The organism is Phormidesmis sp. 146-12 (assembly GCF_052939495.1).
The window spans coordinates 56,226-112,308 of record NZ_JBJPHS010000011.1; the positions used below are offsets into that span (position 1 = coordinate 56,226).

A 56,083-nucleotide genomic window follows, 5' to 3' on the forward strand; every position below is an offset into this window, starting at 1 on the left:
CGGGATGAAGTTTGAGTTTCGCACCTACCGTCGTCCCTTTCGGCAACCGTTGTTAACGAGTCATGGCTTGTGGCGGGTGCGGGAAGGGATTATTTTGCGGCTTGAGGGTGAAAAGGTCAGCTTTGGTGAAATTGCGCCTCTGGAATGGTTTGGTTCAGAAAGTTTCGATCAAGCTTTAGATTTCTGTAATCAGCTATCAGGTGAAGTCGATGTAGAGACGATTTTGAATATTCCCGATCGTCTCCCTGCCTGCCAGTTTGGATTTGAGTCTTTAGTTAGCGATTGGTCAAGAAAATCTGTGGGGCGATCGTCAATGGCTGCCCTGCTTCCCACGGGAAAAAAAGCCCTGGCATCTTGGCAAAATCTTTGGCAACAAGGCTATCAAACTTTCAAGTGGAAGATTGGCGTTACACCGATTTCAGAAGAACTCGATCTCTTTGACCAACTCATTCAAAACTTACCATCTGACGCGCTTTTGAGACTAGATGCTAACGGAGGTTTGAGCGATTTAGAAGCTGAGAAATGGCTACAAATTTGTGATTCAACTAACATCGAATTTTTAGAACAGCCACTTTCAATTCATCAATTCGACGCAATGTTAAAACTGAGCCAGAAATATAGTACGCCTCTAGCGATCGACGAATCCATTGCCACACTTAATCAACTCAAAGATTGCTATCAAAAAGGTTGGCGCGGAATTTTTGTCATCAAACCCGCAATTGCTGGGTCACCTTCTCGCCTTCGTCAGTTTTGTCAAGAACACTCGATCGAGGCGGTATTTTCTTCAGTGTTTGAAACGGCGATCGGACGACAAGCTGGATTAAACCTTGCCGCAGAACTCTCCGTCAAGAATCGTGCTTTTGGATATGGAACAGATTACTGGTTTGATAGCTTGATGGAGGAGAGCGATCGCTTATGGCAACTCCTCTAACCTACCTTTTAGAACGCAGTCAGAAAGATTGGTTAATCGGCTATGATATTCAGAATTTGATCGAACAAACTCAAGAACGCTATCAAGAAATCACGCCACAAACTCAAACAATTCTGTTAGCTGAACGTGATCCCATCCGTTTCTTGTCTGGCTTTATTGCTGCTTGTTCGACACATTGCCAAATTTTTCTCTGTAATCCTGACTGGGCAGAATCTGAATGGCAACAAGTTTTTGAATTAGTTCAGCCTGATTTGATTTGGGGAGAAGTCTCAAATAGAAGGAAACAAAAGAAGCTAGAAGGCTTTTACAACACACCCTTAATTATGATTCCCACAGGCGGCACGTCGGGTAAAGTTCGATTTGCGATGCATACCTGGGGAACTTTGACGGCATCTGTTCAGGGATTTCGAGAATATTTTGAAGTCGATCGCGTCCATTCTTTTTGTGTTCTTCCGCTCTATCATGTCAGCGGTTTGATGCAATTTATGCGATCGTTCCTATCCAATGGAAAGTTGATAATCTTGCCCTGGAAATCACTAGGAACTGACGCAGAACCATTAATTAATCCTCAAGAATTCTTCCTTTCTCTCGTTCCTACTCAACTACAAAAACTTCTGAGTTTCCATCAACCAAAACACTCCTGGCTGTCCCAATTTAGAACCATTTTGTTAGGAGGCGCACCTGCCTGGCTAGAGTTATTAGAAGAAGCTCGATCGCGACACTTGTCGATCGCTCCCACTTATGGAATGACCGAAACCGCCTCGCAAATTGCCACTTTGAAACCAGAAGCTTTTTTAAGCGGAAACTTCAATTCTGGAAAACCATTACCCCACACTCAAATCACCATTCGTAGCCCAAAAAACGACGTATTAGACATTGGAGAAATTGGCAAAATCACCATTCAATCACCCTCTTTAATGTTGGGTTACTATCCTGAGCTATTGAATTATTCACAATACCAGCCTGATGATTTGGGATTTTTTGACTCCCAAGGCAACCTGCACATCATCGGCCGCGATAGCCAAAAAATCATCACTGGGGGCGAAAACGTTTTTCCAGCCGAAGTCGAAGCCGCAATTTTAGACACAAAAATGGTCAAAGATGTCTGTGTGATAGGCATCCCTGACCAAATATGGGGGCAAATTGTCACCGCCGTCTATGTGCCAAACGCCAACCTTTCTGATGAGAAACTAGCAATCGCCCTCACCAAAAAACTCAGCAAATTCAAGCATCCCAAACGCTGGATTGCGATCGCTCGCCTCCCCCGCAACCCCCAAGGCAAAATCAACCACGCTCACTTGAGAGATCACCTCAAAGAAATGATGAATGCAAAACAATAAAAGACCAAGCAAAATCGCCTTTGATCCCTTATTCCTCCTCGCGAGGCGGATTACCTCCAAAGGGGAAACAGTTCATCGAAGTTCTCCCTCATCCCTTCATCACACCCGACAAGTCAACGACTCCTGCCACAGCTTAAACAAAATGAATTCCGCCCGCTCGCAAAGCGTCCCTGGCAACGAGTCACCCAGCTCAGCCAAAAAGATCCCTTCCTCGCAGTTGCAATCTTGAGCGATCCAGGTTCCTCGCAGGCTGACTTCGATGAATTCTGCATCACATTGGCAGAGCGCGATCGTGTCGTCCAGTGATTTTTGCACCACCGCTTCCAACAAATCCCAGCACTGTAGATTTGCAGGCAGCAAAAACGAAGCCGTCCCCGGCGCAACCGTCAGCCGTTCTCCAACTCGCATCGCCAGCACGATCCGCCACATCACCAACTCTTCGAGAGATTGGGTCGATCGCTCAATGTTTATCCCCGTTTCGGTGTACGTAAACTTCAACATTCCTGGTGTCTCCCAATTTTCCAGGGTTTGCCGTTACAAAGGTTTACTCATTACAAGGGTTTGCTGTTTCCAAGGGCTGCTTCGGGCAGGCGATGACTACACCGCATCTGCTTTGTTTTCCGCCAAACACACTAAAAACCTCCCCTTCTTGACGGTTAGAAGCGGAGGCTCAAAAACTTTTTCAGAGTTTTCTTGTCTTATTTAGGTACAGTCGGTCTCCTGTCCCTTCCGCTTCTAATCAATGTTTTGGGCAATGCGCCTGGCCGCCCGGACGTGCTAATGTTTCGCGAATCATCAATCTCCTGAGATCTTTCTAACTGGATAGCCCTGCCCATAAACGGCAAAACTACGACTCCGACAAGGCTGACTGGACGATCGTGCGGAAATTCGCAAAGCGCACTCTCGCAATAACCCAACCCTTGAACTGTCGATAGGAGCCGTAGAAATTTCATTGAAGAAGACTTTGAAGCACTTGGCTTACGAACTACAGTTTCCATACTACACTTGTATTATGAACCTGTCCAGTTACTTTTGGAGGAAAAACATGCATACCTTAACTCGCACCACCACCACCGACATGGAAGTCACCAGCATCCGCCTGGAACGAGAGTTAAAGGAAAAGTTGAAAGGACTCTCTGGCAACCAGGGATATCAAGCCCTGATTCGCGACATTCTCTGGAATTACGTCCAACAAAAATCCGGCGACCATACGCCGATCGCCTCCCCATCCGATTTACGAGCGAGTTTTCCGGCAACGGCCCAACAAGACGATCGCTGCGCTCTGACTGGCAAACTGATACGATCGGGCGACGAGATGCTACTCGGTTACACCACCGACGGAAATATTATCCCACTCAGTGTCGGCAGTTTGCCATAAGTCCAAGAGCTTCGAGTTTTGAGTTTTGCATTAAATCCCCAGGCTCAAAACTCGCTCACTTTGCTATGATAGGTGAGCAATAAAATGCGGATGTGGCGGAATTGGTAGACGCGCCAGATTTAGGTTCTGGTTTCGCAAGAAGTGAAGGTTCAAGTCCTTTCATCCGCATGGGTAGTCAGTTGTCAAACTTAAGATTTCAGCTTGATGCTTAACTGAGTAGCGGTTTGGCTTTTTGCGTGTGGAATCTTCTTCACTTCAAACAAGCTGATCGCGCGAATTAAGTCGCTGAGTTTTTTGTGTCCATACGTCCTTGCATCAAATGAAGGGGAGAGCTTGTTGAGTTGTGCCCCAAACGGGCCCAGATTCGCCCAACCGTCCTCCTCAGCGATCGCCTCATAAGCATCTCGTAGTAGTTTTAGCAATTTTTTGTCGATCTTGACTTTCGGATCTGCCTTTTGCGCTTCGACCAATTTTGCAGAAGCTTCGGGTGATTCCGTAGGAGTGACCCCTTGGGAGTAACTCGAAGAGATCGCTTCCGTCTGCTGTAAAAGCTCCGTGTAAATGAACTTGTCGCAGGCTCCCACAAAAGCTTCTGGGGTTTTCTCTCCTCCTAGTCCATAGACAATTAGACCCGCTTCTCGAATTCGACTGGCGAGTCGTGTAAAGTCACTATCACTCGAAACAATGCAGAATCCATCAAAGTTTTGAGCATACAGCAAATCCATCGCGTCAATGATCAAAGCGCTATCTGTTGCATTCTTGCCTGTCGTATATCTAAATTGTTGGATCGGCTGAATCGCCAACTTATGAAGTTTGGGTTTCCAACTGCTGAGGAGGGTATTTGTCCAGTCTCCATAGATTCGCTTAACGTGAGCGGTGCCGTACTTTGCGATTTCTGTTAGTAGCAGTTCGATTAGACTCGCGCTGGTGTTTTCGGCATCAATTAACACTGCAAGCTTGCTCGATGGATAAAGCCTTTCGCCCTTCACAAAACTTTCCTACCACGTCAATTGTGGACTATTTTAATATCTATAAATACACAGGAAATGGTTGATTTCCCTGAAGCTGAGAGGGCTGTGAGGATGTATTGCCGTAATAATGGGTAGATGATACCGAAATTGGCATCTCTGACCCTTCCCAACCTCCCTTGAGCAAGAAGAGGAGCCGTAGTCAGTGGGATGGATTGGGTTATGTCTTACTGCAAGTGTCTTTAAACCAATGTCCTTAAACCTTGAAGTTAGCATCTGCAACAGAGAATTCGGTTCAACCTGTACAATTCATGTTCCGGGTGGTTGATCGCATATTGCCTTTATTGATCTTCAATTATTGATCTTCAATTATTGATCTTCAATTATTGATCTTCAATAACTGAATCGTTGAACTGGAGTTAACAGAGATTTAGGTCACTCATCGCTGTGATTTCACTGAATCAGGGCAAAACTTCATGGGCACCTTATACAAACTTCTAAAAATCTACTGTTTGATTTATAGCGCCTTCATAGGTTTCAATCTAGTATTTTCACAGAGGGATCTGGTGACAGTAAAGTTTTTGCCCCCCTAGCTAACTAGCATCTGCACCTGATCTTAAGTAAGGGTGTTTCATCAGGGCTTCGAGCAAACTGCCGCAACGCATCACCGTCTAATAGTCGCGTTGCCTGAAACCTACTGGAACCAAAAATCTATGAAATTACAGTCTATCTTGACTCAGAGACTGCTGCTTTTAGCTGCGATCGTGGCAAGTTCTACAATAGCAATTTTGCCTGCGGAGGCCGCCAGTTTTGCTCGTGCTAGAGCGGCCTTAGCCATTGAGGGTCTCTTGTCTGATTCTACTGAAAGTACAGTGGAGGGGGACAGCGATCGCTACTTTACGACAGCTCAAGCCAACCCCATTACAACGCTGTCTATTACCTCTACTACAGACTTCACGTTTGATTTCACCGCTTCATTAAACCTCCAAACCCTGGTTGACAATCCAGACTTAGAAAACGCCAGTACTGCTGGAGAAGTCGCTTTTTCTCTATTTGACACCAACAGTGGGCAACTCTTAGATACGTTTTCAATCTTTGGCTTCTTAAACACACTAGGTGAAGACTTTTTGAGTTCTCCCGACAGGAGTGGCTTTGTGCAAATCACTTCGCTTGAGAGAAACACTAACTTCAGCCCAACTCAAACCAGCGAATCTGCTTCTACGATCGTTCGAGGCATCTATTCCCGCAGCTTTGACAAAAAAGTGGCGCTCACATTAGTTGCGGGTGAGTTTAGTCTTGCCTGTGCCCAGAATCCCAAAGCTCCCGATCCTTGCGTTCAAGTCCCTGAGTCTTCAAACACGGTTGCTTTACTCTTGCTAGGTGGCTCAATCGTTGTGGTTGGGTTGCATCGGCGATCGGCGAGAAAGCGATTGATAGAAGCTTGATTAATTTGCTGTCATTGATCGTAAGAATAATCAGCAGTTGAGTGAGATGTAGTCTGGTGCCTGACTCCGCTGCTGGTTGAAACGGTCACTTCAATCCATTGCTGAACCTCATTGTTGGCATCGATCGACCCCATCACTTCACTTCTCACTTCTGCAACCGTTTTGCCGTCTGTTGAAATAACCCGTTGAATCAATCTTTTTCTAGAGTAAGACATGATTAAAATCCTTTTTAAAGGTCTGCAAAGCTAATTACCGAAAACGAGCGGAAAGCCCCGTCCCTTTAGGGACTACCGTGTATACATAAGTCGATTGATCTGTACTTGCCGTAATCCTTCGCCCCCTAAATCCCCCAAATTTGGGGGACTTTGAACGCTGATCAGGGTTCTAAATTCTCGAAGTCTTTTTTGCTTAAAGTCCCCCCGAATGGGGGATTTAGGGGGCTGAAGCCAACTAGAACGAAGTGATACCAAATTGAAAATAGACTGCGCCAGATCATGACTCAAAGTCCCCCAGAATGGGGGATTTAGGGGGCGAGGATCTGTAGCAAGTAAAAGTTGATTTGATATGAGTATAGACTTGTGTGTACACCGTAGCGCCCTTAGGCATGGGGAGTGTCAATCTGCTTGATTATGCAAATAGCTTAATTCACTCTCTAACCACTCTTGAAACAGTCTCTGAACGATCTCTTGATGAGTTTCAGGTGTGAGTTGCGCCGAGACAAATTCTTCAACCATTAAAAGGTGATAGCCGCGATCGGTTTGAACGGGTCGAACCACTTCTCCTGCATTAGCCCCAAAGACTACAGCAGCAAGCTCTGGCTGCAAATTTCCTCGATACAGAACGCCCTCAAAACCACATTGGCGACGGCGTTGCTCATCAATATCGTATAAGTGAGCAGCTTCATAAAAGCTAATTTCGGCTTCTTCAATTTGATAGAAAAGTTCCTGAGCGAGCGTGTGATAAGGAACAATAATTTGATAGAGAGCAACTTGCTCAAAATCTAGTCGATTCTGGGCAAAAAATCTTTCAGCCTCTGAATGAAAGAGAGACTCTGCTAGTTTTTGAGACAGTTGCTGATTGCAAATTCCAGTTTCCCAATCCTCAGCACTGATTAGCTGTTCACGCAACCAATTTAAGGTGTCGATCGCTCTTTCCAAACGGTTTTCGCGGCGTTGGCGATCGGCTTCAGCTTGGATCTCCTCAGAAGTAATGATGATGCCTCGTTCTTGAGCCATTTGGTTGATAATTCGCTGATATAAAAGCTTTTCACAGAATGCTCTTAATTGAACAGTTGACTTTAGAAAATCAACAATTTCGTCTGATTCGATAGATACTCCAAGTAAATTAACCATCGCACATATAGATTCCCGTCTGTCACTTATATCAAGGTTGACACTCATAGGTATTACCACTCCTCAACCAGCTAATCGATACTATTTATTTGAATGGTTTAATTTTAGGTCTAATGATCAATCCAGTGATGATTTTAACAATTATAGTATTGATAAAGTTACGAAGCTAACTATCAAAAAAAATGAATACTCGCAAATAAGGATGTGTCAGAAAGGGTTACTAACCTCTGCATTCTTTAAAAAGATAAACTTGCTATGGGCTTTACAGATTTAGCTTCTAGCAAGTTTATTACTATTGAATGCTAATGAAGAATTTCAGAGTCGGTTAAGAAAGCCTACCGTTAAACCATAGCATTTTGAATCACCCCAGTTCCTACTGTAACCGTCCCCTTTCCTAAGTTGATTGCGATCGCAACCGGAACAGCAACCTGAGTAATGATGTTCAAGTTTATTCCAAGTCCAGCCAGCTTTTTGCGACTTCCTCCAGTGACGATAGACGATTCAGAGACCTTTTCCAGATAGTTCAAATCAGAAATGACCATTGCAATTCTCCTGTATGTTTGAGTAAAAAGCGATTGAGTTTGCAACAAGCTTACTTTGCTTTAGCTCATCGTATGACCAAGAAATGGAGTAGTGTTGCCATTCTGGCAGATTCTATCTTTTTAGATTTAAGCCACACTACTCAAAAACATTGGAGACCTTTTAACCAAAAAGCCTCCAATCTTGCAAAGTCTCAACTGAGCGCTTTAGCAAATCAACTCATCTTCAGTTGAAGTGACACTAGTTTCGTTGGTTGATCGAGACCTTCTGATAAACGTCGTTGTAGGCGTAAGCGTCTCCTTTTTTACCAAAATTAAGAGCGAGAGCAGTAGCATCAGAATATTGGTATACCTCAGCAACGTTGAATTTAATCTTGAATTTGCCTCCACCAACGATGTTAGAGGAATTGGAAACAGATTCAAGGTAGTTCAGATCAGAAATATTCATTGAGTTTCTCCTTGTTTTGTGAGTAGAGTCAAGCGAATTCAGCGACACAAATCACTAGTTTCTTTGATCGATCGAGACCTTTTGTGTGACGTAGTTGTAGGCAGTAGCACTGCCTTTCTTGCCAAAATTGATCGCGACAGCAGTAGCTTCACTGTACTGATATACCTCAGCAATATTGAACTTAATCTTGAATCCACCGCCAACAATTTCAGTTGGCTCAGAAACGGTTTCGAGATAGTTCAAGTCAGAAATGATCATTGAGTTTCTCCTTTTTTTAAAACAACCGACTTGTATTTTTCAACAACCTTATCGGTTTGTATTAATAATTTAGTTCTTAATTCCAAAACAATGTTGCCACTTTGGCAGATTTGTTTATATTCCTTCTTGAAGTCAGAGAATCTCTAATAAGTAATCTGGAAAATAGTTAATAAAAATCACTGAAAACCTTAAACAACAGTTCTCAGTGAAGTACATGATTTAACGTCAGTTCGACAGAAGTGGTTCGCTCCGCGCTCTTCGAGATACCCGCAAGGGGTTGTGAATTCGGGAAGCTCCCTAAATCCCCCAAAAATGGGAGACTTCAAGCCAAAAACTCTGGTTCAAAGTTCCCCAGAATGGAGGATTTAGGGGGCAGAAGCCGATGAGAACGAAGCGAAAGAACTTGTCGAACTGACACTGATTTAGAGGATGATGAACTCTAGAGAATTAAAGAGCTCGTGTAGTGTAGCTAGAAGAAGTTACAGCTTCGCCATTGATCAACGATGTTGTTGAACGGTAAAGTGAAACATAACCACTTCCATTAGAGTGACTAGTGAGACTTCCGAGCAAGGCACAATGAGGAAGACCAATCAGAAAATTTCCTAACAGCCCCTTAATCTCACATAAGCTCAGGCTACCTGTCAGATTTGAGCTATTAGAAATTGTTTCGAGATAATTAAGATCAGAGATGATCATTGCTCTCCTCCTGGGGATAATTCTTGTTAAAGGTAGATTGTTTTAACGTTGGATCTGATTTTAGCGAGTCCAATAGAAGCCTCGTTGCCAAATTGGCAGTTTCTTTGGATTATCTGTTTCACTCGCACAGATTTTTAGCCTCAATTGATTCCTATTATTTAAGGCAAATGTTCAAGTCCTTCACAAGTTTTATTGAAGGAATGCTATTCGTCACCCAATTCTTAAAACAACCTCCATGAATTGTTTTTTGCTGTTCGCTCATGGCTTCTAAGTAAGCTAAATCTTGAATTTGACCAACGCGATCGCCTGACTCATTTTGATTGATTTCTTCAGCGTGAACGCGATCGCGTTTTCTGCACTGAGCGTTGTCTTTGACCAATCGGTTATAGGTTCTGTAGGGAATATAGTGGAGAGGATTGTATCCTGCAAAACGCAAAATTAATACACATGCCCAAGAATATTTGCCTGCTAAAATCGCTTCGATAACTTGAGTAAATTGTTCAGGCTCCATCACTTTATCGGTACGGCGATCGGAGTTCTGCGAATGAAGGATTGAGTGATTCATGCGGTTTTAGTCTCCATGCAATTTAGAGCAACTCACTTCACAAGTTGAGGCTGCCCTGTAGCTGTTTTAAGGGGTCTAATAAAATGTCTGCAATTCGACGTTGACGAGTGACGATTTCAGCAGTCGCGGTTTGTCCTGCCTTAAACGGAACTTTCTGAAACTCTTTGGTCACAAAATGACGGTCTAACTGCACCTCGACCCGATAAACTTGACCCAGCTTTTCATCAGGTTGAGCATCGGGAGAAATGGCTGTCACTTTGCCAGAGACGATGCCATAGTCTTGATAAGGATAAGCATCCAGTTTGACTTGAACCCGCATTCCCACTTTGACCAACCCAGCTTCGCGATCGGGCACAATGGCAGACAGCACTAAGGACTTGTTGCGAGGCGTGATCTCAGCGAGGGGTTGTCCAGGTTGAACGACTTCACCGGGGTTGTGGATATTTAGCGTTGAAAGTTGACCAGAAACAGGAGCATAGACCATTTTCTGTTTACGTTTTGCTTGAGCTGCCTTGAGCAAGGTTTGGGTTTGTTCGATTTTGGCCTGCAACTCAGTCACTTTCAGCCGCATTTGTTGAATCTGCTGTTGAGCTTCTAACTGATATTGTTGGTCTTCCGCCCGTTTTTGAATGAGTTCTGCTTGCAGCCGATCGACCTCTGAGCGACTTTGTTCCAGGCTGCCTTGATGTTCGGTAATGGTGCGCTGCCGTTCGCGCAGACTCTGCTCTACTTGAAAAACTTGCTCTTGAGCGATCGCACCTGCTGCTGCTAGAGGCTGAAGTCGATTTAACCGTTCTCGCTGTGCATCCGCATCCGCCTGTAGCTGCTCTACGATCGCTCGTGTGGTTAGCGTGTTGCCCTTTGCCTGAATCGCGGCTACTTTTTGGGACTCGATCGTGGCTCGACCGATCGCCACTCGCGTTTGAGCTTGCATCACCACTTGTGTCATCAAGGTTTGCGTTTGGTTTAGCTGCGTTTGGTCGGCAGTCAGTTGTTTTTCTAACCCTTCTACTTCGGTTGTTGCAAGTTGAGGATCGAGTTCCAGTAAAGGTTGTCCCGCTGTTACGGTTTGTCCTTCTGCCACCAAAACTTGAGAAACTTTACCCGTTTCTGTCGGGTTGACTTTGTAAACCGCCCCTTTGGGAATCAGTTTGCCTTGCGCGTGAGCGACTTCATTCATTTGCCCCAACCAGGCCCACGCGGTAAAACACAGTGAGAATGCCAGCCCACCCACTGCTAGACGCGCAGGCAATGCCGAAGCAGGCTTGTCTAAGAGCGTTTGGAGGGGAGGCGACCAGTGGGCAGTTTCTACCGGAGCGGCAATCGTGACTTTAGGTTCTCTGGGTAGCCGCGACAGTTTGTTTTCGGGAGGAGTGCGATTCAACATGATGTGTCCAGTTTTAAGGATTTGCAGCTTACTGAAATGGTATGTGACGCTACTTTTCATTTCTGCCAGATTGGCAGTTTTTGAATGTCATTTTGTGAAGATGAGAATTTGCGATCGCCCCGCTCCAAATCGCTCCTTCATGCAGCGCGAATTCCTGGATAACAAAGCGGGCGTTGCTGGTTGAAGGGATGAAGAAGTCGCCCATCCTCTCGCCTCCTCAATCCCGCAGACTGGGAGACTTTGAACCGTCTGACCCTCCTCAGCATTGGGAGGCAATGCATCCTGTGATTTAGCAACGCCATCAAGCATTGTGGACTGAGTGTTTTGGGTGCAAACCGCTTCTACAAATCGAGTTGCTGTTGGGCCAGGTGACAATACAAGCCGTGTAGATTAATCAATTCGTCGTGGCTGCCCTGTTCGACGAGAACGCCGCGATCGAGGACTAAGATGCGATCGACATGCCGGACTGTAGACAAGCGGTGAGCAATGATAAAGGTTGTGCGCCCTCGGCTAATGTGGGCAAGATTTTGCTGAAATCGGCGCTCAGATTCGGTGTCGAGAGAACTGGTAGCTTCATCCAAAATGAGGATTGCAGGATCACCGAGTAGGGCACGAGCGATCGCAATCCGCTGACGTTGCCCTCCAGAAAGATTGCTGCCTCGTTCTCCTACTTTTGTGTTGTAGCCCAAGGCCAGATCTTGAATGAAACTGTGTGCCTCAGCGAGTTTGGCGACTTTGATCACTTCGTCAAGCGTGTAGTTAGAGCGGTAAAGCTGAATATTCTCTAAAATCGTGCCAGAAAACAAGAAGCACTCTTGAGGAACTACACCAAGCTGGGGTCGAAATGACTGAGGAGACACATGATGCAAATCGTGCCCGTCGATGAGAATGCGCCCGTTGCTGGGGGAGTAGAGTCCTTGAAGCAGCTTGACCAACGTACTCTTTCCAGAACCACTGCGCCCGACGATCGCGATCGTTTCTCCGACTTCTGCCACAAAAGAAAGATTTTGCAGCACATTGGTTTCTTCTGCTTGTTCGTAGTGAAAGGTGACATTTTCAAACTGAATTTCTCCCTGAATCGAAGGCAGCACCAGCATCGGTTTACTGACACTTTCTTCGGGCTGCGCCGTGAACACATCGTTCAATCGTTCTACCGAAATCAGCACTTCTTGAAACTCATCCCACAATCTCACGAGTGATAAAACGGGCGTAATCACACTGCCAATCAGCATATTGAAGGCGACAAATTGCCCGATCGTCAGTTGTTCTTGAATGACCAAAGTGGCACCATACCAGAGGAGAGCCGTACTGCCGATCGCATTGATCAATTCACTAGTACTTTGCAGTCCATTTGCTAGTTTTTGTCCTCGAAATTGAGCATTAATCGTACTGGTTAGTTTGTCTTCCCAGCGCCATCTGACTTCTCGTTCTGCTGCTGTTGCTTTAACTGTTGAGATTCCAGTCATCATCTCAACTAAAATCGAGTTTTGATCCGCAGATTCATTGAAAATTTCGCGAGATACTTTTCTGAGAAATGGTGTTGCTCCTAGCGTTAACAAAATGATTGGCGGAATCATTCCCATCACAAGTAACGTGAGTTGCCAGTTGTAATAAAACATTAATCCCAGATACACGATCGCCATCAGCGCATCGAGCCAAGTAGAGACGGCGTGACGAGTGAGAAAATTCTGAATTTTCTGGTTTTCTTGGACTCGTGTGAGAATATCACCTACTTGTCGCGATTCAAAAAACTTGAGCGGCAACGTCAGCGCATGACTGATAAAGCCACTAATCAACGTCAAATCCAGACGATTAGAAAAATAGTCCAACAGATATTGGCGAATTGTCGTCATCGCCACCCGCCACACGCTAAAGAGCAGCAAGCCGATCGCAAACACATTCAGCGTTACCAGGCTTTTTTCTGTGACCACGCGATCGAGAATCACCTGAGTAAAGAGAGGCGTGACCAACCCAAAAAGCTGAATCAGCAAAGAAATCCCGACGATTTGCCACAGGAGCGATCGATACGACCAGAGCAACCCCCAAAACTTGCCTAAACTGCGGCGATCGGTTTCTGTGTTTTTGAGTCGATCAGTCGGGTCAAGCAAAAGCGCGTACCCCGTCCAATTGCTCAAGAATACGTCACGAGACAATTTACGTTTGCCACGAGCCGGATCAGCGACCAACACCCAATCCCCCTGCACTCGATAGACCACCACGTAGTGATCGCCCTGCCAGTGAGCAACCCAGGGATTCTTCTGTTCGGCTAATCGCCCCCAACTAGCTCGCACCGGGCTGGCCTGAAATCCAACCATTTCGGCGGCTTCTGACAAATGTTTTAGAGAGGCCCCCGATCGCCCCACCTTCGCCAGATTTCGCAATGAGTTAAGGCTAAATCGCTTGCCCCAATATTGCCCGATCATCGCCAGACAGGCCACCCCACAGTCTGAAGAACTTTGCTGCTGAATGAACGGATACCCTTGCCATAGCCTGCCTGGATGAGATTTTTGGGGCTTGGGAAACACCACAGGCGGCGCTTCAAATTTTGCTTTGCCACTCGGTTGACTCGATAATTGCTCAGGCCCAGTCGTCTGGGAATCAGAAAGGGACGATCGTAGCTTCTTGCGCCTGCTCGGTTTAAGGGTTGGCTCAGACAGGGCTGCATCTGGCTTAACAAAGTGAGTGGGTGCAATGGCCGTTGCGCTCTCCCAATGAGAGAGGGGCAATTGATACAGCACCAAATCTGTTTCAGCAACCCAATCTACCTGCGATGAGTCTGGGTAGCCAAACCGATCGCCGATCGCCACAGATTGCCCCTCCTGACCGTGAATTTTGCCCTGCCGAAGCCAGCAATGACCAGAAGCCGCCGCTTGAGCCAGACTTTCTCCTGCGGCAACTCGCACTTCGACGAGATCAGGCAACAGTTGCTGAATTTGGTCACTAGTGAGCGGCTTTGAACCTGACCCCGAAGCAACACAGGTTTTGAAGAAAATCAGGCGTTCTCGCTGTTGGGCTTGCTGCTCAAAAATTTCCCGTAATTGAGGCAACTTTTTTAGCCAAACGTCCAAAGTAGTCAACGACATTCGGGCCACCTTCACGGGGCTGGCAGCGATCGCCCGATAAGGCAGCGGCATCTGGTAAAACAGCGCATCTCCCCCAAACGTTTCTCCAGCGTCTAAGACCTGTGCAGAAACGTCTCGCTGTCGTTGAAGGTCAAGACACAGCAATCGAACTCGACCTTCGCAAACCAAGTAGAAATTTTCGTGATTTTGCTGACTGAGAACTGAAGGGTCGATCGGGTTCACTGGGTCTTCGCGATCGTCGTCTTGATCAAGAAAATCACCTAGCCGAAATTCTTCAATTTCAAAAGCTTGACTAAAGGCTTCCACGGTTTGATCCGCTTGCCCCAAAGACAACAGTTTGAGAATTGCCTCTAAGATCTGAGGGTGAAGCGATACCCGTAACGTGGAGGCTGAATTCATAACCTGACCTCTTAAATGGTTGCAAATTAAATGGTTGCAAAATCAATGGGGTTAGTTTCGTAGCGTTGCTGAATCGAGGAATGAATCGTTAAATTGTTGTATTCTCGAAAGCTCTTGAATTCTCTAATTCTCTAAAATGAGGAGTTTGAAAGTTCAGAAATTGCCCAAAGTTGGAGAATAGGAGAAAATTCATCTTGTTGCTTAACGCTGCCAGTTTCGCTTTGTAGTTTTGGCATTTTTTAGGGAGAAAGCATTTAGCTACCTGACAATTTCTTGTCTTTGCTTAAATCATTTACCATTGATAAAATCTACATTTTTGAGTGATGTAGAAGGATACATTCAGAGAGTCTATTGAGGTTTTAGTATTGTCGAGCGCGCGATCGCTGACTTAAAAAAGTTGTTAAGTTGGACATAACTCGCTATCACCTTGTGAAACAGGTCGTTTTCACCAAAACCTGCCTCTTCTTTCAGCACCAACGCAGAGCTTTCTTGCCGCTCCGCGTCCCCTCACACCCAATCGCAGAAATGTTCACAGGTAGCAGAATTGTCGAGTTGAGCAGCGTTATGGTTGCTGTAGAGCAATTCTCATGATCAAGATGAGTCAACGTGACAAGCTCAACCAAAGTCTGAAGCGAAGACTTTACAGGACTCGGTTTGGTGTAGAGAGTTGACTGATCAAAGGTAGAGCTTCAAGACATTTTTTCACAGGCTAAAGCCGAGGTTTAGTAAAAGCCTCCGAACCTTAATTCGTTGCCTGATCCTCCTAAATTCTTGCTGAATTAGAAAGCAGTTTGAGCAGCAAGTTTTCTGACTTGTTTGCAAGTGTCAGGTTAAGGTGATTTGTAATCATGAAGATTCTAAAGTTTCCTCCTAAAAACTGTGAATCGGAGAGTTAGCAATTTGGATTTCACAAAGAGATTGATGCAGATCTTGCATTCCCACAAACAGTCGGGTACGAGAGCTTTGAAACAAATTTCAAGACCCAGACTTTAATCTGTCGAAACAGGCTTCTAGTAGTCAAAACTGAGCCTAGTTCAGAGATCAGATCTGTACGAAGTAATCTTGAATTCGGGGCGCTTGTTGAGAAGGAAGCAAGATCTAAGCCGATTCTGTAAGCCGACGCTGCTTTTGAGAAAAATCACAGCAGTTCCGTAGAGTTTCTACGAGAATGCCATAGATTAAGCAGCGATCGCCATCATGACAAAATAAATTGAAAACGCTTCAGTCAGTCTGAGGATTTTAAGGAGCGGTTGAGACTTGGCTTTAGAGCGACTTGAAAGATGTACAGAAAGTAAAGCTGATCTCAAAATCTAGCAGTGTTAGAAGAGCCTTTTTTATGGTTCTCATCATCTTATTCTACTTCCAATTAATGTTATTGACTGAGTTAAACAATGTCAAGGGGACGATACATATATTTAGGCAAAAATATTACGATCAAAATCACTCAAAAACAATAGATAGATTTATTAGTAAATAGTTATATTGGTAGATGGATATATTAGTAGATAAGTTAATCCGTGATTCAGAAAAATTAATTCTATTATCGATCAATCCTCTCAAACCTAATTCACAAAAAGAACCTAAAGGGCTGCTGGATTAACGTCAGTTCGATGAGAGTGACTCGCTTCGTTTCAATCGGCTTCAGCCCCCTAAATCCCCCACAAGTGAGGGACTTTGAACGAGAAATATTGTCTCAAAGTCCCCCAAAATTGGGGGGTTGGGGGGCAGAAGTGCTGAATAACGAAGTGAGAAAACTCCATCGAATTCACGTTGGATTAGCCTTGAGCAGATTTTGGCTAAACCCAGTTGAGGGGTATGCACGGGTAATTAATTCATTTCCCTGAAATTGCCAATGGCAATGCTGAAATTCTAAAAGTGAGTTGCAGAAACTTTCCCACCGTTGCGATCGGCTAAGAGCGTTATCATGAAAGGAAGGTTAACTTATGTAAAGTTTTATGACTGCCACCTTTAGATCCACCGACAGCGTGACGCTGCCTGCTGCCTGGCACTCTCTCGATCCAATTTGGGAAGGCAGCGATCGTGACATTCAAACAGGCTTGCCGCACGCTCAGTTAGCCCCGACCTGGCAAATGTTGCTATTAGGTGATGGGTCTCCGACTCGTCACCTACAACTTCTCACAGGCGAACCCACCGAAGTCGATGTGATCGATATGTCTGCGATCGGTCTCACTGACGACAATGCACCCAAAGTTGTTGAAATGGTGCCCGCTCCCCGTTTGAGAAGGCAGGTTTGGCTAAGAACGGCTTCTGGAGAACGACTTGCCTACGCAACCTCCTGGTGGGAACAAAGCCACGTTGACGAATACTTAAAGAATCGATCGATTCCTGTTTGGACGAGCCTCGCCCATTTGGAGCTATATCGAGACCTCAAAGGCATTTACTGTGGGCATTCTAGCGCTTTAGAAAAAGCCTTCGGACAACCAGGGCCGTTCTGGGGAAGACACTACCTTTTTTGGCATAACGGTCAACCTCTCACCCTGATCTACGAAGTCTTCTCACCGTGCCTACAAAAATACCTGGGCGCAATGCAGCCAGGTTCTACTCAAAACTTCTAATTCTCAAGCGCTGATAAATAAAGGGAATGTTGAGCATCGTCACCTCAATTAAGGATCTTGTTCATTAACGCCCCTGATTTCTCTTAAATAACGGGGACGGCAGGGAGTCCCCCAACAAACTTGCTGGGCGGGTAAAGACCTCAAAACGCTACTTCGTGCCCCAACTACCGCATTTGAGCCAATCTGAACCCCTGGAGCAATAAAGCAATCTGTGGCAATCCAGGCACCGTTTCCGATCGCAATTCCAGCCGTCGTTAGCTTAAAACTGGCATCTTGAATATCGTGACTTCCGGTACAGAGATACGTTTTCTGAGAAATTACGCAATGTTCTCCAATTTGAATTTTCTCAAAACTGTAGAAGACGACATCATCCCCAATCCAGCTATCATCTCCAATCTGAACTTTCCAGGGATAGGTAAACCGAGCCGTCGGGCGGATCAGCACTCGCTTGCCAATTTGTGCACCAAACAGTCTGAGCAACCCACACCGAACTGAGTTGAATGGATGAGGCGTCAGCGGGAAGACGATCGCCTGCACCAGCCACCAGAGCAAAATATACCAACCGGGACGACCGCGATCAAAGTGCGATTGGTCGTAGCTCTGCAAATTTACCAACGGTTTAGCATTCAGAATGGGTAAAAGTTCTTCGGATTCACAGTCTTCCTGCCCCAATTTTTCGGTCTCGACCTGCTTCATACTCCCCCTCAAAACGGTTAAGACTCAATTTGCGGGACTGGCTCAGAGGTGGATACAGAAATAGTAGTAGGATTGCTGTCTGTATTCAAAGTGCCCCCACGACGTAGCTCATAAAGCTTCACGCCGATTTGATATTCGTACTGGCTGAGAAGGCGACCATAGATATAGCCAGCTTTGCCATCCAAGAAGCCCAAACGAATGAAGTAGAACAAAATGAAGCGCAGAAGTGGTTTGAAAGGGAGTCTAACCCAGATTTTTTTGAGAAATCGCTTACGCTGAACTGAGTCACCAAAGAGATTTGCGCCGATCGTTCCTCCATCACCTTTGCCATTGAGCAAATTCAGATAAACTCTCGCTTCCCAATTAGAATAACGGTTGTGGCGCTCTAGCCAGTGGTACATGTCCCGGAAGTCAATGTGCAGCATGTCATGTTTTAGGTAGGCAACCTTACCCGGAATGATCACATGCTCATGGACTTCGTTGTCTCCGGTATTGCGAATTTCTTCGGTGTTCAAATTTTCGTAGCGCCCTTTAGCATGGCGAAATAGCCGCAGGTTCCAGTCAGGATATTTGCCGCCGTAGCGAATCCACTGCCTCAGGAAAAAGACTTTACGATTCAAGTAGTAGCCGTCACAATCGGCTTGCTCAATAGCGGTTTCAATCTCTTCCCACAGTTCGGGTGTGATGCGTTCGTCACAATCGACAATCAACACCCACTCATTGCGGAAGGGCAAGTTTTCTAAAGACCAGTTCTTTTTCTTAGGCCAGCGACCATTGAATTGAAACTGCACCACATTGGCACCATAGCTCTCAGCAATCTCGATCGAGCGATCGCTACTTTGCGAATCGACCACAAAAACTTCATCGGCCCTGGCAACGCTGGTGAGACAAGCCGGGAGGTTGGCTTCCTCGTTTCGAGCCGGGATTAAGACAGAAACCGGAATTTTGGGCGGCTTAGAGTTCATGATTCAAAAAGTTACCTGATGAGTGCAGCCAACGGTTTGACTAGGGTGACAGAAGGGTAAATAATTCGTGCAGTTCAATACTTGCACAGTCACGGTTGCGCTTTAGTATTCCCAGCCGTTTTGCAAAATCGATAGTCTCAATAGCAGTTGAAGAACGTTGAAGAACAACGCTACCGTATTTACCCCCGATTCTATAACCTGAATTCAGGGGGTTCTGCCTCATTTTGCTAGAGATCTAGGCTTAATCGGGAAGCTTTGCAACGTTAAGTCACAATCTCTTTTCTCAAAGTTGATCTCTAGCTACCAGTCTTGTTAGCCGTGAGGGCATAGGTGGGTCTGACGCTGGCTGAACTGTCTTTGACCTTCTCAAATAGCGCTTCGTACTGATTTAAGGCTTGCTCAAAGGAGTAGCGATCGATCGCATATTGACGACCCTGCTTACCCAACAACTCTGCCTGTTCGGGATTGTGATATAGCTCCAAAATTTGATTGGCCAGGGCTTCTGGATTTTCGGGCGCAACGACCACCCCTCCTCGACTTTTCTCGATCGCCTTGGCAGCACTGCCCGTATCGGGGACAGAAGCAATCACCGGGCGACCACTCGCTAACAACACTTGAGTCTTGGACGGCATATTAAAGGACACCACATTATGCTTTTGCACAATCAGTCCTACATCAGCTGCCGCCAACATTTCGGGTAGTTTTTCTCGTGGCTGGAAAGGCAGCAACAGTACGTTGTCCGCTCCACAGGTCTTGCAGTAATTCTTGAGCTTTTCGACGGCCTTTGACTCACCCACAATCACAAACACAATCTCTGGAATATGCTTTAATCGAGCGGCCGCTTCTACAACGGTCTCTAGTCCTTGAGTCAGGGCGATATTACCAGAGTAGGTGACGACGAACTTGCCTTCAAGGTGGTGAGCCGTTCTAAACGCATTGTTCTCTTTGGGCAGCGGTCGGATAAAGTTGGTATCAACCCAGTTGGGAATGCAGGTGATCTTGCTGGAGGGTACGCCCTTTCCTTCTAAATTTTCGACAAATCCATCGGCGATGACGCTGATCGTGTGAGCGGTTCGATACGCAAATTTCTCAAGCGCTTCAAACACGCGAATCATTGCCTTGTTTTTGATCAGTCCCACATGCACTGCGGCTTCGGGCAAAATATCTTGCACATTGAGAACGATCGGGCTGTTGTGCAGCCAACTGAGCAGGGCGGCAGGGACGCAAACCGGAAGTGGGGGAACCGTAAGCAAAATAATGTCAGGTCGCCAACCTCTAAGCGCCTGGAAGAAGCTCGTAAAGACAAAACTGCTGTCGAGGAGAATGCGATCGACGAGATTTGGCTTAGGCTTGATCCACACATAGCTACGCTGGATTTTTACGCCGTTGCGCTCTTCGGTCGCGTACAGTTTGCCGCGATACTCTTCGTATATCTGCCGCTGTGGATAGTTGGGCATCCCTGTGATCACCCGAACGTCATGTCCTCGTTTTGCCAACCCCTCCGCCAGCTCGGTCATAAGTGGGGCGATCCCGATCGGCTCTGGATAGTAATTGTAGGAATAGATTAAAACACGCATGGCTGTTGGACTCAGACGATAATGTTGCGCTTAACTCACTGCAAGTTAATCCGAAAGCTTGAAAACGGCGGCTAGGCAGGGTATTTACTGAGAGTCTATGGACACAACTCCTGTGGCAGTATTGCAACCATAGCGAGTGAAGGGTCGTCTAGCTCTCTTGTCACATCGACTTCAGAAAATCTTCTTGTCTTTCCGCAGTCCCTAAAGATTCCTTAAAGAAGGTTTACTGACTTATACTTAGGTTAAGGTGCCCTTTGAAGTAAAAAAAACTACATAAATTGACCAGAATCAATGAAAGGAGACCTCAAGCCCTCCAACACTCTACGAATAGAGTAAAAAGCTGGAGCAGATTAAACAAGTGCTCGATTCAATACGTTGCTAAAACACTCTCTCATTTACCTTCTTCAACTCAACTAAGAGGCATCTGGAAGGTACATCTAGATTTCACTGTTCTTATTAAACTTCTAGCAGAGGTTATAGCCTCTCGAAGCGATATGGTTCTTCAAAGGCTCAAAAAATCTCAGTAAAACTCAGCCATTTTCATAATTTGGCGAGTTTTTCCACAACAGAGCGGGTGGGTTGCCATTGCTGAAAGGGTTACCCTGTCTAGAACTGATTCTTTTGGGCAAGGAGACGGAAGCGATCGCGAGACTTGAGTAAAGCGCTACAGAAACTGAGCAATGCGATCAACCGCTTCCTCTAAAATTTTAGGCTCATGTACCAAAGCAAACCTCACGTATCCTTCACCAAATTTACCAAACCCGGCCCCTGGTGATACCGCAACCCCCGTAGATTTCACGAGTTCCTTGGCAAATTGAATCGAGTGGTAGGCCCAGCGATCGGGTAACTTTGCCCATACGTATAGCGCTGCTTGAGGAGTGGGCACCTGCCAGCCGATGCGATCGAGGGCGCTCACAAAGGTATCTCGTCGTTGTCTGAAGGTTTCTACTACCGTTTTGACCCCTGTTTGGGGGCCGGTGAGGGCGGCGATCGCTCCGTTCAAAATGCCCTTGTACTGATTAAAATCTACGGCTGCTTTCACTTGTCTTAAAGCGCGAATTAATTCCGCATTCCCGATCGCGTAGCCAACCCGAAACCCTCCCATGTTGTAGGACTTAGAAAGGGTGAAGAACTCGATCGAAACGCTTTTCTCAGGGTCAGCTTGCAGAACAGAGGGAGGGCAGGACTGTCCAAAGTAGAGGTCTGCGTAGGGAAAATCGTGAATTAGTGCTAAATTATACTTTCGACAAAATGATACTGTCGATTCAAAGAAAGCAAGGGGCGCGATCGCTGCTGTCGGATTATGGGGATAGCTCAACACCATCATCTTTGACTGCGCCAACACGGACTCAGGAATCTCTTCAAAGATGGGTAAAAATCCGTTCTCTGCTTTTAAGGGCATTGGGTAGATTTGACCGCTCGCCAAATAGACACCTCCCGCATGGGAAGGATAGCCAGGATCAAGTAGCAGGGCAAAATCTCCAGGATTCAAAATCGCGAGTGGGAGATGAGCCGTACCTTCTTGAGAGCCGATCAGCGGTAACACTTCGGTTTCTGGATCGATCGCTACACCAAACTTCTGGGTGTACCAGGTTGCAGCCGCTTGACGAAATGCCTGAGTCCCTTGAAACAGCAGGTAGCCGTGGGTCGTGGGATCGGGGAGAGATTGGGCGATCGCCGCCAGCACATGCGCTTCAGTGGGCAGATCAGACGACCCCAACGAGAGATCAATCACATCGCACCCAGCGGCTTTAGCCTGAGCTTTGGCGCGATCCATGTCCGCGAAGACGTTGGCTTGCAGAGCGTTTAGGCGAGTGGCAAATTGCATAGCGAAGGGAAGTGCGACGGTCTGACTATTCTAATGAGAAAGCTGAGACGCAACGAGTTCTTCTAATTTTTGTTTACTAATTGCCCCTTCAGTGGCTTTGAGCAGTTCTCCTTTTTGGAAGAATCTAAAGGCAGGAACGCCTTCTACTTTGTAGGTAGCGACGGTTTTGGGATTGGGATCAACTTCCATCTTGATGACTTTTAGCCGATCGCCATAGCTGTTAGCCACAGTTTCGACCAGTGGTGCAGTGAGACGACAGGGCCCACACCAAGTAGCCCAGAAATACACAAGCACGGGCTGAGTGGCATCCAGGACTTCGGTTTGAAATTCGTTATCGGTGATTACGCGAACGCTGCTCATGGTGCATCTCTTATTAAAACCCCTTCATAATTTTAGAGCCTTAGCTCCCCAAATCATGACTGCTTGTAAACAAACAGCGATCGGAAGCTAAGGCTACCAAGAAGTCAGTTGAGTGGACGATCGCAGCAGCGTACTTACAGATTATCCAACTGCTTTTTGAGGTCTTCGAGTTCGGCATCGACGACGGCTTGATCCTGGGGAGAAGCTTTGGTTTGACCCGTTGAAGAGGCAGCCGTCCCAGGAAGTTGGGCTTGAGCTTGAGAAGAGCCTGCCAGCATTTGCTGTTTCATGGCTTCGAGTTCGAGATCAACATCACCCGATTCGAGTCGAGCAAACTGACTTTCGAGGTCGGCACCTGCCAACTCACCTGCGGCCTGCGATCGCGCTTCTAGCTGCAATACTTTTTCTTCCATACGCTCGAAGGCGGCCATGGCGCTACTCGTCCCCAAATTGCTCACCGTAGACTGCAACTGCTCTTGAGCTTTAGCAGCGCTGGCCCGGGCCCGCAGCATGTCTTTCTTGGTTTTGGCTTCAGAAATTTTGCCTTCTAGAGCAATCAAACTGCGCTTGAGCGTGTCAACCTGCGTGGTTTGCTGGTCGAGTTGAGCTTTGAGGGTGTTGGCGGTTTCGGTGTGGGTCTTTTTTCTGAGCAGCGCTTCTTTAGCAAGATTTTCGTCACCTTTTTGCAGGGCGAGTTGGGCGCGCTGTTGCCAGTTGTTGGATTCGGTTTGGGCCTGGTTATATTGCTGTTGAGAGCGTTTTTGGCTGGCGATCGCGCTGGCAACGGCTTGACGCAACTGCACCAGGTCTTCCTGCATGTCGATGACCGCTTGTTCCAGGATTTTCTCTGGATCTTCAGCCTTGCTCACCATATCGTTGACGTTGGCTCTGACCAGACGGCTGACTCGATCAAATAATCCCATAATTCTGTCTTTCCTCTTGACGCGGTATACAAAAGGTGTACGGTTTACGATTACGTTAGCCTACACAGCGCGATCGGATCGGCAAAGTTGCGATCGATTTTGCGAGAACCTTTGATGTATGGTTCACAATTCTGTAGGCGACTCATCAAAGAGGCAAGCGGCATCGAGAATTGTAAAAATAACAGGCTCTTCTCTCAGTCTAAGAACTTCAGTCCAAAATCGGTCAATTTCGGAGAATTTTTTTAGAGGGTGTAAGATGCAGGAAAATTTCTAAGTTTGTAGAATAACCCATGAAGATATTCAGGCTGCTCTGTCTGGGATGGATTGGTTCGATGATTGCTTTACCCGTCCTTTCTCAACCGTGTGAGCGATCGCTCTTAATTTCGACGACTGAGATTCGTGAGGCTCAAGCAGACCTAGCTCTAGCGAAACAAAACTATGAGCGATACAGCCGACTTTACCAGGAGGGCGCGATTTCTAAGCTGGCAGTCATCCGGGTTCAAGAGGAGTTACGCACTCAGCAGAGATTTCTTGCTGCGGTCGATCGCTGCTCAAAAGCCACTCGCGACGATACGACCAAAGTAGTTGAGATGCGGTATGAGCGATTGTTGTGGCTATACAGGATGGGGGCGGTGCCGCGATCAGAGGTCGATCGGGCGGAGTTAGACTATCGAGCCGCACAAAAGCGCGAATCTGCTACAAATCCTGCTCAGTCTGAGCTAGAAGCTGCCCAAGCTCGTCTAAAACAAGCTGAGTTGCTTTACCAGCGTTCTTTACTGCTCAATGAGGCGGGGGCGATTTCGAGATCGCAGGTCGATCAAGCAGAATTAGACTATCGATCGACACAGACACGAGTTGAGCAGTTGCGGCGACGTTAGTTTGATCAAAATTGGGCGAGTAGGGATTGTGGTCATAAAATGACCGTTGAGACAATATTTCTCGTTCAAAGTCCCCCAGAATGGGGGATTTAGGGGGCGAAGCCTCTCGGCAATGACAGATCAATCAACTTGTGTAGACGGTAGGTCTAACCAGGTGGTGAAGATTGCTTCGGTTTCTGGTAATAGGTCAAACTGGGATAGAAGTTGTGCGATTTTGGTACGGGTTTGCTCAGTTGTCCAGCCGAATCCGTTGACTGAAATCGGCCGGGTTGCAACAACCCAAAATTCGACTAAGACTTGGGCAGTGATCACGCAGGGATTGTGTTGTAAAACTAAGCGATCGACAGTGTATAGGACGAGCGTGTGTTTGTGATGCGTTGGAATCACTTAGACGCAAAAGAATGTTGGTATCTAGAAAGTATTGCGGCATCAGTCGTACATTGTGTCTCGGTGCATTGCTTCTTCTGGGAGTCCTGGGCTGTCTTGCGGCAGACTGGCGACCCATTCTCTAAGGCGGCGCGATCGTTCTTCGGGAGTTTTTGGGATTTGCTTTTGTAGTTCAGCAATATTAATTGGCGTGATGCCAGGTGGGAAGTTGGTTTGTTTGGCTTTTGCTGATCGTAGAAAGTTTAAGGTTTCGGCGATGAGTTCGTCGGGGGCTTGCTCCAGTTCTTGAAGGAGTTGTTCTCGATCGGTCATTTTGGTTAGCCTCCTGCGATCGCGATCTATGAGTTGATTTCATTATCGGGTATGGTCAGCATTCGGGATTTGATGCCGTTCCACACGCCAGGCGACACGCGCAAGGCAGCTTCTTTGCAGTGCGCCATCAGTTCATTGGCGTAGAGGTAGTTTTCGAGAGATCTTTTTTCTTCCTCAGATAAATCGAGCCATTCGTAATCGAAATGCAAAGCGTCACACCAAGTTTGACGGATGCGGTTAGCGAAAGCTCGACGCAGTTCAAGCGGTTCGTTATCACCTGGAACTTGAGTTTTCATCGCTTCAAATTGCTGAGTCAAAGCTGAGAAATCAACAGAATTAAAAATTTGGGCACTGTCAAGGGCACGGGAAAGGGAAAGGGAAAGGGCACGGTCAAGGGGAAGGGAAAGGGCACGGTCAAGGGAAAGGGCACGGGAAAGTGAAAGGGCACGGTCAAGGGCACGGTCAAGGGCAACGAAGATCGCAACGGAGCGTTTAGCCGCAGGTTTGTAGTTTTCTACCGAGTTTTTGGTGGTTTGCTCCGACCAATTAATCAAGGCTTTCAGCTTGTCTGAATGGATGAGCTTCTGAGTTTCACGTTCCATTGCTGTAAGCAAATCGTCTGCCTTACGCGATAGACCCGCAACTAGAAAAAACACCTCACGCCAGCGATTGTCTGTCAAATGCTTGGCAACCAATGTCTCAACTTGTCGCTCATCCACGATGTATTGAGCCGTTAGATATTCCTGAAAGGTGAGATGTGAAAACGAATAGACATCTCTAGCGCGTTCGACCAAAATGCCTTGCTGCACTTCGATTGCATTCAACACTTTCTCTGCATCTAAAGTCTTTGAAGCATTCAAATTGCTCATCAGAGATGCTCGAATTTGATCAGTGAGTTCTCGTTTTGACAAAAACAACTGATCGTCAGCAAAACTCTGATAGGCAATTTCAGAAAGCAGGATGCGTTCTAGCTCCAGACTGAGTTCTTGGTAGATGGGATTGTGTTGAATTCGCTTTTCAGAGGCCCATTTCTTTAGCCACACGTCCAATGCTTCGCCATACAGCGATGCTCTTTGCTTGGGTAAGCTCTGCGACTCGTTGTATACGGCACAAAGCAGCGTCAATAGTAAGGGAGTTTGCCCCAGTTCTTTCGTTGCCTTGTAGTCTTCGCTGCTCAACAAACCCCAACAGTGATCCGCAATTTTTGGCTCACGTCGAAACCACTGACGCACAAATGTTTCCATCTGCGAATCACTAAAGTTTGCCATCGTCACGTCTTTAAAGCGTGGAAATCCGCCTTTGTAAGCAGCGATGCGACAGGAGGCGATGAAGTGATTTTTGTCGTAGCGATCGACTAATCTTTGAATCTGCTCAATGGCGCGATCGACCTGATCAGTCGGCACTTCATCCAAACCGTCCAGCAAAATCAGCAGCTTTCCTGCTTTCAAAAGATTCTGTGTAAAAACTTCAGCATTCGGAAATCCACAAGTCTCAAACTCTTCCGCAATAAACTTCTCGATATGCGTCTGGGTCGCATCAAAGCGTTTTAGCTCCACAAACACCGGAAGCAACTCATGTCGAAACCGCCCGGTCTCCCATTTCAGTGCTTCGAGTCCCACCTTTCTCAGGAAGGTTGATTTGCCAATTCCCGGACTGCCCAACACCATCAGCCGAGGTTCAAGATTTGCGACCGCGATGCCTTCTTTGCGGGTCGTTTGCTCAAACACAAATCCTCGACCAATTTCGAGGTAGAGATCTTTCAAGCCTTCAGGAGACTCAAAGCGACGGCTCTCGCGAGTATCCAATACCTGCACATCGGTATAAATTTCTTCCAGTCTCAGCGAGTTGTCCATTCGCAAGCAATCATATTTGAGGCTGCAATGGCGCTTCTCATAGGTTGCGACGTACTCTATCATCGCATTCCCAATTTGTTGCTCAGTTTTTCTATCGATCGCTCGACCGCTCTGTTTCCAAGCCGTATCGATCACTAGCGTGGTCAGCTTCTTGAGCGCTTCGGTTGTCAGAATCGAGACAGGATCGAAAACCATAAAGATTTAAGCCGCAGTAGGAGAGGAATTCTCTCATTGATACACTGCAATTATGGAAAATCACGCACGATTCTATAAAACTACCGCGACATCCTATGTCGATCGCAAACAATCCTATGTCGATCGCGATCAATCGAATTGTCACCGCAAATAATCAAATTGTTGCCGCGATCAATCGAGTTGTCATCGCAGCAAATAGAATTGTCATCGCGATCAATCGAGGTGCGATCGACTCCAATCGAAATTAATTGCCTCGAATTTGCGATCGCAGCTTTTCCAATTCAGGATCAATTTCAGGCGTTGCGCTGGGTAACGAAGCGGCATTTCCCCCCGCAAGCTGATTTTTCATCGAAGCCAGTTCAGCATCAATATCGTCCGCTTCGCCCAGTGCCTCAAACCGCTTTTCTAGCTGGTCAGTGCCCAGTTCAGCGATCGCTTCAGACTGCGCCTCTAGCTGCAACACTTTTTCTTCCATCCGCTCAAAAGCATTCATGGCGCTCCCCGTTCCCACACCGCTCAACATGTCATTGAGTTGCTGAGACGCTTTTGCAGACCGGGCACGCGCAATGTAGAGATCCTTCTTGGTTTTCGCCTCAGAGATTTTACTCTCAAGCTTCATCATGTTTTGCTTGAGCTGAGTCACGACCGACGCTTGTTGCCCTAGCTGAGACTGCATGGCTTCTGCCGTTTCTTGATAAGATTTGCGGCGCGTCAGAGCCTCTCGTGCCAGATTTTCGTCGCCCTTTTGTAGAGCAAGTTGGGCCCGACGATACCATTCTTCTGACATGGATTGGGCTTGAGAACATTGCCGCTCAGTGCGCTTTTGAGTGGCGATCGCCTGAGCCACTGCCTGCCGAAGCTGAATCAAATCATTCTGCATATCCAAGACAGTTTGTTCCAGAATCTTTTCCGGATCTTCTGCCTGACCTACCAGATGATTAATATTGGCGCGAATCGCTCTCCAGAGTCGGTCAAGAATGCCCATAGCTCTCTCTCCAGTCCAGTTCCCTCAATGGTACCGTAACTTTTCGGTTGGACAATCCTACCGTTGGTTAACTTCGGCGGGAATGCCCTGGTTTTGGAGTTCTTGCGCTTTGGCTTTGGCCTCGGCTTCGCTGCCCGTCGCCCCTAGCTGGATTTTGCCATCAGGACGAAGATAAGCATCAGGAGCAGCTTTGCGCGCCTCTTCGAGAGAGCGATCGCCCGTAAACGGAATTTCAACCTTATAAGAGTAGCCGTCGCTTTGAGGCGGGCTGGGGGCGCTGACGGGAGGGTCATACGATCGCGGCACCGAAACAGGCGGCAACGGCGCAGTCTGAATCGCAGGGGGCGTATAGGGTCTCGAAGGAGGACTGTAGCTTGTCACAGGCGCAGGGGCAGCATAACTTCTTGCGGGTGCAGGCGTATCGTTTCTAGGAGGACTGTAGCTTCTCGCAGGTGCAGGCTGAACGGGAGCCGTTGGAGTGCTGGCCGTCGATCGAGGCAAAGACTGAGGAGAAATGCCTTGCTTCACTTGGGGAGAGGCAGCCGGAGAAGCGGTTACTTTGGGAACTTTGCTAGTCAGAGCATCTTTACGGGATTTAAGCGTCGTCAGGTTGCCCAATCCCAAATCGACAAATTCTTGTTTATCTAAAGGGGGCGAGTTGGGAATGGCGACTTGAGAACCGTCAGGATTGGTCGGAGCCGCTGAAGGCGATGTGGCAGTTGGTGTTGGACGATCGAACAATCCCGCTACAAAGCTCAAACTCGACGGATTCATAATCACATAGCCAAACATGGCGCTTGACATCAGCAACATCAGCATCGACCCCACACCCAAAGGCGTTGCCAGACTTTCTAGAAAGCCGCGATCGACGCGAACCTGAGCCTCTTCTCGCGCCAAACTTCTCAACAGTTCTTCTGACGACTCTAAATAGTCATCGGGAGGAGTCGAATCGGCTAGATGGGTGCTGTCTACTTGAGGCGGGTAAAGAATTTCGCTGTCCGTCGAGGGTTCGGGGGAAACGATCGCCAACCCAGAGGAATCTTGTCGCTCAAAGCTTGGCTCAAAGGGCGAATCCTCATGACCGCTCAGACTGGCAGGAGTCAGGGGTTGAGTAGTGGGTTCTCCTACAGACATCAACTCTAGTTTGGGAGGCTGCTTGCGTTTGAGTCCAATAGAAGGCGAGATCGAGCGTCCTGACCGTTGTCGTCGATAGCGCATCAGTTCTTCTTCTAGCTGAATGTCGAGGCAGTTTAGCGCTCTTTGCAGCTTGGAATTGAGTTGGGGCTGGGCAGGAGTTTCCCCTTCGGAGAACTGCGAATCAACTAACGGACTGTGACGCATTGTGGTGACTCCTAACTGTTTGAGACCGATTTGGGAGGACGTAACTGTGGCTTGAGGAAGAAAGGCTTGATTTGAAAGGAATTTTTCAGGAATATTCGGGCGCTATTAGTGTAATTCACCGTTGGCAAAATGAATCAACTGTGAGCCAAAAATTGTGAGCAAAAAGGTGCAAGTCGATTAGTCAACCCGTTCAGAACAAGCGCGGTCGCTTCTCAGCCAATGAGTTTGGGCGGAATCAGCGACAATATAAAGCGACAATATAAATGGAAGCCCTCCAAAGCTGAGTGTGATGTTTCCCGGCTTTGATGCAAAGACTAAAGACCGTTTACATTTTCCTATCTACATGCGTTTGGGTCAGTCTCGACATGTCATTTCAACCCTTGCAGCAGCTTTTAGGCTCTCTCGAAACTCAACTTAATCGACCCGAAGAAAAGCAGCTTCAGCAGGTGATTCGGAAATGGTCTGAGGTGGTTGGCGCGATCGTCTCTCAGCAAACTCGCCCGATCGCGCTGAAACGGGGCACTCTCAAGGTTGCGACTTCTAACGCGGTCTGGTCACAAAATTTAGTCTTTGAGCGGCAGAGAATTTTGGAAAAGCTAAATACCACTCTCTCTACGCCGATCGCAGACATTCGATTTTCGACCACAGACTGGCACAAGGTGGATTTTGTTGAAGAGATGCCAGAAATATGGGCAGAGCATCCCAGTCGAGTAGAGCCGACCTCTTTTAAGTTGGACAAGGCAGATAAGTTGGATAAGGCAAAAAGCCCAGAAGCCGCTTTTCAAAACTGGGTGGCGGTGGTGCAGCATCGGGGCGATCGGTTGCCGTTGTGTCCTCAATGTCAGTGTCCTACCCCGATCGGAGAGCTAGAGCGCTGGTCGATGTGTGCGGTTTGTGTGGCCAAACGCTGGTAGAGCTTCTTCGAGAGGATGCTGACCTTTGAGAACGATTCGGTGACTCTTCGATTGATTTTTACTCTACAAACACGTTGTTTTGTAAACAGCATTTGTGAGGGAATTGGCTCTAACTTTTGGAGGAAATCGCTTTTCATATCCGAATGTTCACTGTATACAGAACTCCTGATTAGGGAATCGTCCGTCAGAAGAAAGATGTGATTCGTTTAATACTTCCTTCATATTTAAGGAGATTAAGGCAGCATTGAGCAGTTAACAAAGACACTTAAACTTTAGGTGTTTAACTTGATCCCTGGCTTGTTTTAGTAAAAGTAGGACTGATCTCTCTAGATTTCAAAAAAAAGGCTTTTCATTTTGTCTCTTCTTTACACAAATCTAAAGAGAATATAAACCCCACTTTTAGCAAAAAAGTCTTGGAACCTTGACGGGGAGATGTGTTTGACTTTTCTAAATCTGCAAGGGTAAAACCGCCTTAATTCACAATAGAAGTACCGAGTTCGCGAAATCGCCTTGCAGTAAGCTGGTTCTTAAAAATTGATAAGAATGGTCATATTTCTTAGCCAACTTTAAGTAATTTTGACTTTTAGTCATGAAGCTTTTTCTTAGCAGTTTCGCGTCATTTTTCCAAAACACAAATCATTTCTAAAAGCTCGATTATGAAAAGTTCTGATCCCCTCGCTTCTGCTTGTCGGCACTGTCGCTACTACATGCCAGAAGGGAGACGAGGAGGGCACTGTAGCCAACTCAGTGTATCTGTGCGAGGAAGTTGGGCGGCTTGTTCTTTAGCGCGTCCAGTATTTGCCCCCACCTGGGATTTTACAAAAATTATGATGTGGAAAGAAGAACTGCTTCCTATAACCAGCGAACTGACGACCGCAGATCTGCGAGAAACCAATCGACCGATGGTGTTGGATAGTGCGGCTAGACCAGTCTCTTCAGAAAAGCTTTCCGCCTAATGCAGGTTTTAATTAGTTTCAACGATCGCATCCCAGTCGGTGCGATTTTTTTGTAACCTGAAGGGCGTTATCCTCAGCCCACACCTCAAGGCAGCCAGGGATATTTACGAAAATCAGGGGAGCGCTTCTCTAAAAAGGCTTGTTTTCCTTCGGAGCCTTCTTCGGTCATGTAGTAGAGTAACGTGGCGTTTCCGGCGAGTTCTTGAAGTCCGGCTTGACCGTCACAGTCAGCATTAAAGGCAGCTTTGAGACAGCGAATGGCGATCGGGCTTTTCTCCAAAATCTCCTCTGCCCATTGGATGCCTTCAGCTTCAAGTTGAGCGATCGGCACGACACAGTTGACTAAGCCCATTTCTAACGCCTGAGCAGCATCGTACTGACGACAGAGATACCAGATTTCTCGCGCCTTTTTTTGTCCCACAATTCGCGCCATGTAGCTGGCTCCAAACCCTCCGTCAAAACTACCGACTTTGGGGCCAGTCTGTCCAAAAATGGCGTTGTCAGCGGCGATCGTCAAGTCACAGAGCAGATGAAGGACATGCCCACCGCCGATCGCATAGCCTGCCACTAGTGCGATGACTACTTTGGGCATTGAGCGAATCAGACGCTGCAAATCCAGTACGTTGAGCCGGGGGACACCTTCTTCATCGATATAGCCTCCCTGCCCCCGAACGCTCTGATCACCCCCTGCACAAAATGCATATTTGCCGTCGGTGTGCGGCCCGGCTCCTGTTAGCAAAATTACGCCGATTCGACTATCTTCGCGGGCATTGCTAAAAGCGTCGTAGAGTTCGACGACGGTCTTGGGTCGAAAGGCGTTGCGTTTGTGGGGACGGTTGATCGTGATTTTGGCGATGCCGTCGGTTTTGTGATAGGTGATGTCTTCGTAGGATTTGACGGCGTGCCAGTCGGTCATAAGGGGTGAGGGATGAGGAGTGAGGAGTGAGGAGTGAGTTAGGAGAGGGAGGCGGCGATCGCGCTTAAATTATTTTGTCGCCATTGGGCATCGGATTGACGATCAGTTTTGATTTCTAGGACGCGAATGCCCTGGGGAGGGAGAGGATTTAGCTGCTGGATTAGTTGCTCCCAGGTGTGGATGGGCTGATGGTCAACGTTGTAAGTTTGGCAGAGGTTGGCGAAGTCGATGTTTTGAGGAGTGGCGAAAAATTCTTCAAAAGGCGGGTTGAATTGGGCGATCGGTAACATGCTAAAAATGCCGCCACCGTTGTTGTTGATCACGATAATGGTCAAACTTCCGATCAGGCGATCGCGATTCAAAAATCCGTTGGTATCATGCAGCAGCGCCAAATCTCCTGTCAAGAGAACGCTGGCTTGATTGTGGTGGGCGATTCCTAATGCCGTCGAGAGAATGCCGTCGATGCCGTTTGCGCCTCGGTTAAAAAAGGGCTGAATTGCGGAGTCGTTGGGCATCCAAAAAAACTCGACATCCCGAACGGGCATACTGCTGGAAATGAAGAGCGGCGTTTTGTGAGGCAGGTGTTGAGAGAGTAACCAGGCGGCTTTTCCTTCAAATAGGGCTGTCTCAGCAGACAGCTTTTGGTCGATCGCGCGTCTCATCTGAGCTTCCATTTCACACCAAAGCTGCGTGTAGGGACTGGGCGCAACGGACTCGGACAACTGGGTAACAAAAGCTTCAATTGAGGTAGGCAGATGAGTCGTTTTGCCGTGAAGCGGGTCGAGACTGCGATCGCTCGGATCAATCACCCACTGGTTCGGTTGAGTGGCCGTTAACCATTGGCGCAGCGTCTTGCTAGTCGGCATTTCTCCCACGCGAATCACCACATCGGGCGCTAGTTTTTCTGCGAGTTCTGCGTTTCTCAGAAGGGTGTCGTAGGTGGAAATTAGATAGGGATTTAAGCTGGCGTAGTTTCGCAAGGGCGACAATCCCTCTGCCAAAACGGGCATTCCAAACGTCTTGGAGAGATGGGCGATCGCTTGACAGTAGGCGATCGGATCAGAGGGTTGGGCTGCTCCGGCGAGAATGAGACCGCGGGGCGAAGGCGTGAGGCGTGAGGCGTGAGGCGTGAGGCGTGAGGCGTGAGGGAGACAGGGGCGAATGTGATGGAAAAAGTCGGGCGGAAAAGTAGCTTGTAAGGATTGGGTGGCGAGGTGAGCGATCGGCACCAATGGATCACGAAAGGGCAGATTTAAATGGACAACGCCGGGAATGGGATATTGGGTTTGCTGCCAAGCTTGCATCACCGTCTGTCTGAGGTACGCCAGCATGGACAATTCAGCATCAGGAAGCGCAATTTCAGCATAGAAGTTGGGATAGGAACCAAAGAGTTTTTGTTGGTCGATCGCTTGTCCTGCGTTGCAGTCTCGTAATTCAGGCGGACGATCGGCGGTCAACACCAACAGCGGTACTCGGCTTTCTCTCGCTTCAATGATTGCTGGATAAAAATTGGCTCCTGCCGTTCCCGATGTGCAAACTAAAACGACAGGCTGATGGGATTTGCGGGCGAGTCCTAATGCAAAAAAAGCGGCCGAGCGCTCATCCAAAATCGGAATTGCCTCAATCTCAGAATGTTGAGCAAACGCGATCGCCAAAGGTGCAGATCGAGAGCCAGGACAGATGATCGCTGTCTTCAAACCCAGACGATGTAATGTTTCGACCAGAACAGATGACCAGAGCGTGTTGAGATTGCGGAAATCGATCGGCATGAAATAAGGGAGGAGGGAGGAGGGAGGAGAAGAGTTTTGAGTTCTAAGTTTTGAGTTCTAAGTTTCAGGTTAAGCGATGGGCGACTTCTTTGAATCTTCCTTTTTAAGGTGAGGTCAGTTCAAAGTCGAGAAAAATTCGTACCTCCCGACTGGTTATCAAAGCCTGATTTAAGTGACTTTGGCTGGCAGTTTAATTGGGTTTAATTTGTGGAGGCAGATTCCGTTCTGATATCCGGGTTGACGAAGGCACTTGTGAAGCGACCTGCGATCGCCGGGTTCATTTCGAGATTTGCACTTTCTAGAGACAACTGTTAGATTAAATGAATTCATAACGACTTCGCTTTAGGGATTCTACCATCGATACAGGTCGGTTTCGTTTAACCTCTGCAAACTAAGCAATAGAACCCTTTGGGAAGATTACTCACACAGGAACAGCAATGGTAAAAGTTGTAGCAATTGGCGGCAGTTTGCGATCGGACTCCTACACCTATCAGGCTCTTCAGCAAGCGGTCGATCGCCTCAATGCTCTGGGCGCTGAGGTCGAAGTATTGGACTTACGGACTCTGAATTTGCCCTTTTGTAATGGGGGCGACGACTATTCTGACTACCCCGATGTTGCGCGACTGCAAAAAGCCGTCAAAGAAGCGGATGCCCTCCTTTTAGCCAGTCCTGAGTATCATGGCAGTGTCAGTGGCGTACTCAAAAATGCGCTCGACTTGATGAGTTTTGAAGAAATGGCGGGCAAAGTGGCAGGTCTGATCAGCGTTTTGGGCGGACAATCCAACAGCAACGCATTGAACGATTTGCGCCTGATCATGAGATGGGTGAATGCCTGGGTGATTCCAGAACAGATTGGTGTCGCTCAAGCTTGGCAAGCCTTTAGTCCCGATGGCAAACTGCTGGACGAAAAACTGTCAGAACGGTTCGATCGCTTTGCCCAAAGCCTCGTCGAAAACACCCGCAAAATTAGAGGCGTTCACTGAAAATTCGGTTACATCGCACAGGGAGATTTGGTCATGGTTCAATCGCTCACTTCTACCAAGCTAGACAGTCCTCAAGAATGGGATTTGTCTGATTTGTATACAGGCTTTGACGATCCGCAGTTAGCCCAAGATCTAGAGACGCTAAAAACAGAAGCCGCAGACTTTCGCGATCGCTTTCGGGGCAAAGTTGCAGAACTGAACGCCGATCGCCTCGCAGAGTGTTTTAAAACATTGGAAGCGATCGCTCAAAAATCGGGTTATCTCTATTCCTTTCCGTCGCTGATTTTCTCGGCTGACACGCGCAACACAGAGACGAAACAGTTTCTTGACAAAGTAATGGAAGCGTTGACGGCGGTTGAAAATCAGCTTTTGTTTTTTGATCTGGAACTGCAAGGATTGACCGCAGAGCAGTTTGATCAACTCCAAAAAGCAGCGATTCTGCAACCCTATGGTCATTATTTGAACAAGATTGCTAAATATCGTCCCCACACCCTGTCTGAAGCGGTTGAGCAAACTCGAAATCAAGACAGCTTAACCGGACGGCAGGCGTTTATTCAACTGCGATCGATTCACTTGGGCGAACAGCAATACGAATCTGTCACTACCCCAGAAGGCAAAACCGTCAGTACCGAAGCAGATTTGAGTGCGCTGGCGTTTCATCCTCATCCCGAAACTCGCGAAGCGGCTTATCGATCGGTACGTCAGGTGATGGGACAGCACAACTCGCTGTATGGCTACATTCTCAACACCGTCGCTCAAGATCACAAGATCGAAAATCAGATGCGCGGTTACGACTCGACGCTGCACAAACAACTGTTAGCGGATGAAGTGTCAGAACCCGTGTTTCGCGCCATCATGGAAGGGACTCACAGCCGATTTGATTTGTTTCAGCGCTACTATCGGCTCAAGGGACAAGCGATCGGGCAAAAGATTCGTCTCTGTGACATTTACGCACCCTGGACGACCAACGAGCAGATTCCGCCCATTCCTTACAAAGCTGGCGTGGAAACGTTGATTGCGGCGCTTGACCAGTTTGACCCGAACTATGCTCGTCGCGCCGAGGAATTTTTTATCAAAGACTGGGTAGACGCAAAAGTTCGGCCGGGCAAGCGAGGAGGAGCGTTTTGCGCCTATAGCTACGGCAAACACAGCTATTTGTTGTTGTCTTACACCGATGATTACAACTCACTGTTTACGTTGGCTCACGAAATGGGTCACGGCTTACACTTTGCCTGGATCGACGATCGCCAAACCTACTTCAATAGCAATCCGCCGATGGTGCTGGCCGAAATTGCTTCTACATTCAACGAGTTGTTGTTGCTGGATTATTTGCTCAAGCAAGCCAAAGGTGATAAGGCTTTAACCAAATCTCTGATCACTCGTCAGCTAGAAGACCAGCTCAATCTACTGTTTCGACAAAGCACGATTAGCCGATTGGAATTGTTGGTACACGATCGCGCCGCTCAGGGCAGTTTTGATTCTAGCTTCGTCAATGAGCAGTGGATGAACCTCTATCAAGAACTCTGTGGCGATGCGGTCGAAGTGCTGCCAGAGCATCAATATGATTGGGCGAGAATTGGTCACATTTACTTCAAGCCATACTACTGCTACCAATACACCGCCTCGAATATTGTCAGTCTGGCCTGCTATCAAAAATATCTGGAGGTCGGCAAAGACTTTATTCCTGGCTATTTAGAACTGCTGGCAGCGGGAGGCAGTCAAGATCAAGTCGAAGCCCTGCGTCACTATGTCGGCGTGGACATCGAAGATCCTGAAACGATTCGAGGCGCACTCACCTATGTCGAAAATCTGTTAAATCAGCTTGAATCGACGTTGTAAAAGACGCTAAACGCGAGTCTGATCAAGCTTTATGCTTCGATTTCAAATTCGGGAAGCCCCCTAAATCCCCCACAAGTGAGGGACTTTGAACTAGAACTCTTGTCTTAAAGTCTCCAGGATGGGGGGGTGGGGGCAGAAGCGCTGAACAACGCAGTGAAGAAACTTGATAGTTTATTAATCATCATCCGAATCGCTCCCTTCAAAATTTCCAAAATTCCAAAACTAATTCGACCCCTTAAAGCACAGGTTGTTTTTTGGGGTTGCTTTGTTTTTTGTTGAGAAACGGCGGCAGGGGACAATCCAAAGCGATCGCTACCGCCCTCAATAATTCCGCCTCCGAATCAGTCACTGTGTTGTCGAGCAAAACTGTGTAAGAGCAGGCTTCGACGATCGCTTGCTTGAGTTTTGGTGTGGCTGCACCCAGTCGAGTCAGGCTTTTTTTGAGTTCGCTGAAGTTAGAAGGGGGAGGAGCGTTGGGCATTTCTTGCTGGCTGGCACCGGGGAGGCGAAACAGTCCTGATCGGAAGGCATAGGCGATCGTGTCGGGGGTCTTTTGTCCGATTTGAGCGATCGATGAAATGATCAATCCGCAGTCTGTCCAAATTTCGCTCAAACTTGAAAACTGTTCGGTCTGAGTTTGAGAAGCCTGAAGCCGACGCTGCAAAATCACAAATACGACAAACTTGCTGAGCGTCCAGCGGCCTTCAACTTTGATCAGTCCTTGAATGGCGATGAATAATTTTTTGATTTGATTTGTAGAACTTTGTCGCAGAGCAGGAACTGTCAGATCTAATAAAGCGAGGCGATCGCGGTCTGCAATCTGTTCCACTTCTGCTCTCAACATCAGCACTTGCTCGACCAATTCTTCTGATCCGACCTGACGCAGCCAGTCTATTTGTTGAGTTTGAAACTGAGGATTGAGCAGGAGCGCGTAAACGATCGCCGTTGCCCCTTCACAAGTCTGAATTTCTGACTGCAAAACTTCGCTTAACCAGGATTCTGAACGGATTGGCGGAACAGGCTTGATGGCCGTAGATCCCCCTGCAAATCCCATGATTGAACTTGAGCTTGCATGACTGGAGCCAGCAAGCGGCGTTTCTGACAAAGGCACATTTTGCAAACCGCCCAGGCGACGAATCCGATGTAGCAGCGGTGGATGAGTTGCCCACAGATCGTCAAACCAACTCAGCTTTAAGGCATTGCCAAAAAACATGTGGCTGGCTTCGTCTGCATAAGGGGACTTCACTTGAGACCCCAAATTGCCAATTTTCTGCAACGCTCCAGAAATGCCGGCCGGATTGCGCGTGAACTGTACCGCTGACGCATCCGCCAAAAATTCTCGTTGACGGGAAATCGCACTTTGAATCAGTCGCCCAAAGAAGAGACCCACCAAACCGATCGTCGTCACTGCCAGACCCAAATACCAGAGCCAGCGATTGTCTCGATCTTCGAGTGCGATCATGATCCTGCCTGTGATGTAGACAAACAAAATCCCGTGAAGCAGTCCTATTAGCCGCAAATTGAGCCGCATATCTCCGTTGAGAATGTGACTAAATTCGTGCCCGATCACGCCCTGCAACTCATCTCGATTTAACTGTTCTAGACAGCCACGAGTCACGCCGATTACGGCATTGTCGATCGTATGTCCCGCAGCAAAGGCATTAATTCCCGTCTCATTGTCCAAAATGTAAACGGCTGGTACTTTCATGTTGGCGGCGATCGCCATTTCTTCGACCACATTTAATAGCTGCTGCTGTTCTTCAGTTTCGACGGTTTCAGCGAGCAGCAAGCGGCCGCCCAGTTCTTGAGCGATGACACTGCCTCCTGCCTGCAACGTGAAAACTTTGTACCAACTGGCCCCACCAATCACCAAAATGGTCAACGTGAACACCCAGAAGAAAATTTTGGGATGCCACCAGCCGATCGCCGTTGACTTACAAGAGGAACTTGAGCGCGGAGAGCTGATCGGAGTCGAGGAACCCGATCGCGATCGCCAGCTAGAACTCGTGCCCGAAAACCCTGAAGACCCGCCACTTCTAGAGCGCTTGCTGGCGACAAACGTGACGCTTGGCGATTCCGGTTCAACGAAACTCAGACAATGACTGGGCGACGCAAGATTGAAGGTGGCGATCGTCGCCAGGTAGATCAAAATAATCATCGACAAAACGGACAACCCAAACAGCCCCACCAGCTTTTGAGTGTTTGCCCGTGCCTGATCCTGATGTTCAAAAAAGTTCATGGCAGTCTAGAACGATACGCGGGGAGCAGCTTTCACTTCGGGAGCGACCTCGGCCAGCAGTTCTGCTGCCGCAAAGTTAAAAGCCCCTGCGACCAGATTGCTCGGAAACACTTCTCGCTTGGTGTTGTAGACCGTCACGCCATCGTTAAAAGCTTGACGCGCAAACGCAACTTTGTTCTCAGTGGACGACAACTCTTCCATCACGCGGGTCATCGTCTGGTCTGCTTTGAGATCAGGATAAGCTTCTGAAATGGCGATAAACCGACCCAATGCGCCTGTGAGTGCAGCTTCGGCGCTACCCAACTGCTGCATCGCCTGGGGATCACCGGGAGTTTGGGCGGCTCGACTGTTAGCAGTAATGGCAGAGTTGCGGGCCGCGATCACCGCTTGCAGAGTTTCTTGCTCATACTTCATGTAGCCTTTGGCCGTCTCGATCAGATTGGGAATCAAATCGTATCGTCGCTGAAGTTGAACATCGATTTGAGAGTAGGCGTTTTTGTAGCGATTGCGAAGCGTCACCAGTCGGTTGTAGGCATCGATCACGATATAGCCGATCAGTAAAATCAGCCCGACCAAAAAAATCAAAAATCCCATAGCAAACAGTCCTGATTGAGAAGCTAAAAAAGGTTTACAGTCTCGATCGCCAGTATTCCCTTCCCCTTTCTCAACTCAACGCTGTTCTTCACATACGCATTCATCCAAGCTTTACTGAAGAATAATTAAATTCCTCCTCTCGTCCCTGAGCAAACCCCGATCAAAGGTTTAGAATTCAAACAGAAATAGCCACCGCCCTCACTCTCCCCCTATAGTTTTGTGACAGTTACACGTTTCTTGCGAAAGACGGGTCTAGTACGCCGACAGACTCATCTGTCCGTGATGATATTTCCCGATGAAGTATCTGCATTTCAGGCGTATCGATTGCTGCATTATTACGGAATTTCACCTGAGCATTTGGCGATCGTGGGTCGAGGGTACAGCAGCCCAGAACACGTTGGCTTACTCAAACCTATGCAGATCGCTACCCGTAAGGCGCGATCGTTTTCTCTATTGGCGGGCACATTGGGTACGATCTTCGGTCTAGCGCTGTTTCTATATCAAGGCCCTAGCGAGGTCGATTGGGAGCATTTTCGTCATTTGCTGGTTATTCCTGCATTTGGGATCGTGAGCGGGTTTTGTGGCGCAGTGGTCGGCGGCCTGTTTGGCTTGTTTGGAGAAGGCACGACGGTTAGTGTCTATCGTCACCATCTCAACCGGGGACAATATTTGCTGATGATGGAAGGGCCAGAAAAGCTGGTGCGCTGGGGTCAAGAAGTGCTAAGTCAGTATTCCACGTCGCGATCGTCCTAGCCGTTCTAACCTGAAACTTTTCTCCTTCAGTGATTCAATAAGTGATGAACTAAGATACTCACTCGGATTGAGAAGGCTGAATGAAAATTTCGGTAGATGAACCAGGTGAACTCGATCGCACTCTCATGCATCGCTGTTTGGAATTGGCGCGACAGGCGATCGGGCAGACGGCTCCCAACCCCTTAGTGGGCTGTGTGGTCGTTCAAGATAGGGAAATTGTGGGTGAAGGCTTTCATCCCAAGGCGGGACAGCCCCATGCAGAAGTGTTTGCGCTGAGAGCGGCGGATAATCGTGCCCAAAATGCGACCCTTTACGTCAATCTGGAACCCTGCAATCATTACGGCCGCACGCCTCCCTGCTCTGAAGCGATCATTGCAGCCGGAATTCGGCGAGTCGTTGTGGGCATGGTTGATCCCAATCCGCAGGTGGCAGGAAGCGGCATTGCTCGACTCAGAGCAGCCGGAATCGATGTGGTTGTGGGCGTTGAAGAAGCAGCGTGTCAGACTCTCAACGAAGCCTTTGTGCATCGCATTCTGCATCATCGTCCGTTTGGCATTCTCAAATACGCCATGACCCTGGACGGCAAAATTGCGGCGACTACAGGACACAGCAGTTGGGTGACGGGGGCAGCTTCTCGAAATCGAGTCCATCAGTTGCGATCGACCTGCGACGCGGTAATCATCGGGGGCAACACGGTTCGCAAAGACAATCCTCAATTAACGACGCACAATGTTTCAAATCACAATCCTCTGCGCGTGGTGATGAGTCGATCGCTTGATCTGCCTACCGATGCTCACTTGTGGAATACCGAAGCTGTTCCCACGATCGTATTCACAGGGTTAGCAGCCGATTGGGAAGTTGAGAAAACACTCACCCAGCAAGGCGTAGAAGTCGTAAAACTGGACTCGTTAACGCCGACTCAGGTCATGGCTAGTTTGTACGATCGAGGCTGTCTCTCGGTTCTCTGGGAGTGTGGCGGAATGCTGGCGGCGCAGGCGATCGGGCAGAAATGTGTTCAAAAAGTGCTGGCGTTTATTGCTCCCAAGATTATTGGTGGAGTTGGTGCCCCTTCTCCGGTGGGCGATCTGGGATTGGTGGCGATGACACAAGCTTTGGAATTGGAGCGAGTTAGCTGGGAAGCGATCGGCTCTGATTTTTTACTGCAAGGGTATTTGAAGGTGAGGAGTGAGGAGTGAGGGGTTAATTCAAAACTTGAAAGGGCGTTGCTGAATCAGGGGGTGAATTGCCCCAGAGCGGAGGGAGGCCCAATGCTCAAAGTCCCCCATTTTTGGGGGTTTAGGGGGCGGAAAGATTGACACTTCCCAACAGATTCATCCCTCCAATCAGCAACGCCCTTGAAAGAAGTTTCTCAGGGAGAACTTTTGCCTGTACACTACACCCTACTCCCCACGCCCTACTTTCTTAATGAGCGAAATCACCCTTTTGAGCTTGTTGGTTGGCAGTCTCGGATTGCAGGCAGTGGTTGGAGGCGGATGGTTGCGGTGGCAACAGTCAAAATTGCAGCAAGTCTGTGAGGAGGAAGAAGAAACCTTGACCCCTTACGAATCTAACGACACAGCAACGACTTCTACCCAAAAAAACGGCTCAAAAAAGCCTCCCAAAGATCCTCGACTCGTTGGCTGGGAATTCAAAATCGTACGATCGCATCAAGACCTATTTCGCGATCCAACAGTGTTGCAACGACTGTGTGAAGAAGAGTCGCACGCTGGCTGGATTTTATTAGAAAAACTGGACGATCGACGGATTCGATTTAAGCGTCCGATCGCGCTGCGGGAAATCATCAAGTCCGACATGATGACGATCGATCCCTACCGCAGTTATTATGGCGCTTCTGGAAATTCAAGACTTTGGGTGATGGCGATCGTCAGTATAATGCTTCTGACTTTGCCCGCTTATCTGGGCTTTATGCTGGTCTCTGCCACGCTCAATAAACCGCCTTCACCCATAAACTCAATTCAGAAGGGTTCACCCATCACGCTTCCCAAAACAACCCCAGAATAAAGCTCACTCTAGCTGGCAGCCAAACGATTGTGGGCCAGATCGCGGATTAGCGTCAGTTTGGAGTGAATGTAGCTCCGCAGAAGCGTGGTTTCTTCCGGGTTGAGGGGGCGCTGAGTGGGAAATTGTCGCAGTAAACATTGGACGAGGCTGGTGTCGTCGAGATTCAAAAGCAGGGTTGCTTGAGTCGTTTCGATCAGAGACCAGAGTTGACGAAGCGTTGAGGGGTTCATGGGATTTTGAAGAGGTGACGGATGACCAAAAGAATTTGCCTTGTGTTCACCATACTGAATCTTTTAAGCGTCGATCGAGGATCTCACAAGATGCAAAAGAGTTACAAAAAGCTTAACTAAGCGATTCATAACTTGATGTGTAATCAGAAACAAAAGTCAGAGAATAATCAGGCACGAATCTTTAAAGTTTGGATTAGTACATTCGATATGTAATACTGAAAATAATAAATACATTCAATCCTCTGTCTTGTGAAGCAAACAAAGGTTAACAAAACAAAATTGGCCCCTTCCAAACTGACCGCTGATAGTGCGGCAAATCAACCTTTTTTGGCGACTTTGCGCGAACTCGTCCAAACCTATCAAGCCTTTTGTGCGTATGAAGAACCTCACATTCGTGAACTCGGCTTAACGTCCCCTCAGTTTGATGTGATTGCGACGCTGGGAAATACGCCCGGTATGTTTATGAATCAGTTAGCGGAAAAAACGCTGGTGACGAAAGGAACGCTGACGGGAATTATCGATCGCTTAGAACAGAAAGGCTTTGTCCGTCGAGAAGTTCCGCCTGAAAATCGACGCTGTTTTCTGATTGTTTTGACCCCAGAAGGTGAGCAGGTTTTTAACAATATCTTTCCAGTTCATATTAGTTATCTAAAAGAACGATTTGATCAACTTAGCGAATCAGAATTGAGTGACATCAAAACCTCACTAAAACGGTTGAGAGAAATTTTTGAGCAACCTTCTTAACTCTATTTTTAGGAAGTCGATCGCTTCGATTCCCTTAAGGCAAAAGGATTAAAGTTCGTGTTCACATCATAAAAATCTTCTCTTTCTTGACGCTTTAACCAGCTTGTCAAAATGTAGGTAATGGGCGTAAACAAAATCTCAATGCCGCATTTGAACAGGTAGTTTGAGATGATTAGTGTCAGCAACAGCGAATCAGGCACGACTCCTGTAAAGCTAATCAGAACAAAGATTCCGGTGTCTAGAAGTTGACCAACCAGTGTGGAAGCGATCGTGCGGCTCCAAAGCCATTTTCCACGAGTGACAATCTTCAATTTTGCCAAAATCCAGGAATTAGAAAATTCACCGACAAAATAAGCGATCAAGCTAGCGATAACGATGCGAGGAGCCAGCCCTAAAATCTGCTCGTAAGCCGTCTGATACTGCCAATCTGCGGCTGGAGGAAGTGCTCCAACAATAATTAAAGTTAATGACATCAGCAATGCTGAGAAGAATCCTAACCAGATTACTTTTCGCGATCTCTGATACCCGTAAACCTCTGTCAAAATATCACCAAAAATATAGCTAAGAGGAAACAATAACGTTCCCCCGTCAAAGGTGAACCAACCAAAATCAACAATCTTGGTAGATGCAATATTCGAGATCAGTAATACCGCTACAAACAAGGCTGTAATCGAATCGAGATGCTGATATGACTTAGACATGGACTCAAAAATCTATCGTAAGATACGTTTCTACGAGTACAGTGAAGGCTATGTTAGCCAAATGCGATCGGAGGTTAGAGCGTGAATTCTATTCTAGAGCGGACAAGAGCGCTAAAACAGGCGTTGACGGATTTTGTCTATGACGCTGAGGGAGAGTTGGCCACTGCTTTGGAGGCTTTCACGGCTGAACAATTGGCAAAATCGCAGCAAAAAGATACCAGGCAGCGTGATTTAGTCGTTGACACTTTTTTGAGCGCTGGACGAATCGGAGAGAAAACACCGATCGATTTATTTATCGAAAGCGAAACAGAATTATCGGAAGGCGATCGCCAACTGCTAGCTGAATGGAACCGCAACTTTACAGGATTGTTTGTGGTTCAGCAAATGTTACCCGATGGGTTTGAGTTGAGAAACTGGCTGACAGATAAAACCTACATCGTGAAGCCCAACGATCCGGCAATGCTAGAGGACATGTCTCGATTTAAGCTGGGAGAAATTTTGTTAACGCGAATTGCGCCCGTTGAAGATTACTGGACGTTCTTCAGTTCGTACACTCAGATGGGCAATTTGGGCAAGCCAAAACTAGCGGTCGCGATCGGCAACTTCAAACAAAATCACAAGCCAGATCTCTATGGCGACGCGCCAGAATTGTTGGAGGAAGCCTGGAAATCAGTCGATCGCTATCACCAAGATTTTCTTGAATTTTTTGGCAGCGACGAACTGACGCTACCGGGCTATCAATTGGGCAAAAAGGTGGCTGAGTTTCAAGAGTTTATGACGCAGCGCAGTTTAGAAGCTGCCGGAGTGGACAGTTCTAAATCTCTCGCAGAAATTGCCACTGATGCAGGCATGACCGATGAGGAATTGGAAGAAGCGGCCGAAGCGATGGAGATGGATTCTCAAGCCGCTGCAAAAATGCTCAAAAGCAAAGACTCGTTGAAAATGGCCGCTCCTCAAGTTAACCTGCCTCCTGATATCAAGAAAGCAGAACAAGTGACCGTTTTGGCACATCCCAAATGGGGGCAATCGCTTTTAACGAACTATCAACAATTCACTGATCTTCTGCAAAGCGACGATTGGCAAAGTGTAAAAGGTTCTGATAAATTGATTCGCAAATATTTAGAAGACCCGACGATTAACGCCTTTGTTTGGTATCGATTAGCAGAAACTTATCCAACTCAATTAGAGAAGATTTTGCGAGAGTTTTTGCAGCAGCCAGACTTTCAACTTAAGCGCGATTTGGGTGGATTGCTGCGATCGTACCAAAAATCCACCGAACCAGAACTTCCAGAAATTGCCAGCGTACCGATTCATTTACACAATCTCTTTCAAGAAGCGCTGTCAGAAGTCACCAAATCTCAGCCCAAAAACAAAGGCGACAAAAAGGGAAGCAAAGGATTTCAACGAGCCTAGGATCGCGAATTAAATATGTGTAGGTTGGGTTGAAACATGAAACCCAACGGCTTCTAGGATGTCGGGTTTCGCAAGGCTCTACCCAACCTACGACCTGACTTTTTATACTTCTCAAACATCACCATGATCGGTAAACGAAACTAACAGCAAGCGATCGCTCTGAGAATGTCCAATTATAATCTCGCGCCTCTCATCTTTTGAATGAGCCTCATCGTCAAAAATAACTGCCAACGTATTCTCAAAGACAGTTATCAAAGACAGTTTTAGCTTCTTCAAAGCTGACATTATGCTTCTTCAGGTTAGCCGCTGCTTTTGACTGATCCCACTCAAACTCCATGTCAAAATCATAGCCGATCGCTCATCAGCCCAACTACGCAGAAATTTGCAGTCCCTCAAACACTCTTCACAACTCTATAATTTTTCGCATCCTGATCCTGTCATAGAATAGATCTCTGGATTTGCACAGCATTTGTAGTGGTTCTCAAACTCAATTCTCAGCAGCTTCAGACGATCGTCACTCATGCACAAGGCACCTATCCCGAAGAGTGCTGTGGTTTGCTGCTGGGTACGATCGACCCCACGGGCAAAACGGTCATTGAGGTCAAACCGATCGAAAATACCTGGAACGCCGATGAAGCTGCGATCCCCAAAACTCGCCGTTACTCGATTGCACCCCAAGCGATGTTAGCAACGATGCGAGAAGCCCGCGATCGCAACCTCACCCTCATTGGCATTTATCATTCTCATCCTGACAATCCAGCCTTGCCCTCGGAGTGCGATCGTCAGCTTGCCTGGCAGGAGTATTCTTATGCGATCGTTTCGGTTCAGTCGGGACGGGCGATCGATTGGCAAAGCTGGACGCTGGATGAGGCTCACCAGTTTCAACCCGAAGAAATTCTCACAATGCGACTGTGATCCCCGATCGCTTCAACGTTCAGAAAACACTCACTTTCATCCGCCGCCATGCTAAGTCCCAATCTGGATGATATTCAGTTAACCAATGAAGAATACGCTCGTTACTCAAGGCACATTATTTTGCCAGAAGTCGGGCTAGATGGTCAAAAACGCCTCAAAGCCGCCAGCGTCCTCTGTGTCGGGACGGGTGGGCTAGGGTCTCCCCTGTTGCTCTATCTCGCTGCCGCTGGGATCGGACGAATCGGTATCGTCGATTTTGACACGGTGGATAGCTCCAATTTGCATCGCCAAATCATTCACGGCACCTCCTGGGTCGGCAAGCCTAAGATCGAGTCGGCAAAAAGTCGCATTCTCGAAATCAATCCTACTTGTCAAGTCGATCTGTACGAAACGCGCCTCAGTGCCGAGAATGCGCTGGATATTGCTCGTCCCTACGATCTGGTGATTGACGGAACCGACAACTTTCCGACGCGCTATCTAGTGAATGATGTCTGCGTGTTGTTAGGCAAGCCAAACGTTTACGGTTCGATCTTCCGATTTGAAGGTCAGGCGACCGTGTTCAATTACGAAGGCGGCCCCAACTATCGCGATTTGTACCCCGAACCACCGCCTCCTGGACTCGTTCCTTCTTGCGCTGAAGGTGGCGTTTTGGGAGTTTTGTGCGGCATCATTGGCACCATCCAGGCGACAGAAGCCGTCAAGATTATTCTCGGACAGGGCACGACTTTGAGCGGACGGCTCCTACTTTACAACGCCTTGAATATGACGTTTCGAGAGTTGAAGCTGCGACCCAATCCGGTGCGCCCTGTGATTGAGAAACTGGTTGACTACGAAGAGTTTTGTGGCATTCCTCAAGCAAAAGCAGCCGAAGAGAAGGAGCGTGCAAACATGACAGAAATGACGGTTCAAGAACTGAAACAACTGATTGACAGTGGAGCGATCGGTCAAGACTACATTCTCCTCGATGTTCGCAATCCTAATGAATACGAGATTGCCAAGATCCCTGGTTCAATTTTGGTGCCCCTGCCAGATATTGAGAAGGGCGAAGGCATCGAAAAGGTGAAAGAATTGCTCAACGGACACAAGCTGATTGCTCATTGCAAAATGGGGGGGCGATCGGCAAAAGCGCTGGCAATTCTCAAAGAATCCGGAATTGAAGGAACCAATTTGAAAGGGGGAATTACTGCCTGGAGCCAAGAAGTAGACGCTTCGGTTCCACAGTACTAGCTGTTAGTTGTAAAAGGGGTTGCTAACAGGCGGCCCTTTTTTTGTGGTCTTATTTTTTGGAGAAAAAATGCCTTTCAATCTGATTAAAGTTAGTTCAGTCTTATTAGCAACAACGTTACTTTTTACTTCCCAAACATTTGCTAAATCGCTGGCTCAAAAAGCTGAAACAAAACTTTCTCCTTATCAATCTCGGATTGTCGATCGCTTACAGAAATGTCCTTATGGTTCTCAACCAGATGCCCTTCAAAGATCCAGTTTTTTGAGAGTGGGCAATCAGAAATACATTGTTCAAATTATGTGCAATTTTGGCGCTTATCAGGGAGCCTATGAATACTATTTGTTAAGCGAAAGTGCAGGTCAAACTCAATCTAAACCGCTCAATTTATTGAAGATTGGCGAACGTGGAGAAAAGCTAGTTGACAACACGTTAGTGGGTTATCCTACTTATGATTCATCTAAAAAAGAACTGACTGTTTTTACCAAAAGTCGAGGGATTGGAGACTGCGGAAGCTTTGGACGATATCAATTTGAGAACGATCGCTTTGTCGCCCAAGAAATCAGAATCAAATCTGAATGTGACGGCAAATACGTCGAGCCTGAAAAGTATCAGAAAGTTTATCCATCATCCAGGTAAATCGGGAGCATCCTAATTGTGCAAAATCTCGGATTGCCCTCATCCCCAGGGAGAAGGGAGTCAGATCTCTTGTTCCCTCTCCTTGGGGAGAGGGTTAGGGTGAGGGCAGAAAGACTGTGCTACACAATTGGGATGCTTCCGGTAAATCATTCGTGAGAAGCATTGAACAATATGAGTGTTGAACTTGAAGCGGCTGAGGCATTGCGGCACATTGCACTGGATGAAACAGTTAAGTTATATGTTTTGAAACATCCACCGATCTATCAAGCTCTGCGTCATGCAGCAATGCGTTTTATTGGGGGTGAGACGCTAACAAACTGTGTCGAAATTACAAAATCTTTGAATGAGCAAAGTCATGCCGTCACTATTGACTTTATGGGTGAAAGCACTCGTGATGCTGAAATGGCAGAACACGCGACACAGGAATTTTTGAACGTGATTGAAGCGATCGCGAATCAAAATCTTGATGCTTCTATCTCTCTGGATTTGTCCCACATTGGTATGGTCATTGATGCGGAACTTGGCTACAAAAACGCTTTTATTTTGGCTGAAGCTGCTCAACAAACGGGTTTAGAAATGATGATCAGCATGGAAGGAACGGATCGAACCGCTCTAATTTTAGAAATCCATCAGCGTCTATGTGAGCAATTCAATAACGTTGGCATCACACTGCAAGCTTACTTACATCGAACCTCGAATGATTTAGCTAACGCCTTGCAGCGCCCAGGCAAAATTAGGTTGGTCAAGGGAGCCTTTGAAGCGCCATCAAATCTCGCGCGATCGAGAGGTGCTGAACTTGACACCGCCTACCGTCAGCTAATAGAAACGCTTCTAAAAAGTGGGCATTCTTGCTCGATCTCAACGCACGACCAATCTTTGCTAAATGATGCACACAAATTGATTCAGGAGCAAAATATTGTCTCTGCAAAAATCGAATTTGAAATGCTACAAGGGGTAACACCAGAGCGTCTGAAAACGATGAGTGAGTTGGGATATCGTACCCGCGTCTACCTTCCCTATGGTCAAGAATGGCATCTATATCTGTGCAATCGTCTAGCTGAATATCCACCTAATTTCTATCAAGCGATCGTTGATATTACAAAGCACAGCTACAAGTAGCGATCGCTAGATCAAAGCCCTTTGTTGAACCTAAAGCGTTTCTAAGTCAATTCCTAACTCGCGCAGTTTCTCGGCAAGTCGTTCTTTCTGAAGGCGTTCGTTCTCGATTTGGGACTGTGCTGCTTCTAGTTGCTGTTGTGTTGCTTCTAGTTGCTGTTGTGTTGCTTCTAGTTGCTGTTGTGTTGCTTCTGCCCATTCTTCGGGCGTGGGAAGGAGCTGCCCTTGACGGCTAAAGAGTCGAAGCTGACGCTGATGGATGCCCAGATAAAGTTCAAGCTGTTGGCTCCAGAGCCAGCCTTGAGAATCGGGCTGTAGCGCTTGATATTCGCCAGCCATCAGCCGAAATCCCTGAAATTCCAGCGTATTAGGGTCAAACCAAAAGTATTCAGGCGTGCGGAAGGTGTCTTGATAAATTTGCTTTTTGAGACCGCGATCGACCTTCGCCGTACTGTCTGACAGCAACTCGATAATCACGTTGGGATATTTGCCGTCTTCTTCCCAGACAACCCAACTTTTGCGGGTTTTCCGCTCAGTGCCCAACACGACGAAGACATCCGGGCCGCGAAAAAATTCAGACTTGAGTTGGCGAGGGCTGTAGTAGATGGTCAGATTGCCAAAGACGTAGAAATCCTGGCGATCGTCCCACCACAGTTCCAAACATCGAATCAGAAGCAGCAGTTGCCGCAGGTGGAGTTCGCTTTCCAATGGGGGTTCGTCGCTGTAAATGTCACCAGGCGGAAAAACGATGTCTTGAGATAGGGACATCACTTCAACTCGTAAAGGTACTTTTAGTTTAGGGCTTGACTCACAAAAAGGGGCTACTGATGCTGACCAGAGTTTCTTTGCTTCGATGCTGTCCCGCCCTGCACTGGAAGTACGGGCTAGCTGAGGAAAGTCCCCTGAAGGGACTCCGGAGCCATTTCAGCGTCTTGAGTCCGTTTCAACGGAGTTCGCAGCGTTAGCCCGGATTTCAATCCAGGGCGGGTGAATGCAATGAACGACACCTGTTTAGACATCCTCTTAAATCGATTGAGACTGAGTTAAGAGGCGGGGGTTAGTATCTTTTCAGTCGTCACTTCGGGATTGGCTTCGGGGGTGTCTTTTTCAGAGGGGGGCACGACCTGCCAGAATTTGGGCAAATAGGTTGACCAGTCCGCCAAAATCGCTTTGGCCTTGGGGCTGCCTGTACGATCGCGATGCGCTTCGATCAATTCCTTCAACTGCTGCTCACCTGCTGGAGAAATCACCCGCTGGACTTTGACAATCTCTGGGTTGACCTTTGCTTGAAAGCTGCCGTCTTCGTCCAAAAAGTACGCTAAACCGCCTGTCATGCCTGCGCCCACGTTGCGACCGTTGCGACCGAGAACGACGATCGTTCCCCCCGTCATATATTCGCAGCAGTGATCGCCGACTCCTTCAACCACGGCTTGAGCTTTCGAGTTTCGGACTGCAAACCGTTCTCCCGCCTGACCATTGGCGAATAGACTGCCGCCCGTGGCTCCATACAAGCAGGTGTTGCCGATGATCACGTTCAACGACGGATCGTAGGCTGCGTCAGCGGTTGGTTTGATAATCAGTTCGCCGCCGTGTAAGCCTTTGCCGACATAATCATTGGCTTCACCTTCTAAAATCAGCGTCATCCCAGGCAGATTGAATGCGCCAAAACTCTGGCCCACGCTGCCCTGGAAGATGAGCGAAATTTGACCACCAAAGCCTGTGTTGCCGTACTGTTTGGCGATCGTGCCTGCAATCCGACTGCCGACGGTGCGATCGGTATTCACCACTCGAACGGTTTTTGTCACACTGCCCTGATCCCGGATCGCGGTCTGAATGCCAGCATCCCTGAGCAATTCATCATCCAGAACTGGGCCGTTGCTATGGACAGATTCATGAGTCAGCCAGGTGCGATCGTGACGAGTATCCGGTAGCTGAGTCAAACAGCTTAAATTCAGACTCGTGGTTTTAGTCAGGCTAACTTCACGAGGTTTCAGCAAATCCGCTCGACCAATGATCTCATTCAAAGAGCGGTAGCCCAGACGTGCCAGGAGCGATCGCACTTCTTCCGCGACAAAGTAGAAGAAGTTGACCACATGTTCCGGCGTACCGGGAAAGCGTTTCCGCAGTTCTTCTTTTTGGCTGGCTACGCCGACCGGACAGTTATTGGTGTGGCAGATCCGCGCCATAATGCAGCCTTCAGCGATCATGGCGATCGACCCAAAGCCATATTCTTCACCGCCCATCAGCGCTGCCATGACCACATCCCAGCCCGTTTTGATGCCGCCATCGACTCGCAGGGTGACGCGATCGCGCAGTTGGTTTTGCATGAGAACGCGGTGAACTTCAGTCAGACCCAATTCCCACGGACTTCCCGCATGTTTGATCGAGCTTAAGGGAGAGGCACCCGTTCCGCCGTCGTGACCAGAGACTTGAATGATATCCGCGTTGGCTTTGGCGACCCCAGCGGCGATCGTGCCGATTCCTACTTCGGCGACCAGTTTGACGGACACCTGAGCCAATGGGTTGATTTGGTGCAGGTCAAAGATCAGTTGGGACAAGTCTTCGATCGAGTAAATATCGTGGTGAGGCGGCGGAGAAATTAGAGTGACGCCCGGTTTCGATCGGCGCAGCATCGCAATATAAGGGCTGACTTTGGGGCCAGGAAGCTGTCCACCTTCGCCCGGTTTTGCGCCTTGAGCCATCTTGATTTCGATCTGCTTGGCGCTCATCAAATATTCAGGAGTCACGCCAAATCGACCAGATGCTACCTGTTTAATTGACGAATTAGCGGTGTCACCATTCTGCAAGCCTTTCAGATGAGGCAACAGCGGAGACAAGCCTTCGTTGACATCATTGAGAACGTTAAAGCGAACCGGATCTTCACCGCCTTCTCCTGAATTGGATTTGCCGCCGATGCGATTCATGGCGATCGCCAACACTTCATGCGCTTCGCGAGACAGGGCACCCAGCGACATCCCACCCGTACAGAACCGTTTGACAATTTCAGCCGCCGATTCGACTTCTGAAATGGGCAGAGAAGGACGATCGCTCTTAAAATCCAGCAAGTCGCGCAGGGCAGTCAAGGGCCGGTTCTGTAAATGCTTTTGATACAGGTCGTAATGGTCGAAACTCTTGGTCGCGACGGCTTTGTGCAAATGTTTCGCCAATTCGGGACTGTTCATGTGATACTCGCCACCGGGACGATATTGCACAAATCCAAAGTTCTCTAGCTTTTTGGCATTCAGTTCAGGAAAAGCGCGACAGTGGAAAGACAGCACTTCTTGAGCCAGATCCGTCACGCTCAAACCGCCCAACCGAGAAGCCGTTCCGGTAAATCCCAGGTTGAGCAAATCAGAACCAATGCCGATCGCTTCAAAAATTTGCGCCCCGTGGTAGCTCGACAGCAGCGAAATCCCCATTTTAGAAAGAATCTTGAGCAGACCGTCTTCGATCGCCTTTCTAAAGTTTGCCTGCACTGCTGACAGACTGGCCGCTTTGATTTTGCCTCGTTCCATCAAGGCTTTGGTGCGCGAATCAGACCACCACTGACGCACCGTTTCGAGCGCCAAATAAGGACAGACCGCACTCGCACCGTAGCCAATTAGACAAGCAAAATGATGAGTACTCCAAGCCTGAGCGGTATCTGAAACGATCGACGCTTTCATTCGCAAGCCCTGACGAATCAGATGATGATGAACGGCTCCCACAGCCAGCATCGGCGGAATGTAGCTGTAATCTGTGTTGAGATGGGTGAATTGTCCAGAGGGCGTGAGGCGATCGCTCAACACCAAAATTTTCTGACCTGCCCGAACAGCCTCCGTTGCTTTTTGGCAAAGTTCCGTCACAGCCCGTCTCAAGCCTTCGGGGCCGTTGGCAATCTCAAACAACGTCGATAAGTTAGCCGTTTCTAGACCAGACTGCCGCACCTGCTCCAGATCGCTGTCATCCAAAATGGGCGACTCCAGCATCAGCAAATTGGTATATTCGGGCTTGGCTTCCAGCAGGTTGCCGCGTTCTCCAAGCTGCATCGTCAGAGACATTACGAGCTTTTCGCGCAGGGGGTCGATCGGCGGATTGGTTACCTGAGCAAAGCGCTGTTTGAAATAATCGTAGAGCAGGTGAGGTTTTGTAGACAGCACCGCCAGCGGAATGTCATCGCCCATGCAAAAAGTTGGTTCTTTGCCTTGAGCCGCCATTTCGTGAATGATCATTTCCACATCTTCAGACGTGTAGCCAAAGGCGGTTTGATGACCCAGCAGCATCTGACCGTCCATCAGCGTCGTTTCGGTCGGCGGTTGAGCGGGAATGCTGCGGCGTTGCTTTAACCATTCGCCATAGGGATTTTCGGAAGCGACTCGCCGCTTGAGTTCCCAGTTTTTGAGAACTTCATGAGAATCGAGATCAAAAGCAATCATTTGTCCCGGCCCCAGTCGGCCTTTCTCGATCACTTCTGACTCTGGAATATCCACCACGCCAGCTTCTGAAGCGACAATAACGTATTGGTTAGTCAGACAATAGCGAGCCGGACGCAGACCATTGCGATCGAGTGTCGCCCCCACCCGTTTCCCATCGCTAAACACCAACAGCGCCGGGCCATCCCAAGGCTCTTGAATGCCGCTGTAATATTCGTAAAAATTGGTAATTTCAGGATGATCCGTCAGGTCGGGCTGATTTTTGTAAGCTTCTGGCACCAGAATCATCAAGGCTTCCATCGGACTGCGCCCCGATCGCACCAGCAGTTCCAGCACATTATCCAGATTGGACGAATCGCTGTTTTCAGGATTGACAGTCGGCTTGAGCAACTCGACTCGATCGCCCCAGTGAGCATGAGCAATATCCGCTTGCCGCGCTACCATCCAGTTCACATTGCCCAACAGGGTATTGATTTCGCCATTGTGACCGACCAATCGCATCGGTTGAGCCAGGTGCCATTTGGGTAACGTATTGGTGCTAAAGCGACGGTGATAAGCCGCAAAAGCACTCTGGTAAGCAGGATTCTGCAAATCTTCGTAAAAGGTGCCCAAGACCGCCGATCGCACCATGCCTTTGTAGACGATCGTCCGGCAAGAGAACGAGCAAAAATAGCACTCTGAGATACCCGCTTTGTTGGTTGAAGTGGGATTGAGAATGCCGTGAATCCGTTTGCGAACGAGATAAAGCTGACGTTCTAGCGCGTCTTCCTGGAAATTGGACTGTACTATTAGTTGCTCAATCTGCGGCTGATTTTCTCTCGCTTGAATGCCCAGCAGACTCGGCTTTACGGGCACCACTCGCCAGCCCAACAGCGTCAATCCTTCCTCAGCCAGAACTTGCTCAATGACCTGTTTTGCCGTTGCCGTATCTTCTAATTTTTGGGGCAAAAAGACCATGCCCACGCCAACCTGCGCCGTCTGTAGTGGTGAAATCCCCTGAGAAGCTGCCCACTGCTGCAAAAGCTCCCACGGAATCGCTGTCATCAACCCCGCACCATCCCCAGAATCTTGATCGGCGCTACATCCTCCCCGATGTTCAAGACAGGCGAGGGCAGACAAGGCTTTTGTGACCAGATCACTGCTGGCTTTTCCCTGGCGATCGGCAATAAAGCCCACCCCACAGGCATCCCGTTCTTCGACTAACCACCGTTGCCCTGCATACCCTGCATCCGATTCTTGACTGTTCTCTAAATTTGCACTTGCGTTGATCATGGGATGGTTCATTTCGTTCATTTCAATGAGAGTTTTGTTTCTTCTAGGAAGAAATCGAAGGTTGGGATGCTCTGAGCGATCGCGGCGTTCACTGCCAAAATCAAAGCGCTAAAAGCCTGAGTAGATAAAATATGAATGACATAGATCACACAATCAGTTAAAAAACTGTGCTAGTCAAGTTCACTGACAAACAGAAGCAGAACGTCTATTGCGCTCACTGACAAAGCTGCCTCTAGCTTCAACGTTGACCCGTTCAGCAGGTTTGCAGACCTAAACGTTCGACGCTTTTACGAGCTTGCTTGAATCGTGACTAAGCAAATAGTGATCGATGCGGAAATTGCCTGACCTGAAAAAAGGATGAAGTAAAAATATTATAAAAGATCCTTTCTGCTGGCAATCCCTGTGGTAGGAAGCGATCGTAAAAAATTTGAGTTCTTCAAGGAGCAACTTACGAAGGCAAATCGTCTTAAAAGATGAAGAACGACCGGATGGGGAGACTCACTATGTTACTTCATATGTACTTCATATCATGGGTGGCTTAAGGAAGGGCCAGTCTCAAAGTCAGTGTTTCTTGATAACTCAGGATGCTGACCTGATGGTGCTTTCTCAGTTTGGACACTTTCTTCACAAAAAACTTCACAAAAATAAATATCTCAGTTCAGAATCAGCCGAGTCGAGTAAAATGCGCCTCAGTCATCACTTTTTAAAATCGTCACTAGACTTTATTGGAAATAGGAAGGTGTAGCCAGTAAAATAGTGCCAGTGTCCA

General features: G+C 47.8%; 52 protein-coding genes and 1 tRNA gene (1 of these 53 running past the window's edge). 22 read left to right on the top strand and 31 right to left on the bottom strand.

Annotated features, from left to right (window positions below):
• The 3 genes in view from menA to ACKFKF_RS07410 are tightly spaced (each overlapping or abutting the next) and all read left to right on the top strand, a layout consistent with a single transcriptional unit that may run on beyond the window.
• Positions 1-8, top strand: the end of a protein-coding gene (menA, locus tag ACKFKF_RS07400) for a 2-carboxy-1,4-naphthoquinone phytyltransferase (protein ID WP_446856558.1). The gene continues 895 nt to the left of window position 1, outside the view; 8 of the gene's 903 nt are visible here — the last part of the coding sequence; its start codon lies beyond the left edge, outside the window; it ends in the stop codon at positions 6-8.
• Positions 5-931: an o-succinylbenzoate synthase gene (locus tag ACKFKF_RS07405; protein WP_446867115.1), complete on the top strand. Its 927-nt coding sequence runs from the start codon at positions 5-7 to the stop codon at positions 929-931. The genes menA and ACKFKF_RS07405 overlap by 4 nt, the downstream gene beginning before the upstream one ends.
• Complete coding sequence (locus ACKFKF_RS07410) at positions 916-2,271, top strand: 2-succinylbenzoate--CoA ligase (protein WP_446867116.1); 1,356 nt, start codon at positions 916-918, stop codon at positions 2,269-2,271. Before ACKFKF_RS07405 ends, ACKFKF_RS07410 begins: the two co-directional genes overlap by 16 nt.
• Before the next feature lie 99 nt (positions 2,272-2,370).
• Here ACKFKF_RS07410 and ACKFKF_RS07415 read toward each other — a convergent pair whose 3' ends face one another.
• Positions 2,371-2,772 (bottom strand): alr0857 family protein, encoded by a 402-nt coding sequence (locus tag ACKFKF_RS07415; RefSeq protein ID WP_446856561.1) that lies wholly within the window; start codon positions 2,770-2,772, stop codon positions 2,371-2,373.
• Between the two features lie 544 nt (positions 2,773-3,316).
• Here ACKFKF_RS07415 and ACKFKF_RS07420 point away from each other — a divergent pair.
• Both ACKFKF_RS07420 and ACKFKF_RS07425 read left to right on the top strand, forming a co-directional pair.
• Positions 3,317-3,649 (top strand): hypothetical protein, encoded by a 333-nt coding sequence (locus tag ACKFKF_RS07420; protein WP_446856562.1) that lies wholly within the window; start codon positions 3,317-3,319, stop codon positions 3,647-3,649.
• 86 nt (positions 3,650-3,735) lie between these two features.
• Positions 3,736-3,817: transfer RNA gene (locus ACKFKF_RS07425), tRNA-Leu, on the top strand.
• Positions 3,818-3,837: 20 nt separating this feature from the next.
• Here ACKFKF_RS07425 and ACKFKF_RS07430 read toward each other — a convergent pair.
• Positions 3,838-4,638 carry an NYN domain-containing protein gene (locus ACKFKF_RS07430; protein ID WP_446867117.1) on the bottom strand — a complete coding sequence of 267 codons (801 nt, stop codon included), beginning with the start codon at positions 4,636-4,638 and terminating at the stop codon, positions 3,838-3,840.
• 692 nt (positions 4,639-5,330) lie between these two features.
• On the opposite strand from ACKFKF_RS07430, the gene ACKFKF_RS07435 reads away from it, so the two are divergent.
• Positions 5,331-6,062 carry a hypothetical protein gene (locus ACKFKF_RS07435; protein WP_446867119.1) on the top strand — a complete coding sequence of 244 codons (732 nt, stop codon included), beginning with the start codon at positions 5,331-5,333 and terminating at the stop codon, positions 6,060-6,062.
• A gap of 11 nt (positions 6,063-6,073) precedes the next feature.
• Here ACKFKF_RS07435 and ACKFKF_RS07440 read toward each other — a convergent pair whose 3' ends face one another.
• The 9 genes from ACKFKF_RS07440 to ACKFKF_RS07480 form a co-directional block, all read right to left on the bottom strand.
• On the bottom strand, positions 6,074-6,277 hold the full coding sequence (locus ACKFKF_RS07440; RefSeq protein ID WP_446867120.1) for a hypothetical protein: 204 nt from the start codon (positions 6,275-6,277) through the stop codon (positions 6,074-6,076).
• A gap of 399 nt (positions 6,278-6,676) precedes the next feature.
• Positions 6,677-7,414 (bottom strand): peptidylprolyl isomerase, encoded by a 738-nt coding sequence (locus ACKFKF_RS07445; protein ID WP_446867122.1) that lies wholly within the window; start codon positions 7,412-7,414, stop codon positions 6,677-6,679.
• Between the two features lie 341 nt (positions 7,415-7,755).
• On the bottom strand, positions 7,756-7,956 hold the full coding sequence (locus ACKFKF_RS07450; protein ID WP_446856567.1) for a hypothetical protein: 201 nt from the start codon (positions 7,954-7,956) through the stop codon (positions 7,756-7,758).
• Between the two features lie 238 nt (positions 7,957-8,194).
• Positions 8,195-8,401, bottom strand: a complete 207-nt coding sequence (locus tag ACKFKF_RS07455) for a hypothetical protein (RefSeq protein WP_446867124.1) — start codon at positions 8,399-8,401, stop codon at positions 8,195-8,197.
• A 54-nt stretch (positions 8,402-8,455) separates the two neighbouring features.
• Complete coding sequence (locus ACKFKF_RS07460) at positions 8,456-8,659, bottom strand: hypothetical protein (protein ID WP_446856569.1); 204 nt, start codon at positions 8,657-8,659, stop codon at positions 8,456-8,458.
• Between the two features lie 850 nt (positions 8,660-9,509).
• Positions 9,510-9,920, bottom strand: coding sequence for a HetP family heterocyst commitment protein (locus tag ACKFKF_RS07465; RefSeq protein WP_446856570.1), 411 nt, complete (start codon positions 9,918-9,920; stop codon positions 9,510-9,512).
• A 37-nt stretch (positions 9,921-9,957) separates the two neighbouring features.
• A complete protein-coding gene (locus tag ACKFKF_RS07470) occupies positions 9,958-11,307 on the bottom strand; it encodes an HlyD family type I secretion periplasmic adaptor subunit (protein WP_446867125.1) in 1,350 nt (449 codons plus the stop codon).
• A gap of 87 nt (positions 11,308-11,394) precedes the next feature.
• On the bottom strand, positions 11,395-11,682 hold the full coding sequence (locus tag ACKFKF_RS07475) for a hypothetical protein (protein WP_446867126.1): 288 nt from the start codon (positions 11,680-11,682) through the stop codon (positions 11,395-11,397).
• Positions 11,649-14,789, bottom strand: coding sequence for an ABC transporter transmembrane domain-containing protein (locus ACKFKF_RS07480; protein WP_446867127.1), 3,141 nt, complete (start codon positions 14,787-14,789; stop codon positions 11,649-11,651). Before ACKFKF_RS07480 ends, ACKFKF_RS07475 begins: the two co-directional genes overlap by 34 nt.
• Before the next feature lie 1,955 nt (positions 14,790-16,744).
• Here ACKFKF_RS07480 and ACKFKF_RS07485 point away from each other — a divergent pair.
• Positions 16,745-17,365 carry a chorismate lyase gene (locus ACKFKF_RS07485; protein ID WP_446867128.1) on the top strand — a complete coding sequence of 207 codons (621 nt, stop codon included), beginning with the start codon at positions 16,745-16,747 and terminating at the stop codon, positions 17,363-17,365.
• Positions 17,366-17,413: 48 nt separating this feature from the next.
• Here the strand turns inward: ACKFKF_RS07485 and hpsU are convergent, their stop codons facing one another.
• The 6 genes from hpsU to ACKFKF_RS07515 all read right to left on the bottom strand — a co-directional run bounded on the left by hpsU (position 17,414) and on the right by ACKFKF_RS07515 (position 23,714).
• Complete coding sequence (hpsU, locus tag ACKFKF_RS07490) at positions 17,414-18,061, bottom strand: hormogonium polysaccharide biosynthesis acetyltransferase HpsU (RefSeq protein ID WP_446867129.1); 648 nt, start codon at positions 18,059-18,061, stop codon at positions 17,414-17,416.
• 17 nt (positions 18,062-18,078) lie between these two features.
• Positions 18,079-19,026: a glycosyltransferase family 2 protein gene (locus ACKFKF_RS07495; RefSeq protein ID WP_446867130.1), complete on the bottom strand. Its 948-nt coding sequence runs from the start codon at positions 19,024-19,026 to the stop codon at positions 18,079-18,081.
• A 296-nt stretch (positions 19,027-19,322) separates the two neighbouring features.
• Complete coding sequence (locus tag ACKFKF_RS07500; protein WP_446862461.1) at positions 19,323-20,603, bottom strand: glycosyltransferase family 4 protein; 1,281 nt, start codon at positions 20,601-20,603, stop codon at positions 19,323-19,325.
• Positions 20,604-21,267: 664 nt separating this feature from the next.
• Positions 21,268-22,431: an LL-diaminopimelate aminotransferase gene (locus tag ACKFKF_RS07505; RefSeq protein ID WP_446867132.1), complete on the bottom strand. Its 1,164-nt coding sequence runs from the start codon at positions 22,429-22,431 to the stop codon at positions 21,268-21,270.
• Positions 22,432-22,461: 30 nt separating this feature from the next.
• Positions 22,462-22,791, bottom strand: a complete 330-nt coding sequence (locus tag ACKFKF_RS07510) for a thioredoxin family protein (protein ID WP_446862463.1) — start codon at positions 22,789-22,791, stop codon at positions 22,462-22,464.
• Positions 22,792-22,925: 134 nt separating this feature from the next.
• Positions 22,926-23,714, bottom strand: coding sequence for a PspA/IM30 family protein (locus ACKFKF_RS07515; protein ID WP_446867133.1), 789 nt, complete (start codon positions 23,712-23,714; stop codon positions 22,926-22,928).
• A gap of 290 nt (positions 23,715-24,004) precedes the next feature.
• Here ACKFKF_RS07515 and ACKFKF_RS07520 point away from each other — a divergent pair, with 290 nt between their 5' ends.
• The gene (locus tag ACKFKF_RS07520; RefSeq protein WP_446867135.1) at positions 24,005-24,592 is read left to right on the top strand and encodes a hypothetical protein; all 588 of its coding nucleotides are present in this window, start codon (positions 24,005-24,007) and stop codon (positions 24,590-24,592) included.
• A gap of 120 nt (positions 24,593-24,712) precedes the next feature.
• Here the strand turns inward: ACKFKF_RS07520 and ACKFKF_RS07525 are convergent, their stop codons facing one another.
• The 3 genes from ACKFKF_RS07525 to ACKFKF_RS07535 are packed head-to-tail and all read right to left on the bottom strand — an operon-like array spanning position 24,713 to position 27,339.
• The gene (locus tag ACKFKF_RS07525; protein WP_446867136.1) at positions 24,713-24,979 is read right to left on the bottom strand and encodes a hypothetical protein; all 267 of its coding nucleotides are present in this window, start codon (positions 24,977-24,979) and stop codon (positions 24,713-24,715) included.
• Between the two features lie 42 nt (positions 24,980-25,021).
• Positions 25,022-25,291 (bottom strand): hypothetical protein, encoded by a 270-nt coding sequence (locus tag ACKFKF_RS07530; protein ID WP_446867138.1) that lies wholly within the window; start codon positions 25,289-25,291, stop codon positions 25,022-25,024.
• A gap of 26 nt (positions 25,292-25,317) precedes the next feature.
• Positions 25,318-27,339 (bottom strand): NACHT domain-containing protein, encoded by a 2,022-nt coding sequence (locus ACKFKF_RS07535; protein WP_446867140.1) that lies wholly within the window; start codon positions 27,337-27,339, stop codon positions 25,318-25,320.
• Between the two features lie 95 nt (positions 27,340-27,434).
• On the opposite strand from ACKFKF_RS07535, the gene ACKFKF_RS07540 reads away from it, so the two are divergent.
• Positions 27,435-27,587, top strand: coding sequence for a hypothetical protein (locus ACKFKF_RS07540; RefSeq protein WP_446867141.1), 153 nt, complete (start codon positions 27,435-27,437; stop codon positions 27,585-27,587).
• On the opposite strand, the gene ACKFKF_RS07545 is transcribed toward ACKFKF_RS07540, so the two are convergent.
• Positions 27,584-28,324, bottom strand: a complete 741-nt coding sequence (locus ACKFKF_RS07545) for a PspA/IM30 family protein (RefSeq protein WP_446862473.1) — start codon at positions 28,322-28,324, stop codon at positions 27,584-27,586. The two genes, ACKFKF_RS07540 and ACKFKF_RS07545, sit on opposite strands and share 4 nt — an antisense overlap.
• Positions 28,325-28,381: 57 nt before the next feature.
• On the bottom strand, positions 28,382-29,665 hold the full coding sequence (locus ACKFKF_RS07550) for a hypothetical protein (protein WP_446867142.1): 1,284 nt from the start codon (positions 29,663-29,665) through the stop codon (positions 28,382-28,384).
• A gap of 365 nt (positions 29,666-30,030) precedes the next feature.
• Here ACKFKF_RS07550 and ACKFKF_RS07555 point away from each other — a divergent pair, with 365 nt between their 5' ends.
• On the top strand, positions 30,031-30,579 hold the full coding sequence (locus ACKFKF_RS07555; RefSeq protein ID WP_446867144.1) for a DUF721 domain-containing protein: 549 nt from the start codon (positions 30,031-30,033) through the stop codon (positions 30,577-30,579).
• Between the two features lie 656 nt (positions 30,580-31,235).
• Positions 31,236-31,535, top strand: coding sequence for a hypothetical protein (locus ACKFKF_RS07560; RefSeq protein ID WP_446862476.1), 300 nt, complete (start codon positions 31,236-31,238; stop codon positions 31,533-31,535).
• Between the two features lie 85 nt (positions 31,536-31,620).
• Here the strand turns inward: ACKFKF_RS07560 and menB are convergent, their stop codons facing one another.
• Both menB and menD read right to left on the bottom strand, forming a co-directional pair.
• A complete protein-coding gene (gene menB, locus ACKFKF_RS07565) occupies positions 31,621-32,451 on the bottom strand; it encodes a 1,4-dihydroxy-2-naphthoyl-CoA synthase (protein WP_446862436.1) in 831 nt (276 codons plus the stop codon).
• 38 nt (positions 32,452-32,489) lie between these two features.
• Positions 32,490-34,220, bottom strand: coding sequence for a 2-succinyl-5-enolpyruvyl-6-hydroxy-3-cyclohexene-1-carboxylic-acid synthase (gene menD / locus ACKFKF_RS07570; RefSeq protein WP_446867145.1), 1,731 nt, complete (start codon positions 34,218-34,220; stop codon positions 32,490-32,492).
• 437 nt (positions 34,221-34,657) lie between these two features.
• On the opposite strand from menD, the gene ACKFKF_RS07575 reads away from it, so the two are divergent.
• Together ACKFKF_RS07575 and ACKFKF_RS07580 are read left to right on the top strand one after the other, a co-directional pair.
• The gene (locus ACKFKF_RS07575) at positions 34,658-35,203 is read left to right on the top strand and encodes an NADPH-dependent FMN reductase (protein WP_446867146.1); all 546 of its coding nucleotides are present in this window, start codon (positions 34,658-34,660) and stop codon (positions 35,201-35,203) included.
• A 33-nt stretch (positions 35,204-35,236) separates the two neighbouring features.
• Complete coding sequence (locus tag ACKFKF_RS07580; RefSeq protein ID WP_446867147.1) at positions 35,237-37,042, top strand: M3 family oligoendopeptidase; 1,806 nt, start codon at positions 35,237-35,239, stop codon at positions 37,040-37,042.
• Between the two features lie 235 nt (positions 37,043-37,277).
• Here the strand turns inward: ACKFKF_RS07580 and ACKFKF_RS07585 are convergent, their stop codons facing one another.
• Positions 37,278-39,281 (bottom strand): M48 family metallopeptidase, encoded by a 2,004-nt coding sequence (locus ACKFKF_RS07585; protein ID WP_446867148.1) that lies wholly within the window; start codon positions 39,279-39,281, stop codon positions 37,278-37,280.
• A gap of 6 nt (positions 39,282-39,287) precedes the next feature.
• On the bottom strand, positions 39,288-39,875 hold the full coding sequence (locus ACKFKF_RS07590) for a LemA family protein (protein ID WP_446867149.1): 588 nt from the start codon (positions 39,873-39,875) through the stop codon (positions 39,288-39,290).
• Between the two features lie 282 nt (positions 39,876-40,157).
• On the opposite strand from ACKFKF_RS07590, the gene ACKFKF_RS07595 reads away from it, so the two are divergent.
• The 3 genes from ACKFKF_RS07595 (at position 40,158) to ACKFKF_RS07605 (ending at position 42,650) form a co-directional block, all read left to right on the top strand.
• Complete coding sequence (locus ACKFKF_RS07595; RefSeq protein ID WP_446867151.1) at positions 40,158-40,628, top strand: hypothetical protein; 471 nt, start codon at positions 40,158-40,160, stop codon at positions 40,626-40,628.
• An 80-nt stretch (positions 40,629-40,708) separates the two neighbouring features.
• Positions 40,709-41,824, top strand: a complete 1,116-nt coding sequence (gene ribD, locus ACKFKF_RS07600) for a bifunctional diaminohydroxyphosphoribosylaminopyrimidine deaminase/5-amino-6-(5-phosphoribosylamino)uracil reductase RibD (RefSeq protein WP_446867152.1) — start codon at positions 40,709-40,711, stop codon at positions 41,822-41,824.
• 229 nt (positions 41,825-42,053) lie between these two features.
• Positions 42,054-42,650 carry a hypothetical protein gene (locus ACKFKF_RS07605; protein WP_446867154.1) on the top strand — a complete coding sequence of 199 codons (597 nt, stop codon included), beginning with the start codon at positions 42,054-42,056 and terminating at the stop codon, positions 42,648-42,650.
• A gap of 8 nt (positions 42,651-42,658) precedes the next feature.
• On the opposite strand, the gene ACKFKF_RS07610 is transcribed toward ACKFKF_RS07605, so the two are convergent.
• The gene (locus tag ACKFKF_RS07610; RefSeq protein WP_446862427.1) at positions 42,659-42,880 is read right to left on the bottom strand and encodes a hypothetical protein; all 222 of its coding nucleotides are present in this window, start codon (positions 42,878-42,880) and stop codon (positions 42,659-42,661) included.
• Positions 42,881-43,129: 249 nt separating this feature from the next.
• On the opposite strand from ACKFKF_RS07610, the gene ACKFKF_RS07615 reads away from it, so the two are divergent.
• Complete coding sequence (locus tag ACKFKF_RS07615) at positions 43,130-43,624, top strand: MarR family winged helix-turn-helix transcriptional regulator (RefSeq protein WP_446867156.1); 495 nt, start codon at positions 43,130-43,132, stop codon at positions 43,622-43,624.
• A gap of 8 nt (positions 43,625-43,632) precedes the next feature.
• Here the strand turns inward: ACKFKF_RS07615 and ACKFKF_RS07620 are convergent, their stop codons facing one another.
• Positions 43,633-44,325 (bottom strand): queuosine precursor transporter, encoded by a 693-nt coding sequence (locus ACKFKF_RS07620; RefSeq protein WP_446862425.1) that lies wholly within the window; start codon positions 44,323-44,325, stop codon positions 43,633-43,635.
• 81 nt (positions 44,326-44,406) lie between these two features.
• Here ACKFKF_RS07620 and ACKFKF_RS07625 point away from each other — a divergent pair, with 81 nt between their 5' ends.
• Positions 44,407-45,738: a hypothetical protein gene (locus ACKFKF_RS07625; protein WP_446867158.1), complete on the top strand. Its 1,332-nt coding sequence runs from the start codon at positions 44,407-44,409 to the stop codon at positions 45,736-45,738.
• A gap of 238 nt (positions 45,739-45,976) precedes the next feature.
• Here ACKFKF_RS07625 and ACKFKF_RS07630 read toward each other — a convergent pair whose 3' ends face one another.
• Positions 45,977-46,075: a BrnT family toxin gene (locus ACKFKF_RS07630; RefSeq protein WP_446862423.1), complete on the bottom strand. Its 99-nt coding sequence runs from the start codon at positions 46,073-46,075 to the stop codon at positions 45,977-45,979.
• Positions 46,076-46,212: 137 nt separating this feature from the next.
• On the opposite strand from ACKFKF_RS07630, the gene ACKFKF_RS07635 reads away from it, so the two are divergent.
• The 4 genes from ACKFKF_RS07635 to ACKFKF_RS07650 all read left to right on the top strand — a co-directional run bounded on the left by ACKFKF_RS07635 (position 46,213) and on the right by ACKFKF_RS07650 (position 49,633).
• Positions 46,213-46,653: a M67 family metallopeptidase gene (locus ACKFKF_RS07635; RefSeq protein ID WP_446862422.1), complete on the top strand. Its 441-nt coding sequence runs from the start codon at positions 46,213-46,215 to the stop codon at positions 46,651-46,653.
• Positions 46,654-46,701: 48 nt separating this feature from the next.
• Positions 46,702-47,880, top strand: coding sequence for a molybdopterin-synthase adenylyltransferase MoeB (moeB, locus tag ACKFKF_RS07640; RefSeq protein WP_446867159.1), 1,179 nt, complete (start codon positions 46,702-46,704; stop codon positions 47,878-47,880).
• 67 nt (positions 47,881-47,947) lie between these two features.
• Positions 47,948-48,514 (top strand): DUF1176 domain-containing protein, encoded by a 567-nt coding sequence (locus tag ACKFKF_RS07645; protein WP_446867160.1) that lies wholly within the window; start codon positions 47,948-47,950, stop codon positions 48,512-48,514.
• 171 nt (positions 48,515-48,685) lie between these two features.
• Positions 48,686-49,633, top strand: a complete 948-nt coding sequence (locus ACKFKF_RS07650; protein ID WP_446867162.1) for a proline dehydrogenase family protein — start codon at positions 48,686-48,688, stop codon at positions 49,631-49,633.
• Between the two features lie 30 nt (positions 49,634-49,663).
• Here the strand turns inward: ACKFKF_RS07650 and ACKFKF_RS07655 are convergent, their stop codons facing one another.
• Both ACKFKF_RS07655 and gltB read right to left on the bottom strand, forming a co-directional pair.
• A complete protein-coding gene (locus ACKFKF_RS07655) occupies positions 49,664-50,398 on the bottom strand; it encodes a Uma2 family endonuclease (protein WP_446867164.1) in 735 nt (244 codons plus the stop codon).
• Positions 50,399-50,673: 275 nt separating this feature from the next.
• Complete coding sequence (gene gltB, locus ACKFKF_RS07660) at positions 50,674-55,335, bottom strand: glutamate synthase large subunit (protein ID WP_446867166.1); 4,662 nt, start codon at positions 55,333-55,335, stop codon at positions 50,674-50,676.
• Between the last annotated feature and the right edge of the window lie 748 nt (positions 55,336-56,083).

Bases quoted from the DNA above. Each gene is read 5' to 3' on its own strand.
- ACKFKF_RS07405 (WP_446867115.1), top strand. From the start codon at position 5: ATGAAGTTTGAGTTTCGCACCTACCGTCGTCCCTTTCGGCAACCGTTG.
- ACKFKF_RS07410 (WP_446867116.1), top strand. From the start codon at position 916: ATGGCAACTCCTCTAACCTACCTTTTAGAACGCAGTCAGAAAGATTGG.
- ACKFKF_RS07415 (WP_446856561.1), bottom strand. From the start codon at position 2,772: ATGTTGAAGTTTACGTACACCGAAACGGGGATAAACATTGAGCGATCG.
- ACKFKF_RS07420 (WP_446856562.1), top strand. From the start codon at position 3,317: ATGCATACCTTAACTCGCACCACCACCACCGACATGGAAGTCACCAGC.
- ACKFKF_RS07435 (WP_446867119.1), top strand. From the start codon at position 5,331: ATGAAATTACAGTCTATCTTGACTCAGAGACTGCTGCTTTTAGCTGCG.
- ACKFKF_RS07440 (WP_446867120.1), bottom strand. From the start codon at position 6,277: ATGTCTTACTCTAGAAAAAGATTGATTCAACGGGTTATTTCAACAGAC.
- ACKFKF_RS07445 (WP_446867122.1), bottom strand. From the start codon at position 7,414: ATGGTTAATTTACTTGGAGTATCTATCGAATCAGACGAAATTGTTGAT.
- ACKFKF_RS07450 (WP_446856567.1), bottom strand. From the start codon at position 7,956: ATGGTCATTTCTGATTTGAACTATCTGGAAAAGGTCTCTGAATCGTCT.
- ACKFKF_RS07455 (WP_446867124.1), bottom strand. From the start codon at position 8,401: ATGAATATTTCTGATCTGAACTACCTTGAATCTGTTTCCAATTCCTCT.
- ACKFKF_RS07460 (WP_446856569.1), bottom strand. From the start codon at position 8,659: ATGATCATTTCTGACTTGAACTATCTCGAAACCGTTTCTGAGCCAACT.
- ACKFKF_RS07465 (WP_446856570.1), bottom strand. From the start codon at position 9,920: ATGAATCACTCAATCCTTCATTCGCAGAACTCCGATCGCCGTACCGAT.
- ACKFKF_RS07470 (WP_446867125.1), bottom strand. From the start codon at position 11,307: ATGTTGAATCGCACTCCTCCCGAAAACAAACTGTCGCGGCTACCCAGA.
- ACKFKF_RS07480 (WP_446867127.1), bottom strand. From the start codon at position 14,789: ATGAATTCAGCCTCCACGTTACGGGTATCGCTTCACCCTCAGATCTTA.
- ACKFKF_RS07485 (WP_446867128.1), top strand. From the start codon at position 16,745: ATGACTGCCACCTTTAGATCCACCGACAGCGTGACGCTGCCTGCTGCC.
- hpsU (WP_446867129.1), bottom strand. From the start codon at position 18,061: ATGAAGCAGGTCGAGACCGAAAAATTGGGGCAGGAAGACTGTGAATCC.
- ACKFKF_RS07495 (WP_446867130.1), bottom strand. From the start codon at position 19,026: ATGAACTCTAAGCCGCCCAAAATTCCGGTTTCTGTCTTAATCCCGGCT.
- ACKFKF_RS07500 (WP_446862461.1), bottom strand. From the start codon at position 20,603: ATGCGTGTTTTAATCTATTCCTACAATTACTATCCAGAGCCGATCGGG.
- ACKFKF_RS07505 (WP_446867132.1), bottom strand. From the start codon at position 22,431: ATGCAATTTGCCACTCGCCTAAACGCTCTGCAAGCCAACGTCTTCGCG.
- ACKFKF_RS07510 (WP_446862463.1), bottom strand. From the start codon at position 22,791: ATGAGCAGCGTTCGCGTAATCACCGATAACGAATTTCAAACCGAAGTC.
- ACKFKF_RS07515 (WP_446867133.1), bottom strand. From the start codon at position 23,714: ATGGGATTATTTGATCGAGTCAGCCGTCTGGTCAGAGCCAACGTCAAC.
- ACKFKF_RS07520 (WP_446867135.1), top strand. From the start codon at position 24,005: ATGAAGATATTCAGGCTGCTCTGTCTGGGATGGATTGGTTCGATGATT.
- ACKFKF_RS07530 (WP_446867138.1), bottom strand. From the start codon at position 25,291: ATGACCGATCGAGAACAACTCCTTCAAGAACTGGAGCAAGCCCCCGAC.
- ACKFKF_RS07535 (WP_446867140.1), bottom strand. From the start codon at position 27,339: ATGGTTTTCGATCCTGTCTCGATTCTGACAACCGAAGCGCTCAAGAAG.
- ACKFKF_RS07540 (WP_446867141.1), top strand. From the start codon at position 27,435: ATGTCGATCGCAAACAATCCTATGTCGATCGCGATCAATCGAATTGTC.
- ACKFKF_RS07545 (WP_446862473.1), bottom strand. From the start codon at position 28,324: ATGGGCATTCTTGACCGACTCTGGAGAGCGATTCGCGCCAATATTAAT.
- ACKFKF_RS07550 (WP_446867142.1), bottom strand. From the start codon at position 29,665: ATGCGTCACAGTCCGTTAGTTGATTCGCAGTTCTCCGAAGGGGAAACT.
- ACKFKF_RS07555 (WP_446867144.1), top strand. From the start codon at position 30,031: ATGTCATTTCAACCCTTGCAGCAGCTTTTAGGCTCTCTCGAAACTCAA.
- ACKFKF_RS07560 (WP_446862476.1), top strand. From the start codon at position 31,236: ATGAAAAGTTCTGATCCCCTCGCTTCTGCTTGTCGGCACTGTCGCTAC.
- menB (WP_446862436.1), bottom strand. From the start codon at position 32,451: ATGACCGACTGGCACGCCGTCAAATCCTACGAAGACATCACCTATCAC.
- menD (WP_446867145.1), bottom strand. From the start codon at position 34,220: ATGCCGATCGATTTCCGCAATCTCAACACGCTCTGGTCATCTGTTCTG.
- ACKFKF_RS07575 (WP_446867146.1), top strand. From the start codon at position 34,658: ATGGTAAAAGTTGTAGCAATTGGCGGCAGTTTGCGATCGGACTCCTAC.
- ACKFKF_RS07580 (WP_446867147.1), top strand. From the start codon at position 35,237: ATGGTTCAATCGCTCACTTCTACCAAGCTAGACAGTCCTCAAGAATGG.
- ACKFKF_RS07585 (WP_446867148.1), bottom strand. From the start codon at position 39,281: ATGAACTTTTTTGAACATCAGGATCAGGCACGGGCAAACACTCAAAAG.
- ACKFKF_RS07590 (WP_446867149.1), bottom strand. From the start codon at position 39,875: ATGGGATTTTTGATTTTTTTGGTCGGGCTGATTTTACTGATCGGCTAT.
- ACKFKF_RS07595 (WP_446867151.1), top strand. From the start codon at position 40,158: ATGATATTTCCCGATGAAGTATCTGCATTTCAGGCGTATCGATTGCTG.
- ribD (WP_446867152.1), top strand. From the start codon at position 40,709: ATGAAAATTTCGGTAGATGAACCAGGTGAACTCGATCGCACTCTCATG.
- ACKFKF_RS07605 (WP_446867154.1), top strand. From the start codon at position 42,054: ATGAGCGAAATCACCCTTTTGAGCTTGTTGGTTGGCAGTCTCGGATTG.
- ACKFKF_RS07610 (WP_446862427.1), bottom strand. From the start codon at position 42,880: ATGAACCCCTCAACGCTTCGTCAACTCTGGTCTCTGATCGAAACGACT.
- ACKFKF_RS07620 (WP_446862425.1), bottom strand. From the start codon at position 44,325: ATGTCTAAGTCATATCAGCATCTCGATTCGATTACAGCCTTGTTTGTA.
- ACKFKF_RS07630 (WP_446862423.1), bottom strand. From the start codon at position 46,075: ATGGAGTTTGAGTGGGATCAGTCAAAAGCAGCGGCTAACCTGAAGAAG.
- moeB (WP_446867159.1), top strand. From the start codon at position 46,702: ATGCTAAGTCCCAATCTGGATGATATTCAGTTAACCAATGAAGAATAC.
- ACKFKF_RS07645 (WP_446867160.1), top strand. From the start codon at position 47,948: ATGCCTTTCAATCTGATTAAAGTTAGTTCAGTCTTATTAGCAACAACG.
- ACKFKF_RS07650 (WP_446867162.1), top strand. From the start codon at position 48,686: ATGAGTGTTGAACTTGAAGCGGCTGAGGCATTGCGGCACATTGCACTG.
- ACKFKF_RS07655 (WP_446867164.1), bottom strand. From the start codon at position 50,398: ATGTCCCTATCTCAAGACATCGTTTTTCCGCCTGGTGACATTTACAGC.
- gltB (WP_446867166.1), bottom strand. From the start codon at position 55,335: ATGAACGAAATGAACCATCCCATGATCAACGCAAGTGCAAATTTAGAG.